Genomic DNA, 40,562 nt, shown 5'->3' with positions numbered 1-40,562 from the left:
GCTTGCTCTGCTTTTTCTTTCTCGCCCACGCCAAACTCGCAAACGTTGTCTGCTCCCCCACGCTCTTTCCTCCCGCCTCACCTTGTCGGTCTTTCTGCTCTTCGTTATTAGACGACTTGCTAGATGACTTGTTCAGAGATTCCTTATGTTGACTAAAGGATATCGATTCGGTAATCCAAAACTACCGGAATTTTAGTCCGCTATTTTATTGAGGGGCAGCAGTGATGGATCAGCTCAATAACGTTAAAAAAGTCCGCGAGGCGAAGATGTTGAGCAAATCTGAATTGGCCCGTTTGGCGGGAATATCGCCTTTGACGCTTCAACGAATTGAAATGGGCAAGGATTGCCGCATGGCGACCAAGCGCAAGATCTTATTAGCCTTAGGTCTGTCCATCGAGCAAAAGCACACTCTTTTCAAGCAATAATCCATGGCACCTTTTTGGAAAAACTTTAACCTCGGGTTTTTTAAATCACTGGGTAGCAACGACGGCTACGTTGCCCTCGATATCGGCTCAAGCTCGATCAAGCTGGTCGAATCGGTGGTGGATCGCAATGGTTACCTGGTTGTAAAGCTAGCGTCAGCGCCGCTGCCGGAAAATGCCATCCAAAACAACATGGTTGTCGATACCAAATCGGTGGCTGAAGCGATTCGTGCGTTGATCCGGGAATCCGGCGTCAGCGCGAAAAATGTTATCTCCGCAGTGCCCGGCCGGGCCGTGATCATGAAAAAAGTTCAGATGCCGGTTCAGGAACAGGCCGAGCTCGAAGCGAATATCGAATTTGAAGCGCAGAATGTCATCCCGGAAAATCTCGAAAACGTCAATCTCGATTATCAGATTCTCAGCAAAACCGAAGATGGCAACAAGATGGACGTGCTGTTGGTGGCGGTGAAAAAAGAGATCGTCAACAGCTATACCGATGCCATCGAAGAGGCCGGTCTGGAACCGGCGGTGATGCATGTCGATTATTTTGCCTTGGAAAATATGTTCGAGACCAACTATGCTGCCGAGACAACTCGCGGCATGGTGGGGTTGATCCATATCGGCGCGCAGAACACGAGCATCAGTCTGCTGCAAAATGGTGTATCTATTTTCACCGGCGATCTTTCTTTCGGCGGCGCTTACTTTAGCGAGTCGTTGGCGGCCCAGGCTAATTTGTCCTTGGCCGCGGCGGAGAATTTCAAGATGACGGGTCGGTCGGAGGAAGCCCAGGGATTGGATCTGGCCGCATTGGTGCGGCCGACTGCTGAGGAGTTGGCCGAGGAAATTCGCCGCACCGTGAGTCTCTATGGTGCGGTGGCCTCCGAAGAGGGCGATGGGCTTAAATTGATCTATCTCAGCGACGGTGGCGCAAAGCTAACAGGTTTGCGCACCGTGATTGAGGAGCGCCTCGGGGTGCCGGCGAGGCTGAGTGAGCCGTTTCGTAGCTTCACCGTCAGCAAAAACATCGAGCGCGAGTTTTTACTCGAAGGCGCACCGAGTTTTGCCGTGGCTGCGGGATTGTCGATCCGACGACCGGGAGATCGATGATAAAAATCAATTTACTGCCCTTCAAGCAACTCGCTGCCGAAGTCAACCGGCGCCGGGAGATTATTATCGGTGGAACGGTTTTGGCTTGTGGAATCGTCGCAATTATCGCCGTTCATATTTATCAAATGTTTCAGCTGAATTCCCTGGAAACTGAGCTCGCGACACTGCGCAACGAGCTGCAAACGCTCAACGTGAAAGTCAAAGAAGTGGGCGACTTGCAAAACAAGATCAAGGATCTGCGCGGCAAGAACAAAATCATCGCCGATCTCAATAAGAAAAAAAGCGGTCCGGTATTGGTGATGGAGAATCTCGCCCAGGCGACGCCGGCGACATTGTGGTTGACCGAACTCAAAGAAACCGGCGGCAACGTCACGCTTAATGGCCTGGCAATTGACAACAAGACCGTTGCCGATTTTATTTCCGGCTTGGAAGCGTCGAAGCATTTCAAAACCGTCGAGCTGGTGGAAACCACCCAAGGCGCGGGCACGTCCGTCGGCTATCAAAAATTCGCCATCAAGGCCGGCGTGTTATATCAACCCGATGAACCCGTTCCCGAGCCTGCGACAAAAGCCAAAGCGCCGGCGGTTAAAAAAGAGGAGAAAAAGGGTTGAACCAGCTGCTCGACAATTTACTAGAGCGGCCGAGGATTCAGCGCATCGGTATCCTGGCGGCGGCGATTATTTTGCTCGGCGCGCTCTATTACAGTTTCATTTATAGCCCGCGCTCCGATGAAGTGGCCAAGCTCGCCGATAGCGTTGAAATCGCCCGCAATGAAAAAACCGTAAAACAGCAAAAGGCGGCAAACTTGCCGCGCCTGCAGCGCGATCTCAAGCAATTGGACATGGAACTGAAAAAGGCCTTGGCGCAATTGCCTAACGACAAGCAGATGGCGCTGTTGCTGACGAGCATCTCCGCCAAGGCGCAGCAAGCCGGTCTCGATGTGCTGTTGTTTCGCCCGCGCGCGGAAACCTTTCAGGAGTTTTACGCTGAAGTGCCGGTCGATATTACGGTCAAGGGCAGGTTTCATAATACCGTCAGCTTCTTCGATGAGGTTGGCCGGCTCAATCGTTTGATCAACATCGACAGCATCGGTTTCAAGAACCCGACCATTGCCGGCGATGGTGTGATTTTGGAAACCACCAGCGTGGCCACGGCGTTCCGATTTCTTAGCGACGCCGAAAGAAAGAAAGTCGCCGAAGCCAAGGCGAAAGCTGCGAAGGGCAAGAAGTAAAATCAGATGCGTGGGCTGAAGCTGTTATCAATTTTGCTGCTGGGCTGTGGGTTGTCGGCCAGTGCAACGCTGCGGGCCCAGCAGTCCGACCCGATGCCGTCGCAGAAAGCCAAAGATGCGGTGGATAAATTCAACGATACGCCGGCGAGCATCGGTAAATCGCTGCAGGGCCTGCGCGACGCGGCAAAGAATAAACTAAAAGAAACGTTGGGCGCCAAGGCGAAAAGCGAAACTACTAAAGGCGAGCGCGTCGATTTAGAGCTGCCGAAAAAAAACCCCCAAGGGACGACGCCGGCGCCGGTAGTGAAGGACGGCATGCGCGATCCGTTCCGTCCACTGACACTGCGGGCCAAGGTGAACACCCGGGCGCGCGAAAATCTCTCGCCCCTCGAGCAGCTCGATTTATCGCAACTGAAGTTAGTTGGCATCGTCTGGGACATTAAAGACCCACGAGCGATGGTGGAAGATGGCGCTGGCCTCGGCTACGTCGTCAAAGTGGGCACGCCGATTGGCAACAACGATGGCAAGGTTAAAGCGATTCATCGCAACCAAATTGTCGTGGAAGAGTTTGGCAACGATATTTATGGCAATCGAAAAAAACATGACGTGAGCATGGGGCTCGCAACGGAGTGATGAAAATGTCACAGCGGACAATCGGTGTAGCAAATGTCGATGGCAGCCTTGCCGGTTTGGCGCCACGGCGCCAAGCACGGGCTTTGCCTGCGATCATGGCTTTTTTGTCGTTAAGCTTGAGCGCTTGCGTGGTGAACCCGGATAAAGAATATGGTCGCCAAGGCGCCGGTAGAGAAGTCAGCGGCGGCGCAGCCCGCCAGTGATAGCAAAGCCAACCCCGCCGGTGCCGAGCTGACGCTGCAAGATTTGTCGGTGCGCGAAGACCAGGGGCAAACCAGCGTGTTCTTGAAATTCTCCCAGCCGGTAAAGGAGTTTCGCCACTTTCCATTACCCACACCGGCACGCATCGTTATCGATATTTTTAACAGCGCCAATCGCTCGGCGCAGACGCTCAGTTACCGGATCGACACCCATTGGCTGTCGACATTACGCCTGACTAACCTTGATGGCAGCGTCCGCGTGACCATCGATGCGGCTGCTGCCACTGTGCCCGCCTACACGGTGGTGCCCGAAGATAATGGCATTCGCCTGGTAGTCGGTCCCGTCAACCCGAGCTTCTCGACAAAAAAAGACGTGACTCTGGTGCGCGGCGGGGCGCGCATCGATATTCGTACGCCCGAAACGACGGCAACGGCTGCCGCAGCGGCCGCGCCGACTAAGAGGTCGGCGGCGCAACCCTTGGGCAGCGATAGAGTGATCGGCGCGGACACGAGATACAGCGCCAAAAAAATTCCCTCGAATTCAAAGATGCCGATATCAAGAATGTTTTTCGTCTACTCGGCGAAGTGAGCGGTAAAAATATCGTTGTCACTGACGACGTCAATCGCAAAGTCACCGTGCGCTTGATCGAAGTTCCTTGGGATCAGGCGATGGACGTGATCATCGATACCAATGGTTTGGGTAAGGACGAGACGGGCAACGTCATCCGCATCTCCACGGCGGGACGATTGAAAACCGAGCGCGACAATCTCGCCGCGGCGAAGAAATCGGAAGAAAATCTCGAGCCGCTGCAGACCGCTTACTTGACCGTCAACTATGCCAAGGTCATGAAAGGCCAGCGCGATACCACCACCGACAAAGATCTCGTCGAAAAGGTCAAGTCGTTGCTCAGTCCGCGCGGCAAAGTGGAAGCGGACCAGCGCACTAACACGCTGATCGTTCGTGACATCAAAGCGAGCGTTGAGGATGTTCAGAACTTAATCGGTCGGCTCGATACCCGCACACCTCAGGTGCTCATCGAATCCAATCTCATCGAAACCACGCCGACGTTTACCCGTTCATTAGGCATTGAAATGGAGTCGCTGTTCAATAACGGCCGGGTGCGTACCAGCGATCGCTTCATCGCCAATCCGCCGTTCAATGGCGGTCCTCAGCCGACGCCGACGGTCAATCAATTGGTGATTCCGACTCAGGGTTTTCGCTTCGGCTATTTCGGCAACAACATCACCAGCGTGCTTTCGGCGGCTGAAGCCGAGGGCAACGTGAAAATTATTTCGCGCCCGTCGGTGGTGACGTTGAACAACGTCGAATCGATGATCGAAAGCGCGAACATCGTCCGCATACGTACTTCCGCCGCCACCGTTGGCGAAGCGGGAGCGCTGCGGGAAATTCGCGCTGGCATTACCCTCAAGGTGACGCCGCAGGTTTCCGCCGACGGCTTTATCTTGCTCAACATCAGCGCTAAATCGAGCACCCTCGATTTCGGCAAGACCGTCGACGGTATCCCGCAAGAAAATACTCGCGAAGCCAAGGTCAATGTCCTGGTCAAAGATGGCGAGACCGTTGTGCTCGGTGGGATTATGAAAGACACCGGTTCAAACTCCGAGAACGGTATTCCTTATCTAAAAGACATCCCCGCCCTCGGCTGGCTATTCAAGAAATCTTCCTGGCAAAAGGATTTCGAAGAACTAGTGATTTTCATCACGCCGCGGATCATGGCGGCGGGCGCGGAAAACTTGCCCAACGCCGAGCAGATTTGGCGCGACCAGATGAAACAAACCGAGGGTCCAGTGGCGCAGCAGACGATTCTCAGGCCCTAGCCTCTCGAAAACGAATCAGGTAAAGTGCGCCCATGTTGCGCTATGTTACGGCCGGCGAATCCCACGGCCCCTGCCTGACCATGATCGTCGACGGGGTGCCCGCCGGTTTTCCTCTCGATATCGATAAAATTAATCACGACCTCTGGCGCCGCCAGCAAGGCTATGGCCGCGGCGGGCGTATGCTGATCGAAAAGGACGAAGCGCAAATCCGTTCCGGCATCCGTTGGGGCGAGACCATGGGGTCGCCGGTGGCTCTCGGCATCGAAAACCGCGACTGGAAAAATTGGACGAAAAAAATGTCGCCCAATGCCGCGGACCGCGACGACAAGATCGCCGTGACCAAACCGCGACCGGGCCACGCCGATCTGAACGGCGTACTCAAATACGACCGCGCCGATATTCGCGATATTCTCGAGCGCGCCAGCGCGCGCGAAACCGTGGCGCGCACCGCGGTGGGTTCCTTCGCCAAACAGTTGCTCGCGCCCTTCGGCATTCGCGTCATGGGTTATATCCGCTCTATCGGCAATGTCACGGCGAATTTGGACGGCCTGACCTACGCCGAAACTTTCGAGCGTAGCGAAGAATCGCCGGTGCGCACGGCCGATAGCGCCGCCGAAGAAAAAATGATCGCGCTCATCGAAGAGTGCAAAAAAGAAGGCAACACGCTGGGTGGAGTTTTCGAAGTCGTCACTCTCGGATTGCCGCCTGGATTGGGCTCGCACACCCAATGGGATCGCAAGCTCGACGGCCGCTTGGCGCAGGCGCTGATGAGCATTCAAGCGATGAAAGGGGTCGAGATCGGCCTCGGCTTCGAAATGGCGAAGCGGCGCGGCTCCCAGGTGCATGACGAAATTTTCTTCGATCCGGCCAAGATGGTCGGCGAAGGCACGCCGCGGATCGTGCCCACCGGATTTTACCGCGGCAGCAACAATTCCGGCGGCACCGAAGGCGGCATGACCAACGGGTCGCCGTTGGTGGTGCGGGTCGCCATGAAGCCAATCTCGACCCTCATGAGTCCTTTGCAATCGGTGGACACGCGCACGAAGCAAGTGACCGACGCGTCGGTGGAGCGCTCGGATGTCTGCGCCGCCCCGGCCGCCGCGGTGGTCGGCGAATCGGTGGTGGCCTTTGAAGTCGCCAAGGTTTTTTTAGAAAAGTTTGGCGGCGACTCCTTGCGCGAAATCCGCCGCAACTACGAAAACTATCTCGAACAGATCAAGAACTATTAGCCGTTGGCATTAGCTGCAACTCAAAACATCGCGCTGATCGGTTTCATGGCGGTGGGCAAGAGCGCCGTTGGCCGCAATCTCGCCAAGCGTTTACGCCGCCGTTTCGTCGACCTCGACCGGCTGATTGAAAAAAATCAAAGCATGAAAGTGCGCGAGATCTTCAAGCAAAAGGGCGAGGATTATTTTCGCCAGTGTGAAAAACAGACCCTGGCGCAAGTTTTATCCGAGCCCGGCCAAGTGATCGCCACCGGCGGCGGCGTCGTGCTCGATGATGAAAATCTCGCTTGGTTGCGAGAAAAGTCTTTGCTGGTTTGCTTGGGAGCTGCCACCGACACGATCCTGCGCCGGGTCGGCAACGGCGCGAGCCGTCCCTTGTTGAAGGGCGCCAACCGGCGCGAGCGTATCGAAGAACTGTTTCAAGCGCGCCAGGCGCGCTACGCCCAGGCCCATGTAACGATCGCAACGGATCAATTGACTTTGAACGAAGTGGTCGACAAGATTATCGCGCTGATCCAAACCGGCGAATAGTTTTATGCAAACATTAAACGTCAATCTCGGCGCGCGCTCTTATCCGATCCATATCGGCGCGGGCATTTTACCGTGTGCCGGCGAATTGCTTGCTCAGGCGGGAATGCGCGGCAAAGTCGCGGTCGTGACCAACTCCACGATTGCGCCGCTTTACTTGGACGGCATGGTCAAGGCGCTGACTCAATCGGGATTTACCGCCGTGCCGATTCTCTTACCCGACGGCGAAGAGCACAAAAATCTTCACACCCTGCAAATCATCTTCGACCGCTTGATCGCCGAGCGCTTCGAGCGCAAGTCCTGCGTACTGGCACTGGGCGGCGGCGTGGTCGGCGATCTTGCAGGGTTCGCCGCGGCGACTTACTTGCGCGGCGTGCCTTACGTCCAAGTGCCGACGACGCTGTTAGCGCAGGTGGATTCCAGCGTCGGCGGCAAGACCGGCGTCAATCACTCCGATGGTAAAAATCTGATCGGCGCTTTCTATCAGCCGAGATTGGTCTTGATCGACGTCGACGCGCTTAGCACTTTGTCGCGACGCGAATTGATCGCCGGTTTAGCCGAAGTGATCAAGTATGGCGTGATCGAAGATCCGGCGTTGTTCGCATTGCTCGAAAGCCAGATCGGAAAATTGGTGCAGCTGGACCGCGACTTGCTGATTCAAACCATCGCGACTTCCTGTGCGATCAAGGCCCGAGTGGTCGAAGCGGACGAGCGCGAAGAGGACTACCGCGCCGTGCTCAACTTTGGCCACACCATCGGCCACGCCCTCGAAGCGGTCACTCATTACACGGAGTTTCTCCACGGCGAAGCGATCGGCGTCGGCATGGTCAAGGCGGCGGCGCTGTCCCAGCGCCAAGGTTTCTGCGATCGGCAAAGCTTCGAGCGCATTGTTGCACTCATCAAGCATGCCGGCTTGCCGAGCGAAATTCCCAGCACGGTTTCCATGCCGAGGTTGATCCAAGCCATGGAAGTCGACAAGAAAGCGGCCGCCGGCAAAATTAAATTCGTCATGTGCGACGGCATCGGCAAGACGCGCTTTCATTTACTTTCGCCCAGCGAGATATTGGCCGGGCTGAGCGCTTGATCGCCGATTAAGAAAAGGAATTAACCATGGCGCAGAAAAAAAAGATTTTGGTGCTGAATGGGCCGAATCTAAATTTGTTGGGCACCCGGCAACCGGAGATTTACGGCAAACTGACGCTGGCGCAGATTGAAAAAAAAGTCCGCGCACTGGCCAAAGAGTTAGCCGTGGAAATCGATTTTCGCCAGTCCAACAGCGAGGGCGAGTTGGTCACCTGGATTCAACAGGCGGCGGGAAAATTTGCCGCCATGGTAATCAACCCGGCGGCGTACACGCACACCAGTTTGGCGCTGCGCGATGCGATTTCAGCGGTGGGCATTCCCACCATTGAGATTCATCTGTCGAACATTCACAAGCGCGAGCAGTTTCGCCACCACTCGTTTATCGCCGAGGTGGCGGTGGGGCAGATCGCCGGATTCGGCGTCGATAGTTATTTACTGGGGTTGCGCGCGGCGGTGGCGCAGATTTCTAGTTAAGCGATTCCAATCAATTGACCGGCAGGTTTTTGCTTTTCATTTCCTGGACCAAGGCGTCGCGTTCTTTTTGTAGGCTGTCGATGCGGCTGCGCAGATCGCTCAATTCTTTTTCTTTAGCCGTATAGTTGGGCGCGTAGGGATAGGTCGGCGGTGTCGAACCCGCGCCGCCGCCACCGGCGACCTTTTGCGAGTCGTGAATGCGCGACGCCAAGTCCATCGCCCAGCTTTTCAAACCATCCTTGCTAACATTGTTGGCCGTGCCGCCGCCTTGGGTCGCGGAGATATAGTCTTGTTTGGCGGTTTCCAACTTAAACGTCACCTCAGTAAGTCTCTTTTGGTACTCCTTGGCTTCATCTTGTTCGGCCGCGCCCTTGCTCTCTCCGCTGCTTGCCGGTGGCGCGAGATCGCGCGCTGGGGATGATGCGGTTTTTTGCGGTGCCGTCGGTGCGCGTCGCGCCGCCGATTCCATCTCGCTAATGCTTACTCCTGGCCGATCGCTTGGACCGGCTTTTTGAATCGCTTGGATCTGATCCTTGGGAATCGCGATCTCGCCGCCTAAGCCGCTGAACTTGATCGTCGAACCATCCTCACGATAACTCTGCACGGTGATCTGGCGGCCGTTCTTGAGCACTAAGATCGATTGTGCGTGCGCGGCATCAATGGAGTAACCGAGGCTGACAATCGCTGCCAGCAAGATTGCTTTGGTCATTTTCATATTGAGGCAAATTATAACACAGCGGTGATTTTGGCGGAACTCGATTTTTTACTGTCGGGAAAAGGTCTTTTGCCCTGGGGGTAAAAATGTTAGCGTTTGGGCGTCTGGGAATTTTCAGCATGAACCGTGTTCATTTAAAAATCATTGCCATTGGCTGGTTTCTTATCTGTCTGATTGGACCGGTTACCTCTTGGGCCGGCGAGCCGCGTGTGCAAATACTTTCGCCCAAAGACGGCAGCCGTTTGCCCCAGGATCAGCCTTCACTATTTGTCAGCGGCAAAGTCGCGCGCGATGCCGGCCGCTCCGCCAACGTCGATATTTTTCTGGTTATCGATACTTCCGGCAGCACGGCCGAGTTTGCGGGGTCTGAATTTGCCACTCAATCAGAACTTCCTGAAAAATATCTTTTCGGCGGGCCTGCACGACCGGCACCACAGATCAGTATTTCCCGGCGCGGTATTGGAGTAGGGCCGCCACAATATGAGCCGACGCGGTATAACTTGCGCCATTCGATTTTTGGCGCCGAAATCATCGCGTCAAAACGCTTGCTAGCGCAACTCAACGCTCAAAGCACAAGAGTCGGCATCATTACTTTTGCGAAGGAAGCGAGGTTGGTGCAGACTTTGACACAAGATTTCGATCAAGTGCGGCGCGTGCTAGACCAAGTATATTGGGCCGGTCCTAACGGTGGTACCAATATGGTTGATGGTATAAGGCTCGGTATCCGTGAGTTGATGGGGCTTGGTCAAAGTTCTAAGCGCCAGGATGCTATTAAAGCGCAGTTATTAATGACGGATGGCTTGCCTTCATTGCCCACTGGCGATGGCAATAGCGTTTCCGAAACTGATGTGCAACTTACTATAAACTCGGCGCGTCTTGCTGGCAAAGCCGGTATTAAAATCCATGTATTTGGTCTAGGCGACGAGGTACTTTCCTTTCCTTGGGCCGTCCATGGAATAGCTAAAGAAAGTGGAGGAACGTTTACACCTCTTGCGCGTCCTGCTGATGTGTTAGCTGTTATGGACCAGGTTTCGGTTGTTGGCGTTGATTTTGTTCAAGTGACAAACCAAACCAGCGGCCAGAAAGCGACCCAGCTACGACTCGCCGCCGATGGCTTCTTTTCATCCGCAGTGCCGGTGGTCGAAGGAAAAAATCAGATCGACGTAGTGGCGCGTGGCAGCGACGGCTCCATCGGCCGGGATTCGATCACGATTTTTTATCAGTCGGGCAACCAAAAGTCTTTGGAGCTGGAAGTGTTTCTCGAGAGGGAAAAGAAGCTTAAATTGGAAGTAGAAAGATTGGGTCGAACTCCAGCCGAGATTCAGCGCGATGTCGAGCGCAATCGCGAAGACAGCCTGCGCCGCCCGCAACAGTTGCCGCCGGCCACCGATGGGCCGGCGCGCTAAGCGATTTGTCTTTTTAAAACTTCTTCTGGGTTCAGTGTGAGGATGTTTTCACCACGAAGGACACGAAGTTCGGAGCGATAATTATCCGAACCTTCGCGTCCTTCGTGCTCTTCGTGGTGAAAAAACCAAACCGAGTGTGGCAGAACATGCACACGAAAGCCCGAGGCACCTATTAAATTGGCAACGAAACTTATCGGGCCTTGGTTTCAGCTTCGGCGGCGATGGCGATTTCTGTCGCTCCGGCACGCTTGATGATCGACATGACTTTGACGGTGTCGCCCAACAAGACATCGCGGTCGCCGCGCAGAATCACCGTCTTATCGGCGTTGCCATTGAGCGCCTCTTGGAGAGTTTTTTCCAAACTATCTTCGCTGACTTTTTTCTGATTGACGAAGATCTCGTGCTTGGGCGTGAGCGTCACCGTGGTGCCGCGCGACTCCGAGCGAGTGGCGACCGCTTTGGGCAGATTCACTTTGCCGCCCGACTCGATCATCGCCGAGCTGGTGATCATGAAAATGATCAGCAGCACGAGAAAAATATCGGTCAGGGGCGTGATGTTAATTTCCGCGACGATGTCCGAGTTGTCGTCGCCGCCCAAGGGTGTCATCGACATGGCTGGTTGCTCAGATGCTAATACTGTGGATTACTTTGCCGACTTGGATGCGGAACAGGCCGTTCAAACTTGCGATGCGGGTTTGAAAGTAGTTGTAAAATATCACCGCGATGATCGCCACACCGAGGCCCAAGGCGGTCGCCACCAGGGCTTCAGAAATGCCGGCGGCGACGACAGCGAAGCCGCCGGTACCGGCCACCGCCATGCTCTCAAATGATTTAATGATGCCCACCACGGTGCCGAGCAGGCCGATGAACGGCGCGCTGCTGGCGACGGTGCCGAGAATCCAGAGATTTTTCTTCAGCCGTTGGGCCTCCTCGAACATCGCTTCGACAGCGACGCTGTTGGTGAGTTCCGGGTGGGCGGCGCTGTCGTGGTTGAGGATATTAAGAACGATTCTTCCCACCGGACAATCGTTGTGCTGCTTGCACATGGCGATGGCGAGATCGCGCTGGCCCTTGCGCAGCGGATCGAGCAGCGATTCGGTGATGCGCAAAGTGATCGAGCTCAAATTTTTCAGCGACCAAAAGCGCTCGAGCACGACGGTGACGCTGAGCACCGACAACAAAATTAACGGATAAGTCGCAATGGCGCCTTTATGAATGATGTCGAGAAGATCGAGACCCTGCTGCTGCATTTCTGTTCCTTCCGAAGGTTCGGAAGATGATTACCTTAAATCAAAATTAATGCAACGAAATGAGCGCCTAACCGCGCACGCGGATGGCGACTTCGAAGCGGATGATCATCGGCTCGTTGGCGAGATCTTTTAAACTGTCGGGGATCGCTGGAAACGGCGAAGCGCGCCGGATCGCGTCTAAGGCGCTGGCGTTCAAGCGCGTATCTGACGACTCCAATACTTCCGAGAGCGTCAGTTTGCCGGCGCGGTCGAGAATGAAGCGGATGGCAACTTTTTGCACGCCGGAAATATTATCCGGATACTTCCACGCCGACTCGACGCGTTTTTTTAGCTGGTTCAAATAATTACCGTAATCCGCCGCCGGAATTCCCTTGAGCCCCGTGGCGCCGCCGCCGCCCGTACCGGTGCCGGTGCCACCGCCGACGATGCCGGTGCCGCTACGGCTGCCGCCGGGTACGCCGAAAGGGCCGGCGCCAGTGCCGCTGCCAGCCAGCGCGCCGGGAATTTGGCCGCCTTCTTTGAGCGCTTTGATACCGACGTTATCACTGCCGCCTTTGAGCGCGGCTAGGCTTCTTTGATGGGCGTCGAGATCGGCGGCGGCGTTGGCCGGCAAATGGGTAGCGCTTTCCTTGGTCGGAAGTCGGACTAGCGAGTCGGCTGAGGTTTCTTTGCTGTTGATCGCTTCGCGGCGCGTGTCGAGGGCCAAGACTTTCGGTCCAGGCAATGCGACCGGTTTTGGCGGCGGCACGGCTTCGACATTATTCGTTGTCGGCGCCGGGACGTTGGTTTCCACTGAGCCGCTGTCGATCTTGCCAACGCGCTCAGCCGGTGGGATCGGTACGCCCAATTTCGGCATGGTGCGCGGACCGCCGGCGCCCTGCCCAGGGCCGATGCTCTTGGTGTCCAAGCCGCTGCGCACTTCCATCAGCTGTACGGAAATCGGCGGATTGTTTTCCGCTTTGGGCAGCGCGAGACTGCCGGCGTGGAGCGCGACATAAAATAACAGTGCATGAAACAGCAGCGAAGAAAATAAAAACCGGCTGCGAAAGAGCGAGGAAAGTTCCGACTCTCCCCATTCGCTGGAAGTGTTGTCGAGCATGTTTAGCTGCCGGGAGTCGAGAGCGGTTTGAGTCCAGCGGTGGGCGCCGGCAGCTGCTCCTGCTTGGAGAGAATTTCCAGGCCGATGGCGCTGACATCACGGCGTACCAATCGACCATTTTCAAAATAGCTCCACAGATCGGCGGCGCCGTCGCCGTTGAGATCGCGTTCTTCTTTGATCACCACTTCGCCGTCGCGGCTGCTGTCGTAGTAAATCCACAGATCGGCGCGACCGCTGCCGGTGGTGTCCTTTTCCACTTTGGCAAGGCGGCCGTTCTGAAAGCTGGCACGATAGGTCATGCGGCCCTGGCCGTCTTCATCGCGCTCTTCGCGGACGATTTGATCCTTGTCATAACTGAAAACCGTATCGGGTCGGCCGCGTCCTTTACTGTCGACATCGCGGCGAATCAATTGGCCGTCTTTGAAATAACTCCAGGTGTCGACCCGGCCATCGCCTTTGCTAGCTTCTTCTTGGCGCATCACTTCGCCAGGCTTTTGCGGATCGTAATAAATCCACAGATCCGGAACGCCGTCACCATTGACATCGCGCATTTCGACATTTTTAAACGGCTGCGGCGGTAGCGATTTGATGAGTGCGGCAACTTGAACATTCTGGGGCGCGGAATTCGCCGCGGGCGGATTGCCACTGACTGTTCGTTGCTGTGGCGCGTTGCTTGCGCGCATTGGCGTTTGCACCGGCGCCGTTCCAGCGGTTCCAGTGACTTGATTTTCCAGCTCGCGCTGGCGCGCCAGCTCTTGCTCGATGGCGGCCTCGAGCTGTTGGTCTTTATCGAGCTCCTTCCCGTAACGCAATCTCCCTTCTTCCGTCAATTTCTGGTAGGCCGCTTGAGCTTGCGCATTTTCTTCCTCGATTTTTGTATCGGCGGTAATTATTCCGTAGAGCAACCCTAATGCTCCAAGGCCAGCGCTACCGAATGGACCACCGAACATGCCCCCTAATACAGCTCCTTTATTTGCACTGTTGATGGCGTGTTCCCATCGACGAGAACTGTCTTGTTGATTCTGTTGGGTACTATTCACACCAGATTGCCCTGGACTAGTCGGGATTGGGCCCTGAGAAGGATAGGGTCGTGATCCTGGCGGATACTGGACAGGTGAAGAAGATGTGCAACCTGCCAACAGCACAATTACCAGATACAGACAAAGTAATTCGGATCTCATAATTCAAACTTTACAAAACCGATTCTACTTGATTTCTTGTTCCCGGGGCAAATTCACACTTGCTGCGAGTGGCAGAGAACTTTGAAATCTCTAATATTTGTAGCCTGCCATACTTCGAAGCTCCTCTTCAACCGTGCCGAATGGCGCGGACTTTCTCGGCGCTTCGCCGTCGTCGACTTGTTCTTGGCTGACCACTTGGCCATTTTTAAAACTGTAGCGGGCGGTAATCTTGCCTTGTTTTTTTTGATCTTCGAGCTGTTCGACTTGCTCGCCGTTGGCAAATTTGACCCAAACATCGACGCGCCGGTCGCCGTTGGTGTCGGCTTCCTGGGCGACGATTTGCCCCTGGTCGTAAAGGATGCGCAAATCGAAGATGCCATCGCCATCGCTGTCGCGCTCTTCACGTACCAGCTGATTATCTTGAAAATAGTAAACCGTGTCCCATTTGCCGCTCGCTTTGCTATCGCGTAGCCGTTTGGTGATACTGCCCTGAGAAAAAATCTCGATCATATCCATGCGGCCGCGCCCGGCGCTGTCCTCTTCGCGGCGGACCACCGCTTCGCCCTGAAAATAAACCATGCGGCTCACCTTGCCGTCGCCGCGCAGGTCTTCTTCTTGTTTGACCAGCCGGCCGTCTTGATAGTAACCCCGCAGATCGATCTTGCCGTTGTTTTTGCGGTCGAGTTCTTTGCGCACGAGCTGACCGTTGTCGAAATAGGAAAAACTATCGGCCTTGCCATCGCCGTTAGTATCTTCGTCGATGTGGCTGATCTTGCCGTCTTTGAAGTGCACCGTGCGAGTCGCTTTACCGGCTGACTTGATATTTTCTTCGCTGCGCACCGGATGACCGTTTTGATAATAAACCCACAAACTCGGTTGCCCCGAGCCGTCGGTGTCTTGGCCTTTGCGTTGGATTTCCCCGTTGGCGTCGAAAAAAAGCCAGGTGTCGATTTTGCCGTCGTTCTTACTGGCGCTTTCTTGGCGAACCGCTTTGCCGGTTTCGTAGTGGACGATCAGATCGACTTTGCCATCGAAGTTGACATCTTGTTCGACACGGAGGGTTTGGCCTTGGCTGTCGTAATGGGTCCAACGATCCATTTTGCCGTCGCCATTGGTGTCTTGTTCCTGGCGGATGACTTTGCCGCGCTCGTCGTAGTAAAAACTCGCCACCGGTTGTTGGGCCTGTGCCGGTGGCGGCATGAAAAGCAGTAGCGCGGCCAAAACGAAATCGGCGGCGTTGGGCGCACGGTGTATCATGGAGAATTAGCGGAACTCGGGACGACGCTATGGTGTCGTCGTCGTTACTTCATCATCGTTCTCGCGGCGCGCGTGGAGCCGCTGTATGGTTGCGGCAAAATGACCGAACCGCGCGGCGCTCCAACGCAGAGGCGTTTACGCTACGCCTCGGTTTGGGCTAAGTCAACGCGCGTTGAATGACGTTGATTCAGTCGCAGCGCCGAGCCAAATCGGCTTGCAAATGGCCCCATGTCAGGTAAACCTGATGGTGCAAACAGACTCTGAGCCCGCCGGTGATCAACATCGTCCAGATATCGAACTCACAAACCGCTATTGCCGAGCATGACGATCGATTCGACCGGTTGGCGAGCTGGCTGCCTTGGATAGTTTTCGCTTGTGCGATTTTCATTCTATTTTTCCAACTCGGCGCCGCGCCGTTGTTCGAACCCGACGAGGGGCGAAATTCCGAGAAGGCGCGGGAAATTCTCGTGCTCCAAGACTGGGTCACGCCCCATGACAACTTTCATCCGGTGCTCGACAAGCCGATTTTTTTTTACTGGTTGATCGCGCTGTCGTTGAAACTCCTTGGCATTTCCGAATGGGCGGCGCGCTTGCCGTCGGCGCTCGCCGCGTTGGGCTGCGTCGGCCTGGTTTATTTTTTCGCCCGCGACCATTGGGGACGCTGGCCGGCGCTGTGGAGCGCGTTGATTCTGCTCACCAGCGCGGAATTTTTTATTCTCGCGCGCATCGTCATCTTTGACATGCCGTTGACGTTTTTCCTGACTCTGGCGCTGTGCGCTTTTTACGACGCCGGCCACTGTGAAAATCTCCAGCGGCGTAGAGGGATGTGTCTGCTGCTCTACAGTGCGCTCGGCGCCGCGACTTTGATCAAAGGGCTTATCGGCATCGTTGTTCCCGGCATGGTGATATTTGCTTATCTCTTGCTCACGCGGCAGTGGGCGATGCTGCGGCGCATTTATCTGCTTCCCGGCGTCTTGCTGTTTCTCCTCTTAGTATTGCCTTGGTATCTCGAAGTCGGCGCGCGCCATGACGGTTATTTGCGCTATTATTTTTGGGACGAACATTTCGGCCGCTTCGCCAGCGACGAATTCGATCGCAGCCAGCCATGGTATTATTTCATCGTCGTCGGCTTGGTCGGATTGTTTCCCTGGACCTTGTTGCTGCCCACGCTGCTTGCCGGTTGGCGCCGCAAGGCGCTTGACGACAAGACTTTGTTTGTCGTGCTCTGGGCGGCTTTGCCGTTGTTGTTTTTTTCCCTCTCCAGGTCAAAACTGCCGCACTACATTCTGCCGATTTTCCCGGCCTTGTCGTTGTTGATCGCCGTGCCGCTGGTCAATCTTTGCCGCGAATCGCCAAAAAAAGCCCAGCGCGCGCTGCTGCTCACTTTGGGCTGCCATGGGCTCGTGGCATGCTATTTTGTCATTGGGATCGTTTATCCGGCAATCTTGCCGCGTACTATAGGCAGCGGTGTCAGCGTGCTAACCCATCCGGTCTGGCTTTATGGCATCATGGTTGCCATAACCCTGACTCTGCTTGCGTGCTGGCAAGCAACACGGAAAACTTTCCGCCAGGAGCAACTCTTTGTCGTTCAAGCCTGTGCCTTGGTCGCGTCCTTGGCTTTTGTCGCGCAGGTAATTAGCGCGCCCGCTTCGGCGCGCTCGGCTAAGGGTTTGGCGGAAAAAGCTGCGGCGATGGTTCGGCCTGACACCCAAGTGGTGTTTTACGATACCTTTCAATCGGGCATGGCTTTTTATCTGCGCGCCGAGAAACCGCTCTGGGTGGTGACCTATCGCAACAAGAAGCGGACGTTTTTGGGGAATTTTTACGCCCTGGGCAAACGGGCAGAGCCTATCGGTCCGCGCGGCCGGGCGTTGTTGGATTTCGACGAGTTTCGCGAACAGTGGAAAAGCGTCAAACGACCGATGGTGATCTTGGTTAAGGAAAAAAATCGCGCTCGTCTCGAAGCGGAAATTGGCGCCGCGCCCAAACAGGTCGGCATGGTCAACGATTACGTGGTACTTTGGAAACCTTAAACTCGATGGCGGCAACAACAAGGGCTCGCAACCAGAGCAGCTACCGGAAGGACAATTATGAATAGTTGGACAATCGCAGCGGTGTTGGGTGTGGTCGAAGGGGTAACGGAGTTTTTGCCGGTGTCGTCGACCGGCCATTTGATTATCGCCGGCCACATGCTTGGCTTTGTCGGCGACAAAGCGTCGAGCTTCGAAGTGGCGATCCAATTGGGCGCCATTCTCTCGGTGGTGTTTCTTTATTGGCACCGATTCGCCGGGCTGATGCCGATTTCCGGCCAATCGCTGCTCGGCTCGGGTTCGAATTTAAAGGGTTGGCCGGGAATCTTGCGCATCGTCATGGCGACGTTTCCGGCGTTGTCGATCGCCTTTGTCGCGCGCCACGCGATCAAGGAGCGCTTGTTCAATCCCGAAGCGGTGTCGGTGGCCTTGTTGGTTGGCGGCGTGGCGATTCTGCTGGTCGAGCGCTCCATCGCCCAGCGGCGTTCGGTCGCCCTGGAGGACATTTCACTGATGCAGGCTTTCGGTATCGGTCTGTTTCAAGTTCTCGCCTTGTGGCCGGGGACATCGCGGGCGGCGGCGACGATTGTCGGCGGCATGCTGCTCGGCCTCGACCGCAAAGGCGCGGCTGAGTTTTCTTTTTTAATCGCCGTGCCGGTGTTGTGCGCCGCCAGCGGTTACGAGCTGATCAAAATGCGCGGCCAACTGGCTGGTGAAGATTTAGTCGCTCTGGGCATCGGCTTCGTGATCTCATTTGTCGTCGCTTTTATTACCGTCAAAGGCTTCGTCAGTTTTCTCAGCCGCGGCCGGCTCGCGCCGTTCGCTTGGTATCGCATCGTGGTGTCGCCGATTTTTTACTTTCTGACCCGCGGTACTGGACTTTAACGATGTTTATTTCGGTTCCTCGCGCCGTTTGACCCAGTCGAAAATCTGATTGCGATAGAAATAGGCGACCCCCAAGATCGCCACCGATGCCACAGAGATAATCGCGAATGTGCTGTACTGTTGATTGGCGATGGTCGCACCCTGCATGGTGAGCAGATAAGTGCCGGGGATTCGGCCGATGATGGATACGAACAAGAACGTGCCGACCTTCATGCGGCTCAAGCCGAGTACGTAGCAAAGATAATCCTTGGGAAAACCGGGGAACAAAAACAGCACAAAGCAAATCACCACGCCGGTGCTGCTGGTGAGGAAGTTGAACTTCTCGAGCACGTCACGTTTGACGAAACGCTCGACAAAAGGCCGGCCCAAAATACTCGCCAGCTCAAAGGCCAACCACGAGCCTAGGGAAAGTCCAACCGTCGACAACAAAAAACCCACCGTTTCGCCGTAGACATAACCGCCGGCGACGCCGGTGAGCTCGCCGGGAACTGGCGCGGCCACCACTTGTAAGACTTGTAATAGGACGAATACTGCCGGCGAGTAGGGGCCGAGGTTTTGCAAGAACTTGCTGAGCTTATCGCTGCTGGCATAAATCCCCTCGAAGTCGTCGAGATCTTCGCTGGCAGGGGCGAAGGCGCTGAATGGCCGAGGAATATAGCGGCTAAAGAAGAACAGCAGCGCTACCAGAACAATGAAGATCAGCCCTCTGATGGCGAGGCGGCGCCGTTGGTCGCTCATCGGGGTCTTATAGCAACAATAGCTCGCAAAGACGAGGGATCAACCGCTTCCATTAGCGTTGTTGATCGCCGGTTGCTTACGCTAAGCACCGAAACTCATCACCGGCCTTTTTGCATTTCCTTCAATAACGCTTCGATCTTTTTCATTTCATCGCCATAGCCGGCCCAGTTGCCTTGCTTGAGATTTTCCTGGGCCCGTTGAAAATGGTCCAGCGCCTGGCGCGCCGGGGTTTGCTCACTTTTCGCCGCCGCTTGCGGGGCCGCGGCGACCACCGGTTGCGCCGCTTCTTTGGCCGGTGCTGCGCCGAAAACTCGTTGCAGCGATTGCTCCAAGGTTTCTTCCATGGCGATACGATTGCCGAAGGCGACGATCACCCTCTTGAGTTCCGGCAGGGAGCCCTTTTCCGCCGCCAGATAGAGCGGCTGGACGTAGAGCAAGGAGCGGTCGATAGGAATCGATAATAAACTACCGCGAATCACCTGCGAGCCGCGCTGGTTCCACAGGCTCAGCTGTTGGGAAATCGTCGTGTCTTGATCGATGCGGGCATCGATCTGTTTCGGTCCGTAAACCAGTTTCGCTTTGGGAAAGTCCAGGGCGATTAGTTTGCCGTAGTGGGGCGCATCGCTGCGCGCTGCCAACCAGGAACGCATGTTGTCGCGCTTGTTCGGCGTGAACGGCAGCAACAGGACGAATTCTTCCTTGGTTTCTCCGGGCAAGCGCATGATCGTGTAGTAAGGCTCGACATCGCGCTCGCGCCCTTCGTCATTTTGGCGCGGGATGCTGAGCAGGTCTTCTTTGTTATAAAAAACCTGCGGGTCCTGCATGTGATAGGTCGTGTAGACCCGCGCCTGAATCGAAAATAGATCCTGCGGATAACGAATATGGGCGCGCAGATCCTCGGGCATGGTTTCAAGTGGTTTCATCAGATTGGGAAAAGTCTTGGCAAAGGATTGAATCACCGGATCCTGGGTGTCGCTGGTATAAAACTCCACCGTGCCCTGGTACGCGTCGACCACCGCTTTGACCGAGTTACGAATATAGTTAGTGCCCTGCTGGCGCAGCGGTTCCGAATAGGGAAAGCGATCCGAAACCGTGTAGCCATCGACGATCCAGAATAGTCTGCCACCCTGGGCGACGACCACATAAGCATCCCGGTCGAAAATGATAAACGGCGCGATCTTTTTTACCCGCTCCTGAATCTGGCGGTAGTAAAGTATCCGGCTCTCGGCGTTAAGATCCTGGGCCAGCAAGATGCGCAGCGATGCGTGATGAGCGGAAAAAACCAAGCGGCGCCATAGGGAGCCGATAGCCACGCCGCGCTGACCCTTGTACGTCGTGTAAATATTTTGATCCCCCGCCGGGTAATCCAATTCCTGGGATTTGGTCTGCACCAAGACATAGTCGTTGGCGAGTTCGCCGTAGTAAATCTCGGGGCGAGAGATTTTCAGCGAAGTGGTCGCCACCGGCGGAATGTCTTTGATAAAAAATTCTGGCTGGCCGCTCGAGGTGACCTGGTTGACCGGGCCGAAGACCACGCCATGGCCGTGGGTGAAGGTCAGATGCTCGTTGATCCAGTTGCGGCTTTGCAGATGTTGGTGGGACAGCTCGCGGGCCGACAGCATCACTTGGCGATAAGTGCCGTCGATCATGTAGCGGTCGTTGTCGACATCGACAAATTTATAATAGGGGCGAATCTCTTGCAGCTGCGCGTAGGTGGTCAGCAGCGGCCGATGGTCCCAGAGCCTGATGTTGCTGATCGTCGATTCGTTACGTTTGAGATCCGCCGCCGTGAGCTGCTCATCGGCCGGGAAATCTTTAGTTGTGATCTTATCCAAGCCGAAGGCAAAACGAGTGAACTTGATCGTGCGCTCGATGAACGGCCGCTCCGCTTCGATTTCATTGGGCGTGACGCGAAAGCGCTGCAATAGCGTCGGGTAGGCGTTGAGACCGAGCAGGTGTACGCCGACTAGAGCGCCGACGCCGAGGATGACAAATTTATAACCGGCGCGGTAAATTTGCGCGAAACAGAGCGCCGCCGCGATCAAGGCGAGAAAAGTGAGAATTCTCAGCGCCGGCAAATTGCCATAAACATCGGCGTAGCTGGCACCATGGGACACACCGCGGCTCGAGTGCAAAAGGTCGAAAGCGTCGAGATAATAGCCGGCGGCCTTGGCGATCAATAGCAAGCCGAACAGAACCAGTAAGTGATTGCGCGCACGCGCGCCGAGCAACAGGCCGCGCGCGGTATATTCTATGCCGCGGTAAACAAGATAAACCGCCGCGCAGGCGACGATGCTCAAGCCGATGGCAAAGATCGCCCAATGGTAAATGACCCGTAACAGCGGCAAGCGAAAAACATAGAAGCCGACGTCCTGGCCAAACTGCGGATCTTGTAAGTTGAACGGCACGGCGTTGAAAAACAGCGATGCTTGTTCCCAACTGGCCGCGCCTTGGGGTGACGCCATGATGCCGACTAGCAGCGCGCCCGGCAGCAGCAGCCGCTTGAACATCGGATCGATGAGCTCGGGGGCGGGAAGTTCAATAATATTGTCGGCGCCGCTGTAATGAAATCCGGTCGGCATCGAGGAGGCGATTTTCAAATTGACGTAGATTAACAGCGCGAACAGACTGCCGGAGATACCACCGAGAGCGCTTTTGTAGGTGAGGATGGTAGTAAAAACATGCCCGTAGCCAACATCCTGAAACCATAGCCAGTCAACGTAAAGTCCGATCGCTTGGCGAAAGAACATCACGGCCATGACTAAAGTGATGAGTAGGATCACGCCGCCGATTCTGCGCATGGGGGCCTCCGTCAGACTTATAAACGGTCAGTCAATTGACTGGGTTCGTAGAGAAGTTGTTAGTTCATGGCAATGCGGCGGTTCGATGCCGGTCAAAACTATCAAACTTGTGGTCACTGCCATTATATTTGCTGTTGTGTAGAAAAAAATGGCGCTGGAACGTTCCAGCGCCATTTTGGGGTTTAGATAAGCTTTAGCTTGGGGTCAAGCCTAATCGTGGCCGACTCTGGGGCGCCATTTATCGAAGCGTTTCTCGTAGCGATCGACCACTTCGGTTAAAGCCATGCCGCTGATCGCGAAGATCAGAACGCCGACGAACACTTTGTCAGTCTGGAAAGTCGCACCGGCGACGGTGATCATGAAGCCGATGCCCGCGGTGGCGGCATAGAGCTCGCCGACCATGACGCCGATCAGCGCGCGGCCGATGGCCAGGCGCAAACCGGTCAAGATGAAAGGCACGGTGGAAGGGAGCACGACGGATTTGAAAATCTGCCATTCCGAGGCGCCGAAGCTGCGCGCCGCGGTGAGCAAATTGGCCGGCGTAGTTTTGACGCCGTCACGGGTATTGATTAGCAGTGGGAAAACCGCGCCGAGAAAGATGATGCCGACCTTCGACAAAATGCCGATGCCGAGCCAAATAATCACCAATGGCAAAAGCGCGACACGTGGCGTGGCGTTCATGGCGTTGACGAAGGGATCGCAGACATACGCGAATCTTTTGTACCAGCCGATGGCGATGCCGAATGGGACCGCGAAGATGATCGACAAGAAGTAGCCCCAGCCGAACTCGACGCCGCTGACATAGAGGTCATTCCAAATTTCCCCCGAGGCGAACATTTGCCATCCAGCCTTGGCGATCATCGACGGCGCGCTCATGAACATGGGATTGATGAGCCCCGCCCAATTGCCAATGGTTTCCCAGGTCAACAGGAATAGCACCGTTGAAGAAGTGCCGAGAATTAACTTCTCATTGTTCAGATAAAATTTATACGCCGCCGATGCTTCGGCAACGCGAATATCTAAAAGTTGTTCTTCAGCCGCTTGAGCCATATTAGTTCCCTCCAATGGTTACGATTAGGACATTGACACAGTGTCATCAGCAGCGCACCAGTACCAAAAGGGCAGATAGTTGTCAACAGATTTATCAGGCGAATCAAAAACGGCGATTCCCGTCGCTTGGAAATTACTGCGCCGCCTTTCAATCGCGGCCTAATCTTGACAATCCTTAAGGTATTAAATATTTTACTGTCCAGCGATCCTTCCATATACCAGGAGATAACATGAAACTTCTTTTTGTTACCCCCCCCATGGGCAATTGGGCGCCCTGGGGCGAGCGTCATTTGGCGGTTAACGCGCTTCATGCGCAAGTGGCGGCTTTCATTCGGCAAAAGAATGGCGCGGAGGTCTCCGTCTTAGATTGCCGCGCGCTCGGTTTGGACGACGATCAGATGTTGGCGGAAGTGCTGCGGCAACGGCCCGAGGCGGTCTTCTTTGGCGCTATGATTGCCGCGGCCGGCGGTGCGGCGACGCTCAATCGCTTCCATGCGGCGATGCAAAAGATCAAAGAGGTCGCGCCCCAAACGGTTACCATCGGTGGCGGTCTGATGTACACCGCGGTGCCGCAAAAGATCATGGCTGACAATCCGCAACTCGACTTTGCGATTGTCGGCGTGTTTGGCGACAATGAATACGCCGTCTGTGAGTTATTAGAAGAACTGAAAAAATCCACGCCCGATTTCAGCGCGATCAAGGGGCTGGCGTACCGCAAAAATGGCGAGGTGGTGCTGACGCCGGCGCGGCCGGTGATCGCCAATCTCGACGAGCTGCCGATGCCCGCTTACGATCTGTTTCCGATGGACAAGTATTACGGCTACTCGGTGATTCCCAATTATAATGAGTCGGTGACTTCGCGCGGCTGCGAGGGCGCATGCCATTTTTGCTACGAGTGGTGGCTGGTCGACCCGCGCAACCCGCGCGATTTCACCTCGCACCGAACCAAAGGCGGGAAGAGAATCGCTGAAGAAATGGAACTGCTGAACAAGACTTATGGCGTCAAAGCCCTCACCTTCATGGACGACGATTTCAGCTCCGATCGGCAGAAGATGGTCGACTTGGTCGAAGCGTTAGAGGAGAAAGAGTTAGACATGAGCTGGTTCATGCTCAGCCGCGCGCAAAACCTGATTCGCGATAAGGATCTGGTGCCGCGATTGCGCAAGGTCGGTTTGTATCAAGTATTGATCGGCATCGACGGCGGCACGGACGAGGAGATCGCCGAAGCGCGTAAGGGACCGATGAAAGTCGGCGTCAAAGAATTGAAAGAGCTGATTCAGTTCCTGCGCCAGAACGACATTTCCACCATTTCGACTTACCTCAACGGTTTTTGGGAAGATGACGAAGCCAAGATCCGCCAGCGCGCCCAGGCGGTGGACGAGATCGATCCCGACATCGTAATGATTCAAGTGCTCAATCCGATTCCCGGCTCGCCGATTTACAAAGCCGCAGTTAAGAACAACATCATCGAAATCGACAACCTGAGTCTCTACGACTTGGAACATTCGGTGATGCCGACGAAATATTTGAGCCGCCAACAGTTGGGCGAACTCACCGGTTGGGCGTTTCAATCTTTTTACAGCAAGCCGGGCCGCGTCGAGCGTATTCTCAACGGCTACACTTCGCCCTATGTGAAAATGAAATTCCTGTCGTTCAAGAGCAACGCGGCGAAGTACGAACAGAACGCCGCGCACGGCGAGGCGGCAATTTAGTTCTCGTCCTGGTCATGGCAGAAGCGAAAACAATTCCGACATTGCGCGGTAAAGTCGCGCTAGTTACCGGCGCCAGCCGCGGCATCGGCGCGGCGGCGGCGATTCGTTTGGCCCAAGGCGGCGCCGCGGTAGTCGTCAATTACCATCAGAACCGCGAGGCGGCCGAGAAAGTTCTCGACGAAGTTCGCGGCGCCGGCGGGCGCGGGATCGTTTATCAAGCCGATGTCACCCAACGCGCCCAGGTCGAGTCCATGGTGCGCGCCGCGAGTGAAGCACTTGGCGCTATCGATATACTGGTCAACAACGCCTACTTTCCGTTTCAAGTCAGTGCGCTGCACGAAATATCTTGGGACAAATTTCATCAGGCGATCGAGCATGAGTTGTCGGCATTCTATAATTGCGTGCAGGTTTGCTTGCCGGCGATGAAAGAAAAGCAGGCTGGCAGGATTATCGTCGTTAGCACGCGCTTGGCGCAGCAGCCGCTGCCGCGCATGGGCGCCTATGCGGCGGCGAAGTCGGCGCTCGAATCGATGGCGAATACGATGGCGATTGAATTGGGCCCGCTGGGCGTCGCCGTCAACGTGGTGACGCCGGCGTTTACGTTAACGGATGCCTCGCTGATCATGCCCGAAGCGTTTCGCGAGCGGGTGAAGGATACCCGGCCGCTGAAAAGGCATCTCTATCCTGAAGACATCGCCGGGGCGATCGCGTTCTTGGCCAGCGATGAAGCGAGCATGATGACGGGAAGTCATATGCTGATTACCGGTGGGAGTCATCTGCAGCTGTGAGAAATTACAAATTCCAGATTCCATATTACAAAACCTTCTAATTGCTCGACGGCGATCGCGGATAAACGTTTTCGATTTTAACTTTTGTATTTTGCACTCTGCAATTTTACTTAAAATCTCATTTCCATGCTTACTCTCGACGAGATCATCGCTAAACTAACCGACATTGTCGGCCCGCGGCGGATCTCGACCAATCCGATCGACAAGATCAACTACCAGCATACCTTGGCCTACGGCGCCTATCGCGCTTTGCCGGATGTGATCGTGCGTATTGAATCCGACGCCCAGGGCAATCACAAGGTTGCCGATATTTTAAAATTCGCCAATGAAAATAAAATTCCCATCGTCGCCAAGGGCGGCGTCGGCATGGGCATTAGCTCGCCGCTCAAAGGCGGCTTGCTGTTGGACATGCTTGGCATGGACAAGGTTCTCGAAGTAAATCCGACTCTGCAGTATGTCATCGCCGAAGGCGGCGCCAGCGTTTACGCGATTCACCATGCACTGCGCCAGCAGGGTCTGATGCTGCCCAACTTCGGCACCTACGGACCCGCCGTGGTCATCGGCGCGATGATCAACAAGGGCGGCATCGGCTACGGCATGACGCGCTACGGTTGGATCGCCGACATGGTGCTCGGCCTTGAAGTGATTCTCGCCAACGGCGAGACGATTCGTTTGGGCGCGCTAGCAAATCAGGGAACGACCTTCGGACCGTTTCAAAAATGGATTCACCTGCCGGATTTGCTCGGCCTGTTTACTCTGGCCGCCGGTTCCATGGGTATCATCAGCACAGTTTGTCTGCGCGCGATTCAATGCCGGCGCGAGTGGCTGCATGATTACTGCTACGTGTTCCGCCGCGATCAGTTGCAACAGGTGCAGGACGCGCTCATGGAACAGGTACGCGGCGAAGTGGTTTACGACATTCATTTCACCGACCGCTGGCAGTATCACTGGCCCATGGAAGAGGGCTTGTACGATAAAAGCAAAATTCCCGACGACGGCTGGTTTTTCTTGAAGACCGTGCTCTTGGCGCGCGATCAAGAAGAGCTGGCGTTCAAGGAAAAGCGCATGCGGCGGATTTACCAATCCGCCGGCGGTGTCGACGTGCCGGAGATCGCCGACAAGGCGATGGGCGCCCAGGCGCAGGAGTTGGGTTTGCACGGCTGGCCCGATTGGCATGTCATGGGGCCGGACGGTTGGTGCGGTGCGGTGGTGCGCCATACCGGCATGTTCGCCGTCACTTCGAAAATGTATCCGCTTACTTTTCTCAAAGAGATGTACGATCTCGACGAAGCGGCCAAGCGCGAATGCGGCATCTGGGACGCCGAGCACTCGCCGCAGCATGACAGTTACGTGACCCGCGATTTCGCCATCAAAGAAGAGTATTTCACTTTCTACAATCCCTACGACGAGGAAGATGTCGGCAAGCTGCGTAAATGGATGGGCATGGTGGCGCAGTTTAGCAACGAGCGCGGCGTGGTGTGGACCGCGCCGACGCTGAGCACCAAAGGGCCGGTGCCTTATCAGCGTTTGGGAAATCTTTACGATGTCATCAAAGAGATCAAGCAGCTGGTGGATCCGAACAATATCTTAAATCCCGGCGCGCTTTATTAATCACGGAGGAATTTATGAGTCTGGGCAGACAGGATTTTAGCGGCAAGAAATTAACCGAGGCCGAAGCCGACGCGGTGATCGCCGATTTGAAAAAATATTTGTTGGACTTGGCCGACAAGTGGCTCATCAAGGGACGCTTTCATAGCGACATGGGCAACGGCACGCTGCCCATGGAGGCGCTCAAAATCTTTTGGCAAAACTGGTATGGCTTCGTCGCCGAGATCAATAATTTTCACGGTGTCGCCTACCAGCGCCAGCAGCCATTTTTCAAACGCCACCCCGAGCTGCTCAAACATTTCGCCGCCCATGTCGCCGACGAAATGATTCATCCCAAGCCCCCCGGCCATATTCAGATCGTTCTCGAGCAGGGATACAACTTCGGTCTCAAAGATGACGACATGGTCGAGTACGAAATGCTCGCCGAGTGCCGGGCGTTTTTGGAATACTACCGCGGCGTTTTGTATGAGGGGACCACCGCCGAATGGTGGGCGTCGTTCTGTGTCGAAGAAGCGGTGGGCCACTGGGCGCGTTTTTTTGGCACGGCGCTGCGCAAGGTTTACAACTTTCCCGAAGATAAGATCGTCTACTTTCGGGTGCACGCCAAAGCGGATCTCGAAGAGCATGACGGCATCATGGCCCACGCCGATCTCGATTGGCTGGTCTTGAAAAACTTGCTCATGGAAGGCAAGGCCGAGACCCGGCCGGGTTTCAATCTCGAATACTGCATGCGCATGGGAACTTCCTACTTCGCCTGGTTCTTCGAAGGCGTCTATCAGCAAATCAAAAAAGAAGGCTTGTACAAAGAATAACCATGGCCGATTCTAACCAAGAAGAAGTTTCGCCCCGACCGCTGATGCGCATCCTCGGCGATTTCGCCAACAGTCAAATTCTCGACGCCGCATTGGAGTATGATTTCTTCACGCTGATCAGCAAGGGCCATAACACTGCCGACGCGGTGGCGCGGGAAGCCGGCACGGATGCGCGCGCCACGCGCATCGTGCTCGACAGCCTGCCGGCGTTGTCGCTGATTGAAAAGCGCGACGGCAAGTATTTCCTCGCGCCGTCAGCGCAAGCTTTTCTCGTCAAAGGCAAACCTTCCTATTGCGGCGATTTTCGCTACGTCGCTTTAGCGCTGTGGGATGGCATGGCCCATCTCAAAGAATCGCTCAAGACCGGCAAGCCGCTCAGCCGCATGGACACCAACGCCGAGCTGCAAGTTTGGGAAAAGCTCGTGCTCGGCATCATCGTCATCGCCGAGCCGGCGGCCAAAGCGCTGTGCGATATCTTAAAAATTGGCGGCGAGCGTAAAGCCATGCGCGTCCTCGACATCGCCGGTGGGTCGAGCATCTTCGGAATGACCATCGTCACGCGTGATCCGAGCGCGCAGGTGACGCAGTTAGACTGGCCCAACGTTAACGCAGTGGCGAAGAAGGCTAACAAAGAACGCGGCCTCGAAGGAAAAATTCGTTTCATCGACGGCGAACATCACACGGCGAATATCGAAACGAATTATTATGATCTTGTTCTCGCCAGCAATTTCTGCCGCTTCGAATCGCCGAAAGGCAATCAGGAGTTGTTCGCCAAAGCGTATTCCGCTTTGAAGCCCGGCGGCATTTTCGTGGTCAACGATTTCGTGCCCAACGAAGAACGCACGGAACCAACATTCGCTTTGCGCTTTTCGGTCTACACGCTGACGCACACGCCGGAAGGCGAGTGCTGGACGCTGTCGCAATATTCCGAGTGGCTAAAGAAAGCTGGGTTCGCTGCCATCGAAACCCACGGCGATATTCCCAAGACCTTGCCTGGGACGACACTGATCTTGGCGACGAAGAGTTAATAGCGTTTCGTTTCGTAGGATGGATTGAGTTCTAACGAAATCCATCGGCTTCGAGGGTATTCGAAATGTCGCATGCGTGATGGGTATCACTTATCAACCCTCCTACTGGCTCTTCCATGACCTGAACGAATCGATGTAGGGGCGCGATGAATCGCGCCCCTACATAAGGTCAATTCATTTCGGCATCGTCAGATGGGTGACAGGTTCACGCCGATACCCATTAGGAAAACTGGTTCGGTGCGAAACTGCCCTCTGCGGCTAAGAATCAATCTGCAATGGCTGCTAACGAGCAGTAGTAATTTTTTTTAGAGCAGTTTCTTGCCGTCGCTTTCCCATTTACTCAGGCCGCGGCCTTGTTCTTTGCGGGCGGCGATGATGCGGCGCCATTTTTCTTCGTCGTCGAGGAGTTCATCTTTGTGATTGAGCGCCAGGGCGGTGATCTGCAAGCGGTTGTTGTCGGGATCGAAGAGATAAATGCTGCGCTCGCCTTCGGGCCGTAGCCCTTCGTCGGCGCGTTTGTCGCCTTGACTGCGGCCGCCATGGCGTTCGACCAGCGCGATCATGGAAGCGAAATCTTCTTGAGCCACATTCATCGCCATGTGGCAGCCGCGGCCATGCTTTTTGCTGCGTTCGGATAGTTCTTCGACTTCAACCAAACCGATCATCTGGCCATTCTGGGTTGGGATCATCATTTCTGTGCCACAAGCGACCGGCGCGCCGGTGCCGAGAACTTCGGAGTAAAAGGTCAGGGCTTTTTTCAAGTTGCGGGTTTCGAAGACCGTGTGGCTGATGCATTCGCTAGACGGCTCTTTGCGGCGGACGCAGAATTCGAGATGGTTGCCGTCGGGATCGTCGAAATAAATCGAGCGCGCTAGCGGCGCGTCCGCGGAATGTTGCACCGGTCCGCTAAACGCATGGTTAGCGAGCAATAAATTTTGCTCGACCTGCTCGAAGCGCGCGGCTGAAACGCCGACGCCGATGCGCGGCGCGGCGCTCGCCGAAGCCGGCGCGCTGACGCCGGGCAGGTGCAGGCCAATGATATTTTCGCCGGCGAGGACGTAGGTTTGGCGCGGGCTACCGTCGGGATTGCGCCGGGTGGTTTTGAATTTCAAACCGAGGATGTTGACATAGAAAGCTTGATTGACTGCCAGATCGCCCACCGGGATGGCGATATGGTCGATGGTTTCAACTCCGTAACGAATTTCCGCGACCATTTTTATTTTCCTCCGACAGGCGCATGGCTGACAACGGGAACCTAACTAAAATTGCCTATAGCCGTCAACCGCTGCACTAAAAAAATTTTTGCCGTCCCGATCAAATAATTTCCGGAAAGCTAAACGGCCGTTTGCCCAGGCGGCGCGCGCCGTTTTTTTCGATGACAACCGTATCGCCACAGCGGATCGAATCCGGCGCGTCGCCCGGCATCGCTCCCGGTTTGAGCACGAAGACATTGCCTTCGACCATGGGCAAATCGAGATGCTGCGTGTAAGTAGCGCTGGTGTACATATCGCCTTCGACTTCGCCGGTGATCTGCGGCCGGTCCTCGCCGATGCCGCGGCCGTGCAGCAACATGCCTTTCGGGATGAATCCGGCTTCGCGCACGAGCTTCTGATAAAATTCCACCACGGCGCGGTAGGACACGCCCGGCTTCATGAACTTCACCAGCTCATCGAAAACTTTTACGCTGACCTCGAAGGCGCGCTTCAATTCCACTGGAATTTTTCCCAGACAAGCGGCTTGCACGGTTTGCGAAACATAGCCGCCATATTTGGCTTCCAGTTCGGTGTTGATCATGTCGCCGGCTTGAAGCGGGCGGTGTGGCGCGATGCGACACGCCCAGGGCACGTCGGCGCCGGCGCCCCAATGAGTCATCGATGGATAATCGCCGCCATTTGAAATAATCGTCTGCCAGATGGTCGCCACCATGTCGTTTTCCATCACGCCGGGTTTGGCTTTGGCAAGAATCGCGGCGACGACTTTATCGAGAATCTCCGCCGCCCGTTCCATCCAAGCGACTTCTTCCGGTCCTTTGACGGAGCGGGCGTCCTGCAACATCTCCGTGGCGTTTTCAAACCGCGCCTTGGGAAAGGCTTCACGCACCCGATCGAGCATGCCTGAAACCACGGTACCTTCGGGCGCGCGCAACAAACCGCTCAAACCGCTGACGCCGATGCGGCCATTCTGCAAATTCAATTCTTTCATGCGCGTAATCAGCGGCGGGCTCCATTCCCGGCGTGAGGGACGGATGTCGTGGACCCAGTCTTGAGCGATGTTCCACCATTCGATTTCGTTGCCGCCGCGGACAAACGCGGTGGGTTCACTGGTTGCGGGAAAGACCACGGCGACTTCAGTTTGATGTCCGCCGATGTGGGTTAGATAGCGAATGTTCGCTTGAAACTGGTCCCAATGGCTTTGATTGGGGAAACCGATGATGGCATCCAAGTGGTCTTGGGCCATGCGCTCGCGCACGCGCTGCCAACGCCGCTGCCGTTCCGCTAAGCTGAACTTGGGTAGTCCAAAGCCTCTTTCACCGCTGTTGATCATTCGTTCACAGGCTCTCTTTTTCTTAATCGATCGTCACCTTATATGGTGGGTGGTGGCTGGGATCAAGGTGGCCCTGGAAATAGCCGGGCCTAGCTGCTACAGTTCGACCTCGTGCACCCAAGCAACCCCGTCAAAGTCTTCACGTCTCAGCTCGCAGAATAATTCCCTGTCCAAGGGAAACCCTTATGCAGTATCTGGCAATTTGCGAGGACGATCTGTTGTTTCAATTTATGCGCAATGTTGCCGCCGAACAGGGCGACGTGCGCTATCTGGTGCCCAATCAACGCATTGCCGGGCGGATCAAGCGCCAAGGCGGCAAGGTGCGCCACGGCGATCTCTACAAAGATGACATCTATAAAAAGATCAAACTGCACCATGTAGACCAAGCGGTGGTGTTCGTGCGCGACAGCGACGATCAGCATGCGGTATGCAGGTTGCTGCGCGAATTAGACAAGAATATTTCGATCGTTTCTTTGACCTCGGAGAAAAACGGCAAGAAGCCGAGCAAAGAACCGGAGGACGCGCTGCTGCGTCACTTGTTGTTGGCCGATATCTTCGAGGAGTTTTGCGCCGCCCAGCTGCTCGGTACTTTGAACATTAAAAAGGTCGAGCGCATTCGTTCGCTGTTCGACGAAGGCGAGAAGATCAACATTCTCTTGCAGCACGATCCCGATCCTGACGCCATCGGCAGCGCTCTGGCGCTGCGCGAATTGCTCAACCGCAACCGCGCCACCACGCCGATCGTCACCTTCGGCCAGGTGACCCGGCCGGAAAATTTGGCGATGATCGATCTGTTGGAAATTCAGATCGAGCGAATCACGCCTGAAGACTTGCATAAAGACGGCGCGCGCTTAGCGTTGGTCGACGTCCAGCCGCCTTACTTCGAACAGCCGCTCGGCCGGGTCGATCTGGTCGTCGATCATCATCCCAAACGGACCAATTTCAAAGCGCGCTTCGCCGATCTGCGCAGTGGTTACGGCTCGACGGCGACGATTTTTACCGAGTATCTGCGCGCCGCCGGCATGGAGCCGTCGCAGCGTTTGGCCACGGCATTAGTTTACGGCATCAAGACCGACACGCTGTTTCTTGAGCGCGGCAACAACTTGGCCGACTTGAGCGCTTTCAACTATCTCTATCCGCTCGCCAACAAGGCGATGATCACCCGCATCGAGCGACCGGCGTTGCCGCGCGAGGATCTCGAAGCCTTTGGCCGGGCGCTCAGCCGGCTGCAAGTCGACAGCGGCGTCGCCGTGATTCACCTGGGCGAGGTCAACCGCGAAGATGTGATTCCGCAGATGGCCGAGTTCTGTTTGCAGATCGAAGGCGTCGATTGGGGCGTGGTTTCGGGCATCGTCAATGACCGCGTGGTGATTTCCGTGCGCAACGTCGGCTACGTCAAAAGCGCCGGCGAGATCATGAAAAAACTCTACGACGACATCGGCAGCGCCGGCGGCCACCGCGCCATGGCCAAAGCCGTGGTGCCCGTCGATCGTTTCAAAGAACGTTTCGGCGAAGTGAGCGAGAAGGCGATTCGCGAAGCGATGCTGCCGATGATCGTCGACCGCGATCAGATCGAGCTGGAGTTGCGGTGAGGGAAAAGTTGGAGTGATGGAGTATTGGAGTAATGGAGTGTTGGGGTCCGGAAAAACCCATTACTCCACTACTCCATCGCTCCAATTGCCCCTGGCCCTCCAATTGACAACCAAACCCGCCTCGCGATAAGTTCGGCTCGTTCATATTGACCGGGAGGGTGCCATGGAGTTTCTCAACCTAGTGCAGAAGATTGACCAGGCGCGCGAGCAGAAAATCAAGAACAGCCATTTCTTCGGCACGGATAATTTTCGCTCGTGGATGCTTTACTTTGAGCCGGGCGACGATACGCCGATGCACTTCCATCAAAATCCGGAGACCTTTCTGGTCATTCAAGGCGAGTGTACGGTGAAAGATTTTAAAGGCGGGGAGCGGGTGGCGAAAAAAGATGACATCGTATTTTTCGCGGCGAAAGAATATTATCAGTTGATCAATAAAGGGACCGAGCCGCTGGTGATGTTCGGCAATCGCTCCGAACCGTTCGGCATCGGCATCACCCGCGCGGCGGAAAAATAAATTACTTATCAACCGTTTCCCAACCGTTCCAAGGAGGACAGCTCATGCCTAAACTACGCCATCTGGCCATCCGCACCGAAGATACCGGTAAGCTGGCGACGTTTTACATGGACGTCTTTGAGATGCAGATGCTGCATAAGGAAAAAGAGGAAGGCGGCGCGATTTTTCTCACCGACGGTTATTTCAATCTCGCGATCCTGCCCAATCATGAACAGAACGCGCCCAACGGTCTGTACCATTTCGGTTTCGAAGTGGAGAACGGCGAGAAGATCGTCGAGCGCTTGAAAAAGGTCAACCCCAACAAACTGCCCAAAGCGCGGCCCAACGGACGTCCTTATGCCGAAACCCGCGGCTCCGATATCGACGGTAACTACTTCGATATTTCGGAGCATGGCTTTTCCAACGTGGTGCCGCTGGGCGAGAAGAAGCCCGAATAATCCGCAGCCAACGTCGGGGAGATTCATGAATCTCCCCGACGTTGAGAAGGAATCACTTGATGGAGTGTGTAGCGCGTCGATGGCCGGAGACGCCAAGAATTGCGTTGGCGTTTTGGCTGGTGTTGGCGGTTCTTTTTTCGATCTTATCCGTCCCGAAATTTTTAAGCGCGCAGACAAAATCAAATCTTTCCTCTAGCGTGACCAGCGAAAGCATGACCCATGTCTGGGTCGCGCGCGAGCGCGGCTTGTTCAAAAAATATGGCGTCGACATGCAGTTCATTCTCATGCCGCGCAATCCATTAGCGATCGCTGCTTTGCTTGCAGGTGAAATAGATGCCGCGATCATCGGCCCCGGACATCTCGTCAATGCGGGTCTCAGCGGCGCTGAAGTCGTCGGCATCGCCAACTTCAATCAGAAACTAGACTTCCGCCTGAACACGCGCCCTGAGATCAAGAAGCCGGAAGATCTGCGCGGCAAGCGGATCGCCGTCAGCGGTCCCGGTTCGACCTCACATTTGGTGTCGATGTTGGCGCTCCAGGGTCTTAGCATCGATCCAGCAAAGATTTTTTTTTGACGATACCGGGGACGGAAATGAACCGGCGCTTAGCCCTCGAGAGCGGCAGCGTCGACGCCACCACGCTCAGAGGCGCGATGGGCGAGGTCTACGCCAACAAAGGTTTCACCTTGCTTTATAATTTAAAATCGGCCGGCGTGACCTTGCCGCAGAACATGCTGGTGACGACGCGGCGCACGGCGACGACAAAGCCGCAGGTGATCGAAGGCTATTTGAAAGCGACCATCGAGGCGATCGCGATGATCGCCGATCCAGCCAACAAGGAACTGGTGAGCCGGCTCTTGGCAGCGAACCTGCGTTTGAGCAATCCGGCCGATGTCGAGGAGTCCTATCAGGCGTTGATCACCAACTACGAGCGCGCGCCGCACACCAGCGTGGAGGGAATGAAGCGGCTGCAAAAACTTTTGATCCAGCTCAACCCAAAGATCGCCGAAGTGCGCGTCGAGACGTTGATCGACAACTCTTTCATGAACAAGCTCGAAAGTTCCGGGTTCATCCAGGGCTTGTATAAAAAGAACTGATAGTCCCCGCATTTAATTTTTATCGAAGATGGAGAATTTTGAACCGTGAGAACTGAAAACATCCCCGTAGTGGTTGTTGGCGGCGGTAGCGCGGCATTCGAAGCCGCCGTGGCGGCGAAACAGGCGGGCGCGCCCAAAGTCGTCATGTTGGAAAAAGCACCGGAGCCGGAGTTTGGCGGCAACGCGCGTTATTCGCACACCGGTTTTCGTTGGGTGTTTTCCGGCGCGGATGAGATCCGCCGGTTCCTGCCCGATCTCGACGACGCGACTTTTCAAAAACTAAATCTACCCGCCTATTCAAGCGAGCTGTTCCACGCCGATCTCCAGCGCGTTACCCGCGGCCGCATCGATCAGACACTGGCCGACGTGCTGGTCAGTCAATCTAACGCGGCGATTCATTGGATGCGCGAGTTGGGCATCAAGTGGGAAATCGATTCCAACGTGGTCATCGACGGCCGTTATTACTTCGAGCCGGGATTGGTGATCCATCCGGTCGGCGGCGTCGGTGGCGGACTCGGCCAGTTGGGACAATGGCGCGAAATTGCATTGGGCATGGGCGTCGATCTGCGCTACGAGTCGCGGGTTAAATCCTTGCTCGGCAACGACCGGCATATCGAAGGCGTCGTGGTCTCCGATCCCAAAGAAGAATACGAAATCAAAAGCGGGTCGATCATTCTTTGCGCCGGCGGTTTTCAGGCCAATCCGGAAATGCGCGCGCGCTATCTTGGCGCCAACGCCGACTTGATGAAGGTGCGCGGCAGCCGCCACGATACCGGCGAAGTCTTGATGATGACATTAGCGATGGGCGCGAAGGCGGCCGGCCATTGGCAAGGCGCCCACGCGACGCCGATCGATTCGACTTATCCCGATGTCGAGATCGGCAGCAAAGCCAATCGCTACGGTTATCCGTACGGCATCACGGTCAACACATTGGGTCAGCGCTTTTTCGACGAAGGCGAAGCGCGCCATTCTTACACTTATGCGAAAACCGGTTGGGCCGTGCTCGCTCAGCCGGGCGCGCTGGCCTATCAGATCTACGATCAGACAACGATTCCTCTGCTCGGCACGCGCTACGAATTTTCCACGCCGATTGAGGCAAACTCAATTGACGAGTTGGCCGGCAAGATCGGCATCGAGCCGACCGTGCTCAAACACACAGTCACGGAATTCAACAACGCGTCGCGCAAGGACGTGGTCTTCGATCCGACCAAGCTCGACGGCAAATGCACCGAAGGCATCACGCCAAAAAAATCCCATTGGGCGAGTCCCATAGACAAGCCGCCTTACTGGGCGTTTTCAATCACCGGCGGCGTGACGTTTACTTTCGGGGGACTGCAGATCAATACGCAGGCGCAGGTGTTAAATACTTCCGGCAATCCGATCCGCGGCCTGTTCGCCTCCGGCGATATTGTCGGACTGTTCTTTCACAACTATCCGTCGTGCACCGGACAGACGCGCAATGTCGTCTTCTCGCGCTTGGCCGGACGGAATGCAGCGGCGCAGGGGCTTTAGGCTGCGCCATTTCAAATTTCAAATTGCAGATTTTAGAAAGTAGGATGAGCGGGGGGATGCTTTGTATACCGGTGCGTTTAGGTTGCGTTCTTCACCGTTGAAAAATTACTTACCAACTCCTTGCTAAGAGCAAGGACTGCTTCGGCAGTCTGGATCGCCGCGCTGCCTTCCGCTGGGTTATTGAAAAACTCCTTGGACCGCTTCGGCGGGTCGCCGACCGGATATCGTGTCAGATAGTAACAAGTGTCGAGACTCCAGGTCTCGGGACCAAATCCGCCGAACATTGCGTCTGCTTCGGCCGCCCACTTTAACAACGTATACACCGAGTGAGTCGCACGGGCATGCGATGTTCTCGACTTTGCTAGGAAGCCTTTGAGAGATTTCTCGATAGTTTCGTGGCAAAAAAATAAAGCGTAACCCCAATCTCCTTTATCCGCTATCGTGCGGGCTGCGGCGAGGTCATCCTCCGCTTGAGCAATCCAAGCGCTTGCCGACTCTTCCGTTGTTTCACCTAAGACAAGCGCACGCACGGCCTCGACGCATGTTGGACACATGAACCATCGGTCCCGCACCAAGAAAACGTCCGCGAGCGGCACCGGCTCATCACAGAGAGCGCAAAATTTGGCAGCAATTTGTTCTGTAGTTTGTGGGCGATCTGTTGCGACCGCAGGTAAACCACTTTTTCTTCTAGCCCAGCGATCAATAGGCCACCAAGGAGGCGACTCTTGATTCCGTCCACGGGCATTGACTGACGTATCTCGCCTAGACTTCTCCAAGATGTCAGCGCAAATATCTATGCATTCATCACAAATATTAACTTTCGGCCCGGCGATGATAGTGTGCACGTGATCCTGATTTTTGCCGCAGAACGAACAGACGGTTTTCGCTGTTGGCATGGGTGGGTCGTCATTAGTCGATGCCATGCTATTATCAGTTGTACCGTCAACTTTGAGCGTATGGAGCGTGATTAACCATTGATGACTATCGTTCTGAAACGACGCGATGGGTATCGCTGCGCTCCACCCATCCTACGAGTTCTGGATCATAGATTGATTACTCCAACATTGCCTCTCTTTACAATCTTGGTTCCGTAGCGCTCCGATAGTTTGCTCACCCGTTCGATCACGCGGTTGGCGACCTCGCCTTCGGCGAGCACTGGCCGGCCGCGCTGCGGTCTTGGTCGGCCGAAGCCTTGGTCGATGGGGTGGATGCGGATTTCTCTTAGTTTGTTGCTATTGAACTCGCAGACGGCGAACATATTTTCCCAGTAGGCGGGATCGCTGGGGTGGCCTTTCTTGCCGCCGTTGGTTCTGGCGTCGAGAAAATCGGCCGAGGTGGCTTTGAGGTCGAGATCGAAACGCTCGTAGGCGTCGGAAGGAAAAAAGCCGACGGTTTCGTTTTGGAAAATCAAATTGCCGACGCTGTAGAAAATCGGCTTGCCTTTGTAGATTTCAATGCCCAGGGGAAAGTGCGGGCCGTGGCTGACGAAGATATCGGCGCCGGCGTCGATCGCTTGATGGGCGAATTTGGTGACGAAGTCGGCGCACTCTTCCAGTTCCGCGCGGGTGCTGGCGGTTAGCAAACTTGGGCCGCCGAACTCGTGGCAGTGGACGCTGACCACCACCCAGTCGGCTTGGCGGCGCGCTTCGCCGATCCAGCGTAAGTTGTCTTGCAGGTCGCGTTCGCTCGCTTCGGTCGCAATCGCGAAGCCTTCGCCTAAGACGTAGCGATTGCCGAGCAAGGTCAGCTCATTGGTGTTGGCGCTAGACAGCTCTTTGTCGCTGTAAAAATGTTTGCGCGCGCGCTCGGTGCTTTTTTCAAAGCCCAGTTGACGGCTGATGCGTTGCAATTGTTCGAAGGCCGCGGCGTCGACGTAGTGGGTGGTTTGGAAACCCAATGGATTGATGCCCGGCCGGCCGCGCAGGTCGGGTCGCTGTTCGCCGGCTTGATTCCAGGGGCGAAAGGTCGCGGTGGCGGCGACCAAGGCAACGCGGCCGTTAGGGGTGTCGAGATAGCCGGGCGCGCGCGCTTCGGCGAGATTTTTGCCGCTACCGGCGTGAACCATGCCCGCGGCGTCGAGATGTTTGAGATTCGCCAGCACGCCGTCTTCGCCGTAATCGAAGGCGTGATTGTTGGCGCAGCAAATCAAGTTGATGCCGAGCCATTGCAGGTCTTCGAGCAGCTTCGGATCCGTCGTCATGAAGGTGCCCTGGGTAATTCCCGGCGTGCCTTCGTCCCATGTATGTATCGTGCCTTCAAGATTGGCGAAGCTGGCATCGGCGCCGCGAAAAATGTCCCGCAGCTGGAGAAACTTCTCTTCTTTGAACGGCATGAGCTTGCGCGTTAGCATCGTATCGCCCGCCAGAGCGATGGTGAAATTGCCTTTTTCAGATTGGTAAGTCATATCGTTTTCCTTGGTTGATGGTCGACGCAAGTTTTTAGTTTTGAGTGTTTAGTTTTTAGTTGACCGGCCTCCGATAACTAATCACTAAAAACTCAAAACTAAAAACTCACTTCAACCCCATCACCTTGCGGTAGGTCTGAAAGTATTCGTTGTAGCGCGGCGCCATGCTCATGGGCAGCGGTATGACTTTGGTTTTGGCTGGCGCTTCTTTGAGGATAGGCGAAGCGACATCGGCGCGCGGCACGTGATAGCCGGCGGTGGCGATCACCTCCTGGCCCTCGCGCGAAAGCAGGTAATCGTTGAGCAGCCTTCCCGCGTTGGGATGGGGCGCGTCTTTGACCACGGCCATGCCAAAGGTCAGGCCGATGACTGGTTCAGCGGCGATCCATTCGATGGGCGCGCCTTCTTTTTTCAAACGGTCGACGCCGTTGGCGAAGGCCACGACCACGACGGCGCGTTCGCCGGCGGCGAGCAGGGTTTGCAGTAACGAGTGACCGACGCGGAATTGGATGTCTTGCCCAGCGAGCTTGCGCAGCAAGTCCATCGCCTTAACTTCGCCATAATACTGGATCATGCCGGCCATCCACTTGCTCTCGTTGTCGTCCATCAACAATTGACCTTTCCAGCGCGGTTCGGTCAGATCGAAAAAACTTTTCGGCACATCGGCCGGGGCGACCATTTTTTTATTGTAGGCGATGACGTTGAGCGTCGAGGCGGGCATCATCCAAAAACCTTTGTCGTCACGATACTCCGGCGGAAAAGCGGCGCGCTCGGGAGAAAAGTAGCTCTCAAAGATTCCTTTCTGCAAGACGCCGTAAAAATCGAACGCCGATTGTTGCACGACATCGGCGCGCACTTTGCGCGCCTGGGCTTCGGCGACCAGCCGGGTCGCCATGCGTTCCGAACCGATTCGCGTGGCGTCGACTTTGATAAACGGATATTTCTTTTCAAAGGAGGCGACGATGCGTTGCGCCGAGACCGCTTCCATGGACGCGTAGAAGACCACTTGGCCTTCTTTCTTGGCGCCGTCGATCAGCGGCTGCGCGTGGACGATCCGGCTTGCCAGTAAAAGCAACGATAATCCAGTAAGCAATAGTTGGCGTCTCATAAGCACGCTCCCGGCCATCGACATGGCGCGAGGATTAACATTGATAGTTAGCCAGCGTCAATGCGATTTGATCTTTTTCAACGCTGTTCAACACAACGTCGACTTTACCTGTCGTGGCAACGTCAATATGTCATGTTAACAGCAACGCGATTATGTCAGGGTAGTGCGTTGGGTTGAGGTCGTAAGTTAGAAACCTGGCCATAGCGGAACCCCACCTTGTTGGAGTTGGTTCGATATAGGCCAAGTGTGTGC

Annotated in this window: 39 protein-coding genes; 25 read left to right on the top strand and 14 right to left on the bottom strand. The window is 55.5% G+C overall.

Features of this window, described 5'->3' with window-relative positions; translation table 11 throughout:
- Positions 1-224 precede the first annotated feature (224 nt).
- From EXR70_11530 to aroQ, 11 genes are all read left to right on the top strand, one after another.
- Positions 225-425, top strand: coding sequence for an XRE family transcriptional regulator (locus EXR70_11530; protein ID MSP39112.1), 201 nt, complete (start codon positions 225-227; stop codon positions 423-425).
- 3 nt (positions 426-428) lie between these two features.
- Entirely contained in the window at positions 429-1,529 is a 1,101-nt protein-coding gene (gene pilM / locus EXR70_11525) for a type IV pilus assembly protein PilM (protein ID MSP39111.1), read from the top strand.
- Positions 1,526-2,140 carry a hypothetical protein gene (locus EXR70_11520; GenBank protein MSP39110.1) on the top strand — a complete coding sequence of 205 codons (615 nt, stop codon included), beginning with the start codon at positions 1,526-1,528 and terminating at the stop codon, positions 2,138-2,140. Before pilM ends, EXR70_11520 begins: the two co-directional genes overlap by 4 nt.
- Positions 2,137-2,760, top strand: coding sequence for a pilus assembly protein PilO (locus EXR70_11515; GenBank protein ID MSP39109.1), 624 nt, complete (start codon positions 2,137-2,139; stop codon positions 2,758-2,760). Before EXR70_11520 ends, EXR70_11515 begins: the two co-directional genes overlap by 4 nt.
- A 6-nt stretch (positions 2,761-2,766) precedes the next feature.
- Complete coding sequence (locus EXR70_11510) at positions 2,767-3,393, top strand: hypothetical protein (GenBank protein MSP39108.1); 627 nt, start codon at positions 2,767-2,769, stop codon at positions 3,391-3,393.
- A gap of 150 nt (positions 3,394-3,543) precedes the next feature.
- A complete protein-coding gene (locus tag EXR70_11505; GenBank protein MSP39107.1) occupies positions 3,544-4,182 on the top strand; it encodes an AMIN domain-containing protein in 639 nt (212 codons plus the stop codon).
- Positions 4,107-5,432, top strand: a complete 1,326-nt coding sequence (gene pilQ / locus EXR70_11500; GenBank protein ID MSP39106.1) for a type IV pilus secretin PilQ — start codon at positions 4,107-4,109, stop codon at positions 5,430-5,432. Before EXR70_11505 ends, pilQ begins: the two co-directional genes overlap by 76 nt.
- A gap of 35 nt (positions 5,433-5,467) precedes the next feature.
- Positions 5,468-6,661, top strand: a complete 1,194-nt coding sequence (locus tag EXR70_11495; GenBank protein ID MSP39105.1) for a chorismate synthase — start codon at positions 5,468-5,470, stop codon at positions 6,659-6,661.
- Between the two features lie 3 nt (positions 6,662-6,664).
- Positions 6,665-7,189, top strand: a complete 525-nt coding sequence (locus EXR70_11490; protein MSP39104.1) for a shikimate kinase — start codon at positions 6,665-6,667, stop codon at positions 7,187-7,189.
- A gap of 4 nt (positions 7,190-7,193) precedes the next feature.
- Positions 7,194-8,270 carry a 3-dehydroquinate synthase gene (locus EXR70_11485; GenBank protein MSP39103.1) on the top strand — a complete coding sequence of 359 codons (1,077 nt, stop codon included), beginning with the start codon at positions 7,194-7,196 and terminating at the stop codon, positions 8,268-8,270.
- Positions 8,271-8,296: 26 nt separating this feature from the next.
- Positions 8,297-8,743: a type II 3-dehydroquinate dehydratase gene (aroQ, locus tag EXR70_11480; protein MSP39102.1), complete on the top strand. Its 447-nt coding sequence runs from the start codon at positions 8,297-8,299 to the stop codon at positions 8,741-8,743.
- Positions 8,744-8,753: 10 nt separating this feature from the next.
- Here aroQ and EXR70_11475 read toward each other — a convergent pair whose 3' ends face one another.
- On the bottom strand, positions 8,754-9,452 hold the full coding sequence (locus EXR70_11475) for a hypothetical protein (protein MSP39101.1): 699 nt from the start codon (positions 9,450-9,452) through the stop codon (positions 8,754-8,756).
- Between the two features lie 92 nt (positions 9,453-9,544).
- Between EXR70_11475 and EXR70_11470 the strand changes: the two genes are divergently transcribed.
- Positions 9,545-10,864 (top strand): VWA domain-containing protein, encoded by a 1,320-nt coding sequence (locus EXR70_11470; GenBank protein ID MSP39100.1) that lies wholly within the window; start codon positions 9,545-9,547, stop codon positions 10,862-10,864.
- 190 nt (positions 10,865-11,054) lie between these two features.
- Here EXR70_11470 and EXR70_11465 read toward each other — a convergent pair whose 3' ends face one another.
- The 5 genes from EXR70_11465 to EXR70_11445 form a co-directional block, all read right to left on the bottom strand.
- Complete coding sequence (locus EXR70_11465) at positions 11,055-11,477, bottom strand: biopolymer transporter ExbD (protein MSP39099.1); 423 nt, start codon at positions 11,475-11,477, stop codon at positions 11,055-11,057.
- 10 nt (positions 11,478-11,487) lie between these two features.
- A complete protein-coding gene (locus tag EXR70_11460) occupies positions 11,488-12,114 on the bottom strand; it encodes a MotA/TolQ/ExbB proton channel family protein (GenBank protein ID MSP39098.1) in 627 nt (208 codons plus the stop codon).
- A 67-nt stretch (positions 12,115-12,181) separates the two neighbouring features.
- Positions 12,182-13,213: an energy transducer TonB gene (locus EXR70_11455; protein MSP39097.1), complete on the bottom strand. Its 1,032-nt coding sequence runs from the start codon at positions 13,211-13,213 to the stop codon at positions 12,182-12,184.
- A 2-nt stretch (positions 13,214-13,215) separates the two neighbouring features.
- Entirely contained in the window at positions 13,216-14,118 is a 903-nt protein-coding gene (locus EXR70_11450; GenBank protein ID MSP39096.1) for a hypothetical protein, read from the bottom strand.
- A gap of 366 nt (positions 14,119-14,484) precedes the next feature.
- On the bottom strand, positions 14,485-15,651 hold the full coding sequence (locus EXR70_11445; protein MSP39095.1) for a hypothetical protein: 1,167 nt from the start codon (positions 15,649-15,651) through the stop codon (positions 14,485-14,487).
- Positions 15,652-15,923: 272 nt separating this feature from the next.
- Here EXR70_11445 and EXR70_11440 point away from each other — a divergent pair, with 272 nt between their 5' ends.
- Entirely contained in the window at positions 15,924-17,684 is a 1,761-nt protein-coding gene (locus EXR70_11440; GenBank protein MSP39094.1) for a glycosyltransferase family 39 protein, read from the top strand.
- A 57-nt stretch (positions 17,685-17,741) separates the two neighbouring features.
- The gene (locus EXR70_11435) at positions 17,742-18,566 is read left to right on the top strand and encodes an undecaprenyl-diphosphate phosphatase (protein MSP39093.1); all 825 of its coding nucleotides are present in this window, start codon (positions 17,742-17,744) and stop codon (positions 18,564-18,566) included.
- A gap of 6 nt (positions 18,567-18,572) precedes the next feature.
- Here EXR70_11435 and EXR70_11430 read toward each other — a convergent pair whose 3' ends face one another.
- The 3 genes from EXR70_11430 to EXR70_11420 form a co-directional block, all read right to left on the bottom strand.
- Positions 18,573-19,304, bottom strand: a complete 732-nt coding sequence (locus EXR70_11430) for a TVP38/TMEM64 family protein (GenBank protein ID MSP39092.1) — start codon at positions 19,302-19,304, stop codon at positions 18,573-18,575.
- A gap of 98 nt (positions 19,305-19,402) precedes the next feature.
- Positions 19,403-22,105 carry a UPF0182 family protein gene (locus EXR70_11425; protein MSP39091.1) on the bottom strand — a complete coding sequence of 901 codons (2,703 nt, stop codon included), beginning with the start codon at positions 22,103-22,105 and terminating at the stop codon, positions 19,403-19,405.
- Between the two features lie 210 nt (positions 22,106-22,315).
- Positions 22,316-23,155 (bottom strand): ABC transporter permease, encoded by an 840-nt coding sequence (locus EXR70_11420; protein ID MSP39090.1) that lies wholly within the window; start codon positions 23,153-23,155, stop codon positions 22,316-22,318.
- A gap of 230 nt (positions 23,156-23,385) precedes the next feature.
- Between EXR70_11420 and EXR70_11415 the strand changes: the two genes are divergently transcribed.
- The 5 genes from EXR70_11415 to EXR70_11395 all read left to right on the top strand — a co-directional run bounded on the left by EXR70_11415 (position 23,386) and on the right by EXR70_11395 (position 29,103).
- Positions 23,386-24,867 (top strand): radical SAM protein, encoded by a 1,482-nt coding sequence (locus EXR70_11415; protein ID MSP39089.1) that lies wholly within the window; start codon positions 23,386-23,388, stop codon positions 24,865-24,867.
- Positions 24,868-24,881: 14 nt separating this feature from the next.
- Positions 24,882-25,655, top strand: a complete 774-nt coding sequence (locus EXR70_11410) for an SDR family oxidoreductase (GenBank protein ID MSP39088.1) — start codon at positions 24,882-24,884, stop codon at positions 25,653-25,655.
- A gap of 126 nt (positions 25,656-25,781) precedes the next feature.
- The gene (locus tag EXR70_11405; GenBank protein ID MSP39087.1) at positions 25,782-27,266 is read left to right on the top strand and encodes an FAD-binding oxidoreductase; all 1,485 of its coding nucleotides are present in this window, start codon (positions 25,782-25,784) and stop codon (positions 27,264-27,266) included.
- Between the two features lie 14 nt (positions 27,267-27,280).
- Positions 27,281-28,075, top strand: a complete 795-nt coding sequence (locus tag EXR70_11400; GenBank protein ID MSP39086.1) for a hypothetical protein — start codon at positions 27,281-27,283, stop codon at positions 28,073-28,075.
- Between the two features lie 2 nt (positions 28,076-28,077).
- Positions 28,078-29,103 carry a methyltransferase domain-containing protein gene (locus EXR70_11395; GenBank protein ID MSP39085.1) on the top strand — a complete coding sequence of 342 codons (1,026 nt, stop codon included), beginning with the start codon at positions 28,078-28,080 and terminating at the stop codon, positions 29,101-29,103.
- A 305-nt stretch (positions 29,104-29,408) separates the two neighbouring features.
- Here the strand turns inward: EXR70_11395 and EXR70_11390 are convergent, their stop codons facing one another.
- Both EXR70_11390 and EXR70_11385 read right to left on the bottom strand, forming a co-directional pair.
- Positions 29,409-30,317: a hypothetical protein gene (locus EXR70_11390; GenBank protein ID MSP39084.1), complete on the bottom strand. Its 909-nt coding sequence runs from the start codon at positions 30,315-30,317 to the stop codon at positions 29,409-29,411.
- A gap of 100 nt (positions 30,318-30,417) precedes the next feature.
- Positions 30,418-31,647 (bottom strand): aminopeptidase P family protein, encoded by a 1,230-nt coding sequence (locus EXR70_11385; protein ID MSP39083.1) that lies wholly within the window; start codon positions 31,645-31,647, stop codon positions 30,418-30,420.
- A 185-nt stretch (positions 31,648-31,832) separates the two neighbouring features.
- Between EXR70_11385 and EXR70_11380 the strand changes: the two genes are divergently transcribed.
- From EXR70_11380 to tcuA, 6 genes are all read left to right on the top strand, one after another.
- Positions 31,833-33,239: a bifunctional oligoribonuclease/PAP phosphatase NrnA gene (locus EXR70_11380; GenBank protein MSP39082.1), complete on the top strand. Its 1,407-nt coding sequence runs from the start codon at positions 31,833-31,835 to the stop codon at positions 33,237-33,239.
- 163 nt (positions 33,240-33,402) lie between these two features.
- Entirely contained in the window at positions 33,403-33,753 is a 351-nt protein-coding gene (locus tag EXR70_11375) for a cupin domain-containing protein (protein MSP39081.1), read from the top strand.
- A 44-nt stretch (positions 33,754-33,797) separates the two neighbouring features.
- Positions 33,798-34,190 (top strand): VOC family protein, encoded by a 393-nt coding sequence (locus EXR70_11370; GenBank protein MSP39080.1) that lies wholly within the window; start codon positions 33,798-33,800, stop codon positions 34,188-34,190.
- A gap of 59 nt (positions 34,191-34,249) precedes the next feature.
- Positions 34,250-34,765: a hypothetical protein gene (locus EXR70_11365; protein ID MSP39079.1), complete on the top strand. Its 516-nt coding sequence runs from the start codon at positions 34,250-34,252 to the stop codon at positions 34,763-34,765.
- A 17-nt stretch (positions 34,766-34,782) separates the two neighbouring features.
- The gene (locus EXR70_11360) at positions 34,783-35,286 is read left to right on the top strand and encodes a hypothetical protein (protein MSP39078.1); all 504 of its coding nucleotides are present in this window, start codon (positions 34,783-34,785) and stop codon (positions 35,284-35,286) included.
- A gap of 45 nt (positions 35,287-35,331) precedes the next feature.
- Positions 35,332-36,798, top strand: a complete 1,467-nt coding sequence (tcuA, locus tag EXR70_11355; protein ID MSP39077.1) for an FAD-dependent tricarballylate dehydrogenase TcuA — start codon at positions 35,332-35,334, stop codon at positions 36,796-36,798.
- 77 nt (positions 36,799-36,875) lie between these two features.
- Here the strand turns inward: tcuA and EXR70_11350 are convergent, their stop codons facing one another.
- From EXR70_11350 to EXR70_11340, 3 genes are all read right to left on the bottom strand, one after another.
- Complete coding sequence (locus tag EXR70_11350; protein ID MSP39076.1) at positions 36,876-37,721, bottom strand: HEPN domain-containing protein; 846 nt, start codon at positions 37,719-37,721, stop codon at positions 36,876-36,878.
- 119 nt (positions 37,722-37,840) lie between these two features.
- On the bottom strand, positions 37,841-39,202 hold the full coding sequence (locus EXR70_11345; GenBank protein MSP39075.1) for a CapA family protein: 1,362 nt from the start codon (positions 39,200-39,202) through the stop codon (positions 37,841-37,843).
- Between the two features lie 106 nt (positions 39,203-39,308).
- Entirely contained in the window at positions 39,309-40,334 is a 1,026-nt protein-coding gene (locus EXR70_11340) for an extracellular solute-binding protein (protein ID MSP39074.1), read from the bottom strand.
- Between the last annotated feature and the right edge of the window lie 228 nt (positions 40,335-40,562).

The sequence above is a fragment of the Deltaproteobacteria bacterium genome (genome assembly GCA_009692615.1).
In the GTDB taxonomy this organism is placed as follows: Bacteria; Desulfobacterota; Binatia; order UBA9968; family UBA9968; genus DP-20.
Note: the sequence above shows the minus strand (reverse complement) of the source record. Positions and strands in the feature narration are given on the sequence as shown.

What these genes read in the sequence shown, in the direction of transcription:
- EXR70_11530 (MSP39112.1), top strand. Translation starts at nt 225, where the DNA reads ATGGATCAGCTCAATAACGTTAAAAAAGTCCGCGAGGCGAAGATGTTG.
- pilM (MSP39111.1), top strand. Translation starts at nt 429, where the DNA reads ATGGCACCTTTTTGGAAAAACTTTAACCTCGGGTTTTTTAAATCACTG.
- EXR70_11520 (MSP39110.1), top strand. Translation starts at nt 1,526, where the DNA reads ATGATAAAAATCAATTTACTGCCCTTCAAGCAACTCGCTGCCGAAGTC.
- EXR70_11510 (MSP39108.1), top strand. Translation starts at nt 2,767, where the DNA reads ATGCGTGGGCTGAAGCTGTTATCAATTTTGCTGCTGGGCTGTGGGTTG.
- EXR70_11505 (MSP39107.1), top strand. Translation starts at nt 3,544, where the DNA reads ATGGTCGCCAAGGCGCCGGTAGAGAAGTCAGCGGCGGCGCAGCCCGCC.
- EXR70_11485 (MSP39103.1), top strand. Translation starts at nt 7,194, where the DNA reads ATGCAAACATTAAACGTCAATCTCGGCGCGCGCTCTTATCCGATCCAT.
- aroQ (MSP39102.1), top strand. Translation starts at nt 8,297, where the DNA reads ATGGCGCAGAAAAAAAAGATTTTGGTGCTGAATGGGCCGAATCTAAAT.
- EXR70_11475 (MSP39101.1), bottom strand. Translation starts at nt 9,452, where the DNA reads ATGACCAAAGCAATCTTGCTGGCAGCGATTGTCAGCCTCGGTTACTCC.
- EXR70_11470 (MSP39100.1), top strand. Translation starts at nt 9,545, where the DNA reads ATGTTAGCGTTTGGGCGTCTGGGAATTTTCAGCATGAACCGTGTTCAT.
- EXR70_11465 (MSP39099.1), bottom strand. Translation starts at nt 11,477, where the DNA reads ATGTCGATGACACCCTTGGGCGGCGACGACAACTCGGACATCGTCGCG.
- EXR70_11460 (MSP39098.1), bottom strand. Translation starts at nt 12,114, where the DNA reads ATGCAGCAGCAGGGTCTCGATCTTCTCGACATCATTCATAAAGGCGCC.
- EXR70_11455 (MSP39097.1), bottom strand. Translation starts at nt 13,213, where the DNA reads ATGCTCGACAACACTTCCAGCGAATGGGGAGAGTCGGAACTTTCCTCG.
- EXR70_11445 (MSP39095.1), bottom strand. Translation starts at nt 15,651, where the DNA reads ATGATACACCGTGCGCCCAACGCCGCCGATTTCGTTTTGGCCGCGCTA.
- EXR70_11435 (MSP39093.1), top strand. Translation starts at nt 17,742, where the DNA reads ATGAATAGTTGGACAATCGCAGCGGTGTTGGGTGTGGTCGAAGGGGTA.
- EXR70_11430 (MSP39092.1), bottom strand. Translation starts at nt 19,304, where the DNA reads ATGAGCGACCAACGGCGCCGCCTCGCCATCAGAGGGCTGATCTTCATT.
- EXR70_11425 (MSP39091.1), bottom strand. Translation starts at nt 22,105, where the DNA reads ATGCGCAGAATCGGCGGCGTGATCCTACTCATCACTTTAGTCATGGCC.
- EXR70_11420 (MSP39090.1), bottom strand. Translation starts at nt 23,155, where the DNA reads ATGGCTCAAGCGGCTGAAGAACAACTTTTAGATATTCGCGTTGCCGAA.
- EXR70_11415 (MSP39089.1), top strand. Translation starts at nt 23,386, where the DNA reads ATGAAACTTCTTTTTGTTACCCCCCCCATGGGCAATTGGGCGCCCTGG.
- EXR70_11410 (MSP39088.1), top strand. Translation starts at nt 24,882, where the DNA reads ATGGCAGAAGCGAAAACAATTCCGACATTGCGCGGTAAAGTCGCGCTA.
- EXR70_11405 (MSP39087.1), top strand. Translation starts at nt 25,782, where the DNA reads ATGCTTACTCTCGACGAGATCATCGCTAAACTAACCGACATTGTCGGC.
- EXR70_11400 (MSP39086.1), top strand. Translation starts at nt 27,281, where the DNA reads ATGAGTCTGGGCAGACAGGATTTTAGCGGCAAGAAATTAACCGAGGCC.
- EXR70_11395 (MSP39085.1), top strand. Translation starts at nt 28,078, where the DNA reads ATGGCCGATTCTAACCAAGAAGAAGTTTCGCCCCGACCGCTGATGCGC.
- EXR70_11390 (MSP39084.1), bottom strand. Translation starts at nt 30,317, where the DNA reads ATGGTCGCGGAAATTCGTTACGGAGTTGAAACCATCGACCATATCGCC.
- EXR70_11385 (MSP39083.1), bottom strand. Translation starts at nt 31,647, where the DNA reads ATGATCAACAGCGGTGAAAGAGGCTTTGGACTACCCAAGTTCAGCTTA.
- EXR70_11380 (MSP39082.1), top strand. Translation starts at nt 31,833, where the DNA reads ATGCAGTATCTGGCAATTTGCGAGGACGATCTGTTGTTTCAATTTATG.
- EXR70_11375 (MSP39081.1), top strand. Translation starts at nt 33,403, where the DNA reads ATGGAGTTTCTCAACCTAGTGCAGAAGATTGACCAGGCGCGCGAGCAG.
- EXR70_11370 (MSP39080.1), top strand. Translation starts at nt 33,798, where the DNA reads ATGCCTAAACTACGCCATCTGGCCATCCGCACCGAAGATACCGGTAAG.
- EXR70_11365 (MSP39079.1), top strand. Translation starts at nt 34,250, where the DNA reads ATGGAGTGTGTAGCGCGTCGATGGCCGGAGACGCCAAGAATTGCGTTG.
- EXR70_11360 (MSP39078.1), top strand. Translation starts at nt 34,783, where the DNA reads ATGAACCGGCGCTTAGCCCTCGAGAGCGGCAGCGTCGACGCCACCACG.
- EXR70_11350 (MSP39076.1), bottom strand. Translation starts at nt 37,721, where the DNA reads ATGGCATCGACTAATGACGACCCACCCATGCCAACAGCGAAAACCGTC.
- EXR70_11345 (MSP39075.1), bottom strand. Translation starts at nt 39,202, where the DNA reads ATGACTTACCAATCTGAAAAAGGCAATTTCACCATCGCTCTGGCGGGC.
- EXR70_11340 (MSP39074.1), bottom strand. Translation starts at nt 40,334, where the DNA reads ATGTCGATGGCCGGGAGCGTGCTTATGAGACGCCAACTATTGCTTACT.